Raw genomic sequence first — 55,862 nt, forward strand, 5'->3', positions numbered from 1 at the left:
AGCAGCGCAGCACCTCCAGCAGGAGCAGTTGGCTGTACTGCCGGATCGCGAAGGCCGAGCCGGGCCGGTCGTCGGTGGCCTCGTCGAAGAGCCGCAGCACGGCGGTGAGCAGCCGGTCCCCGTCTCCGGCGGCGGAGGACCGGATGTGGGCCACCGGAGGAAGCGACTCCAGCAGGAGCGTTCGCCCGGCCTCATTCACGCTGACGGCCCCGCCGATCACGACGTCGTCGACAGCCGGGTCCGAGCCCGCGAAGCGGGCGGTGGAGAAGTCCGACTCCGGCTGGACCTCGTGGCGCGGTGCCTCGCCGGCCTCGAAGACCACTCACGAGCGCCCGGTGAGGATTGCCACGTCTGCCGCCACGAGGGCGATCGGTTGAAGGTCTGCGACCGCTTGCTCAACAGGCTCGGCAGTCTCGTCTTTGTTGAGCGCCGTCCGGCTTCTGCCGATCTCGCTGCCTTGATGTGAGCCAGGGTGGTCGGGGTGCTGGTGCTCGGGTCCTCGGTCGTGCGATGAGGCTGCGGTGGAGTCAGCCCAGCACTCCTGCGAGGGCGCGGATGAGTACGGTGGCGAACCGGTCGTGGGAGGTGTGTTCGGGCTGGGTGGCGGCGAGCGTTGCGGCGATGCGGGGGTGGGTGCCGGCGGTGGCCGCGTGACGCAGGTAGGAGGACTGGCGCTGGGCACCGGGGTCTGCGGCAGCCAGTTCATTCTGGACGAACAGCGCGGTCAGCGCGTTCAGTACGGCGAATGCCTCGAGTTTGTGGGCGGGCTCGGCCGGATGGTCGGCGAGTACGTCGAGTAGGTGCTCAAGCAGGTCGATCCCGTGCGGGCCGAGGGTAGGGCGCGTGACGACCAGGATCGGCAGCCAGGGGTGGCGTCGCATGATCCGTCGGGCCTGGTGAGCGATCTCCAGAAGGTCCGCCTGCCAGTCGCCGCTTGGGGCAGGCAGGTGGTATTCGCCGGCGGTGCTGTCGATCATCAGGTCGAGCAGGTCGTCGCGGGTGGTCACATAGCGGTAGAGCGAGGCGGCACCGGTGCCAAGGGTCGCGGCGAGGCGGCGCATGGAGACGGCATCCAGGCCCTCCCGGTCGGCCAGTTCCACTGCGGCGGCGGTGATTTCGGCGCGACTGCGCTCGGCCGGGCGTCCGACCGGTGCCTGTTCCGGCCGCAGCCAGATCACTGGTTCTTGCTGTCGCGCCACTGTCACCTCCCGCGTTGCCGCCACTCTACCGTTATGAGTACGGTGTTCGCGAACGATGTTTGCGATCGACCAGAGGGAGTCGCAATGCCGCGCTTCGCGTACAACGACGAAATCCAGATCGCCTACGAAGACCTCGGCGGATCGGGCGGCGACCCCCTGCTGCTGGTGATGGGACTGGGAACCTCACGATTCTGGTGGCCGGACGGACTGGTGGAGGAACTGGTCCACCGCGGCTTCCACGTCGTGGCCTACGACCACCGCGACGCCGGCCAATCCACGCACCTGCCCGACCGGCGTGAGGGCCCACCGGTCGTAGCCCTACTGCGCCACGCGCCCCCGGCCTACAGCGCCGAGGACCTGACCGACGATGCGGTCGCCGTTCTCAACACACTCGGCTGGGAGCGCGCCCACCTCTTTGGCCACTCCATGGGCGGGCTCGTGGCGCAGCGCATCGCGATCCGCCATCCACAACGCGTGCACACCCTCACCACGTCCTCGGCCGTGCCCAGCGACGTCAAGGGACTGCGTGTCCTGCGCTACCTGCGCTTGGCACCCCTGGCCCGCTTCGCCAGGTTGCACTACCCCGACACCCCGCAGGGCAACCTGGCCCTGGCCCTGGCCGTCGCCCACATCCTGGCCACGCCCGGCCAGCACATCGACGAGTACGACGTGCGGGAGTTCGTGAACAAAGAAGCCGCGCACCAGGTCGCCAGCTTCCGCGACCAGAAAGCACAGAGCCGCCAGATCGGTGCGAAGTGGCACGGCGGCCCGCTCGCCAGGATCACCGCACCGACCCTGGTGCTGCACGGATTGCGAGACCCGCTGCTGCGCGTGTCTGCCGCACGCGACATCGCCGCTGCCGTCCCCGGCGCCCGCCTGCGCACCCTTCCAGGCGTCGGGCACTTCCTCGTGGGCGACATCTGGGCCACTTACGCCGACGAACTGCGTGCGCTCGCCGACCACGTCAACGACCAGCCACCCACCCTCTGTGAAGACTGAAGATCATGCGGTGACTGCGGGTCACAGGGTAGACCCTGCCCGCTGGCAGGAGGTGTTCGATGTACTGATGGGCCGGATAGCGGGCCGGTTCGCGCGGATCGAACCCCGGCGCCGGGTCCGGGACTTGGTGCTGGGCTGCTGTCGGACCTGCCGCGCAAGAACTGCTGGAGCATCTGCACGACGAGGGTGCGGTGCTGGTGGTCGACGAGACCGGGGACGTGAAGAAGGGCACGGACACCGTCGGTGTCCAGCGCCGGTACACCGGCACCGCCGGGAGGATCGAAAACGCCCAGGTCGCCGTCTGCCTCGTCTACGCAGGCCGCCGCGGACACACGGCGGTGGACCGTGAACTGTACGTTCCGCGCTCGTGGACATGCGACCCGGACCGCTGCCGGGCTGCGGGCCTGGGCGAGGACACAGTCTTCGCGACCAAGCCGGAGCTGGCCGCCCGCATGATCGGCCGGTTCCTCGACGCCGGGCACCCTCGTACGGCCTGGACAGCGTCGGCAGGATCGCCGCCGCGCCGCTCGGCACACTGCAACGCATCCTGGGCGTCACCGCCGGCCGCAACCTCCACGAGGCGGCCCGCGGTCTCGACCCGACGCCAGTGGTTCCCTCGGCCCCGCCCCGCTCGCTGAGCGTCGAACACCGCTTCGCCCAGGACGAGTTGGACCGGGACCGGCAGCGTGCTGCCCTGCTGGCACTCACCGACCGTCTCGGCCTGCGACTGTGTGGCGAGTCCCAGGCGGCCTGCGCCCTCACTCTCACCGTCCGCTACGCGGACCGCTCGACGACGACGCGCACCCGCAAGCTGCCCGAACCCACGGCCCACACGCGCTCTCTGACGGCACCCGCCTACGACCTCCACGACCGACTGGCTCTTCAGCGTGCCCGCGTCCGCACCCTCTCCCTGCGGGCGGAGAACCTGATCGCCGCCGATCGCGCCCGAGAGCGGTTCGGTGCGGAGGCGGTGCAACCGGCAGGAGCCGCGGCGATCCATGTCGCGTGATCGGCGACTTACCAGCGACTGACCCTGGCCGTGCGGTTACTGGAAAGTTTTACTGACGCGTAACTTCACGCTTTCACTACTCCTCCGTAACTTGATGGATGAACAGCATCCTCGTGATCCGGATCACAGGGCGTAAGGCCGTCGCACCTCCCTTGAGCCGCAAGGAGATCACACGATGCTGCCCTGGAAGCGAGTGCTCAGACCCCTGACCGCGCTGCTCCTCGCCGCCGCCCTCGCCACCGTCCCCGCCGCCACCGCCCATGCGTCCGGTGCCCCCAGCACCGGCTGGAACGACTACTCGTGCCACCCGTCGGCCGCCCACCCCCGGCCCGTGATCCTGGTCCACGGCACCCTCGGCAACTCCGTCGACAACTGGCTGTCCCTCGCCCCGTACCTGGAGGACCGCGGCTACTGCGTCTTCTCCCTCGACTACGGCCAACTGAACGGCGTCCCCGTCTTCTACGGCCTCGGCCCCATCGCCGCGTCGGCGCAGCAGCTCTCCGCCTTCGTCGACAAGGTGCTCACCGCCACCGGCGCCGCCAAGGCCGACCTCGTCGGCCACTCCCAGGGCGGCATGATGCCCCGCTACTACCTGAGGTTCCTCGGCGGTGCCGCCAGGGTGAACGCCCTCGTCGGCCTCGCCCCCGACAACCACGGCGCCACCCTCAGCGGCCTCACCAACCTGCTGCCGTACTTCCCCGGCGCCTCGGACCTGATCAAGGCCACCACCCCCGGCCTCGCCGACCAGATCCCCGGCTCCGCCTTCCTCACCCAGCTCAACGCGGGCGGCGACACCGTCCCCGGGGTGCACTACACGGTCATCGCCACCAAGTACGACGAGGTGGCCACGCCCTGGCAGAGCCAGTACCTGAGCGGCTCCGACGTCACCAACGTCCTGCTCCAGGACCTGTGCCCGCTGGATCTCTCCGAACACGTGGCGATCGGCCTCTTCGACCGGATCGCCTTCCACGAGGTGGCCAACGCGCTCGACCCGGCCCACGCCACCGCCACCACCTGCGCGTCGGCGCTGAGCTGAGCCACAGCCCGGCCGCACCCCGCCGGGGCCTGTCCGACCTGAGCCGCCGGTCAGGCCCCGGAGTCGTGGGCGATCGGGGAACCACCCCAGGAAACCGTGGAATCGCCTGCCGGCAGCGGGTGACGGAGATCCTTATGGTCGCCTTAAGGAAGCGCTCAGACTCCGCTGAGGTGGTAAACGTTCAGCTCATGCCGAACAACGACATCCGGCCCGCCCGGGCCGCCGACGCACCCGCCGTGAAGGCCGTGACCGATCTGGCGTACCACCCCTATGTCGCGCGGATCGGAGTGGTGCCGCAGCCCATGGAGGCGGACCACGCGGCGGACGTGGCCGCAGGGCGGGTCTTCGTCGTCGGGGAGCCGGTGATCGGGCTCGTCGTCATCGAGACACACGTGGACCACCTGTTCCTCGAGAGCATCGCCGTCCACCCCGACGCGCACGGCAGGGGTGTGGGACGGCGGCTGCTGGAGTTCGTGGACGCACGTGCGCGTGTGCTCGGCCTGCCCGAGGTGAGGCTCTACACGAACGCGATGATGTGGGAGAACCGGGAGATCTACCCGAAGTACGGGTACGAGGTGGTCGGGCGGCGCCTGGACGGACCGTACGACCGCATTCACTACCGCAAGCGGCTGGAGTGAGGGGCGCGCGGAAACGCGCGGTCAGCCGTCCGGCCACCAGGTGCGCGCGATGTCCTTCCGCACCTCCGGGCGTCCGGCGGGGCGCTCGTCGGCCTCCTCGCGGATCCGGCGGCTGTCCGTCCTCTTCAGGGGCTTCTGCACGGTGGTGCGGCGCATAACTGCCTCCTTCAGTGCCTACCGAGTTCCGCGTTGTCACGGAGGTAGACCCTTTTGGCGAGAGTTCCTCATCGGTGCCGGTCTGTCAGTGGTCGCTGTCACACGGATCGAGTGTCAGTGGCGGGTGTCACTCTTGGGGCATGACGAACGAGAGTGACCGAACCCTTGCCGTGCGTATCGACTGGGATGCCGAAGCCGCCCGGTTCGACGACGAGCCTGATCACGGCCTGGGTGCGCCCGAGGTGCGGGCGGCCTGGGCCGAGCGGCTGCGCAGCTGGCTGCCCGGACGTCCCGCCGACGTCCTCGACCTCGGCTGCGGCACCGGCAGCCTCTCCCTGCTCGCCGCGGAGCAGGGACACCGGGTCACCGGCGTGGACAGCTCCCCGGAGATGGTGGCGCGGGCCCGCGCCAAGCTCGCCGGCCGTGACGCGGCGTTCCTGCTGGGTGACGCCGCGGCACCACCGGTGGGCGAGCGGCTCTTCGACACCGTGCTCGTACGCCATGTGCTCTGGGCCCTGCCCGACCCCGCGCGCGTCCTGCGGCACTGGCGCGCGCTGCTGCGCCCCGCGGGGCGCTTCGTGCTGGTGGAGGGCGTGTGGGGGGAGGCGACCCCGGTCGGCATACCCGCCGACCGGCTCACCGGCCTCCTCGCACCGCTGGCCGCGGACGTACGCGTGGAGCGGCTGTCGGAGGCCACGGTCCTGTGGGGCAAGGAGGTGAGCGACGAGCGCTACGCGGTGGTGGCGACGGTGTGACAGGTCACGGCGACAGCAGGGCGGTGAAGTCCGGACCCTGGGCCAGGGCCTCCAGCGCGTCGAGTGCGGCCGCGGCCGCCGACGCGGCCGCCGGGTCCCGCTCCGCCAGCCCGCTCTCGGCGAACTCGTCCTCGTCCAGACGGCGTACGTCCGTGCCGTCGGCCGAGCGCCACAGGTCCAGGTCGAGGTCCTCGACGACCAGCCGGCCGCCACTGAGCGTCGCCGGCCGGGTGACGTCGCAGTACCAGCCCTTCAGCGCGCCGTCGGCGGCGCGGACCTCCTTCACCGCGTACCAGCGGTCCCGCCAGTAGAACTCGGTGAAGACGTCGCCCTGCTCGAAGCGGACGAAGCCGAAGTCGCGGGCCACGTCACCGGCCCAGGGGGCGCGCACGGTGATCCGGGTGCCGTCGTCGTGGAGCAGCTCCGCCGGATAACGGATCTTCGTGCGGCCCGCCTTGACCAGCACGACGTCCACCACCGCCGTCGGCTCAGCCGAGTTCCCTGACATACCTGACCTCCGTCGCGCAGATGTCGTACCCGAACCACTTGTTGATCGCCAGCATCGGCCCGTTGCCGCTGTCGTTGCCCGTGAACGCCTCGGTGCAGCCGGCCGCGCGGGCCCGGTGCAGGGAGGCGTTCTTGGCGAGTTTGGCGAGGCCCCGGCCCCGGAACGCCCGGGCCGTACCCGTCATGACGGTGCCGTACCGGGTGCCGCCGTCGGTGCGGGCCGCACTGAACGCCGCGGGGCGGCCGTCCACCAGGACGACCGAGGTCAGCTCCGGGCTGAACAGCGGGTGCCGCCAGGTCTCGTCCAGCCAGGCCTCGTAGTCGGTGAACTCGGTCCCGATGTCGCTCGGTTCGTCCCGCATCGTCTCCGCGTCGAGGTCGAACAGCGGGCGCGGGTCGTCGGCGAAGTCGGCGCCGGTGCGCAGTTCGACACCCGGGGGCGGGGTCCGCAGCGGGGGGAGCGCGCCGTGCGCGAGGTCGAGACGGAGGAAGTGCGCCGAGCGGCTCCGGGTGTAGCCGCGCCGCTCGGCGAAGGCGCGGTGGGACGGGGTGTCCAGCACCCAGGCGTACGACGTGGTCGCGCCCGCCGCCGACAGATGTTCCTCCGCCGTACGGGCGAGGAGGGTGCCGGCGCCCCGGCCGGTGCGCTCCGGATGCACGTACACGTTGGCGAAGCCCTGGCCGGGTTCCGTGCTCTCGTGGGCGAGCCCGACCTGGGCCGTGCCGATGATCTCGCCGTCCTGCTCGGCGAGCAGCTGCCGGAAGCGGGCGTCCGGGTGCGTGCGCGTCAGGTCGTGGACCACGGACTCGGGGGTGAACAGCATGAAGGGGAGGGCCAGACGCCGGACCCGGACGAAGCCCTCGGCGTCGGAGCGGACGTCGGGGCGCAGGTCGCGCACGATCACTGTCATGAGCCGCACGCTATGCCGGACGGGTGCGGGGCGCCTCTTGTTTTCCCGGCGGGTGCGGGAGAATCGGGCCGTGACCTTGAAGATCCGCATCGATGACAGCGCGCCGCCGTACGAGCAGGTGCGGGCGCAGATTTCCGAGCAGGCGCGGGGCGGGGTGCTGCCGGTGGGGTACCGGCTGCCGACGGTGCGGGGGCTGGCCGAGTCGCTGGGGCTGGCGGTGAACACGGTGGCCAAGGCGTACCGGGCGCTGGAGACGGACGGGGTGATCGAGACCCGGGGGCGCAACGGGACGTTCGTCGCGGCGGCGGGGTCGGCGGCGCAACGCGAGGCGTCGGCCGCCGCACAGGCCTACGCCGACCGGGCCCGGCGACTGGGCCTGCCCGAGGACGAGGCGCTGGCCGTGGTGCGCGACGCCCTGCGGGCGGCTTACGGGGAGTAGGGGACGGCAAGGCCCGGCACCGCCGGATTCCCCCGTCGTGGCTGCACGCCGTCGCGGCGGGGGTGAAAGGACCTGTGGCGTCGGTCAGCTGATCGTGGTCGATTGCGGTGTTCTCGTCACCGTCAGGCCCGCCCGTGCCGCCGCTCTTGCGAACACCGCCGCGTCCCGGACCGCCGCTCCGCCCGGGTCGTTGTTGAAGTACGCGTAGACGTCGGCCTTCTCCGGGCAGGCCGTGGCGATGCGGTCGACCCAGGTCTCCAGGCAGCGGCGGCCGTAGCGCGGCCACGGTGTCGCCCGGCCCTGGTGGAACCGGACGTAGGCCCAGTCGGTGGTGCGCCACAGCGGGCTCATGGGGCGGGCCCGGATGTCGGCCCAGCACAGCGCGGCGCCCCGGGACTCCAGGACCTCGCGGGTCTCCCGGGTCCACCAGGAGTCGTGGCGGGGTTCCACCGCCACCCGCGTGCCGCGCGGGAAGCAGGACAGGCACGCGTCCAGCAGCGGCGGGTCGGCCCTGAGCGTCGGCGGGAGTTGGAGGAGGACCGGACCCAGCCGGTCGCCGAGGCCCGCCGCGTGGGTCATCAGGCGGTCGACCGGCTCCTGGGGGTCCTTCAGGCGTTTGACGTGGGTGAGGTAGCGACTGGCCTTCACCGCGATCACGAAGTCCCCGGGGACCCGGTCCCGCCAGGACTCGAAGTTCTCCCGACTGGGCAGGCGGTAGAACGCGTTGTTCAGCTCGACCGTCGTGAAGTGCCTCGCGTACTCCTCCAGCCACGCACGCACGGGCACGCCGGCCGGGTACAGGACGTCCCGCCAGTCCTTGTACTGCCAGCCCGAGGTCCCGATGAACAGGGGCATACCCCCATCAAAGCACTACAGGTACAGCCCCGCGTCCGCGCCCTCCCGGGCTCCCGGTACCGACGTCGGCGCCGTGCCCCTGCGCAGGGCGTACAGCTCCGCCAGGGTGGCCCCCTCGCGGCCGACGCCCTCCTCCGTGCCGAGCCAGTTCACCGCCTCGGGCCGGGTCAGCGGGCCCACCTCGATCCGGGCGAGACAGCGGCCGGGACGGACCACGGCGGGGTGCAGCCGCTCCAGGTCCTCGTTGGTGGTGACCCCCACCAGGACGTTGCGGCCCTGGCCGAGCAGACCGTCGGTCAGGTTCAGCAGCCGCGACAGCGCCTGACCTGCCGTGTGCTTGGCCTCGCCACGGATCAGTTCGTCGCAGTCCTCCAGCAGGAGCAGCCGCCAGCGCCCCTTGCCGGCGCCGTCCTCCTCGCCGATCGCGATGTCCATCAGATAACCGACGTCGGAGAAGAGCCGCTCGGGGTCGAGGACGCAGTCCACCTGGCACCAGTCCCGCCAGGACCGGGCGAGGGTGCGCAGTGCGGAGGTCTTGCCGGTGCCGGGCGGACCGTGCAGCAGCAGGAGCCGGCCGGCGATGTCCTCCGGGGTCGTCTTCATCAGACGGTCCATCGCGTCCGCCACCGGAGCCGTGTAGTTGGCGCGGACCTCCTCCCACGTGCCGGCGGAGATCTGCCGGGTGGTGCGGTGCGGACCGCGGCGCGGTGAGACGTACCAGAAGCCCATCGTCACGTTCTCCGGCTGCGGCTCCGGCTCGTCCGCCGCGCCGTCCGTGGCCTCGCTCAGCACCTTCGCCGCCAGTTCGGCGGTGGTCGCGGTGACGGTGACGTCCGCGCCCCGGTTCCAGCGGGAGACCAGCAGCGTCCAGCCGTCGCCCTCCGCCAGGGTCGCGCTGCGGTCGTCGTCGCGGGCCACCCGCAGCACCCGCGCCTGATCCGGCAGCAGCGTCGCCCCGGAGCGCACCCGGTCGATGTTCGCCGCGTGCGAGTACGGCTGCTCGCCGGTCGCGAAGCGGCCGAGGAACAGCGCGTCGACGACATCGGACGGGGAGTCGGAGTCGTCGACGTTGAGCCGGATCGGCAGCGTCTCGTGCGGCTTGGCAGACATGCCGCCATGATCCGCCACCGGGGCCCGGCGCGCACCCGTTTTCCGAAGTGGGCGGCGTGTGTCGGAAGTGCCCCGAGCTTCCCGAGTGTCCCGAGTGCCCCCGTGGACCTGCCGCACGGCCGCCGATCGCCGATACCTCCCCCCGGGGCGACTCCCGCCGTTACTGTTGTCCTTGATGGGACGTCATGGGTGGAATTCGGGGGCTGGGCGGTGGCGGCTCACCGCTCTGCTCGGTGTGGGCGCGGTCGCTCTCGCCCTGATCGTGACCCTGTTCCACACGCTTCCCGGCGGCGGGAGCGCCACCACGGGCACCACCCGGGACGGCGACACGGTGCACGGCACCCCCGCGACCCCCCGGGACCCGACCGAGCCGTACGTGGGCTGGGGCTTCACCCACACCCAGTACAGCGCCGACGAGGGCAGTGCGACCGCCACCGACCGGGTGGCCAACCTGCTGGCCAGGGACGCCGGGCTGCCGCAGAACCAGGCCCTCATGGGCTGGGGCGCCGACAACCCCGAGCCGGTGAAAGGGCGTTACGACTTCGGCGCCCTCGACCGCCGGGTCGACTTCATGCGCAGGTCCGGCGCCACCCCGGTGATCACCCTGTGCTGCTCGCCGGACTGGATGAAGGGCGGCAGGGCCGGTGTGGACAACACCGACTGGAGCCAGGCAGCCCTGGAGACCGCGCCGACCCCCGACCACTACCAGGACTACGCGGACCTCGCCGCGACCGTCGCCCGACGCTACCCGGACGTCCGGCACTTCATCGTCTGGAACGAGTTCAAGGGCTTCTGGAACAACGCCAGGGACCGCTGGGACTACGAGGGCTACACCACGCTCTACAACCTCGTCTACAAGGCGTTGAAGGCCGTGGACAAGGACATCATGATCGGCGGCCCCTACCTCGTCATGGACAGCTTCGACCCACGGGAGACCGACAACGCCTCCGCCACCCTCAAGGGTCCCTGGGGCGTCCTGGACCAGCGGGTCGTCGACGCCTTCGCCTACTGGAACACCCACAAGGCGGGCGCCGACTTCGTGGTCGTCGACGGATCCAGCTACACCAACGACGACGACCTGCTGCCCGACGAGTTCGCGGCCACCCGGAAGCTGACGTACGTCAGTGCATGGGTGCGCGCGCAGACGCACGGCCTGCCGCTGTGGTGGGCCGAGTACTACGTGGAACCCGCCGACGGCACCGACGCCCGCGACGGCTGGACCGAGGCGCACCGGGTCGCCGTCCAGGCCACCGGGATGATCGCCCTGGTCGAGGGCGGCGCCGACTCCGGTTTCTACTGGAACCCGGAGGACGAGAAGGGCGGGGACTGCGCCGGCTGTCTGTGGACCACGACCGACAGCGACGACGGCGGCCGGCCCGAGCCCATGTACGGCCTGGTGTCCCGCTTCTCCCGGGCCTTTCCGCCCGGAACCAGGTACGAGACCGTGTCCGTCGCCACGGACGGCGCGTCCGGCGTCCGGGTCCTCGCCAGTGACCGGACCGTCCTGGTCGTCAACACCCTCGACCGCCCGGTCAGCGCCCGGGTGGACGGGAAGCGGCTCGACCTGACGGCGTACGAGGTCGCGTGGCTCACCAGGTGAGCCACGCGCGCCCCCTCACTTGAGCGTCAGGAACCGCTGTACCAACGACGCCAGCAGCACCGCGAGCAACGGCATCGAGAACCAGAAACCGCCCTGGAGCAACCGCAGTTGCCGCACCCCGGGCCGGACCGCGACCCGGACCAGCTCACGTGCCGTCAGCAGCACGATCAGCAGGACGGCCGCGAGGCCGCCGATCACCGACCACGGCGTCCAGGTGATCCGCGGCCCGATCGGCCCCGGATCCGGCCCCGGCACCGCGCCCGCCGGCCGGGTGCGCAACGCGTACATGGTCACGTCGTCGTTGACCAGGACCTTCGTCAGCTCCTGCCGGTCGTCCAGGTTCCGGACCAGCCGGTCCGCCCACGTCGCCGAGTAGCCGGCGTCCATCCGCAGGAACGCGACCTGACCCCTGTTGACCATCAGGTACGAGTTCGGACCGGCGTCCCTGAGCGCCTTGACCAGGCTCGACACCAGCACCGGGTCGGTGGGCGCGAGCGTCGGCACGTAGTCGACCCGTTCCATGTCCCTGGCACCCCACGGGATCGCCGGGGTCACGTCGTTCACCGTGTCGTTGCTCAGCCACAGCAGCCGTACCGTCGGCCGGTCGTGGGCGTAGACGTAGTCCATGGCGGCGACCTCGCCGGGCCGCACCCGCTCGAACGACTCGTTGCCCCACCGGGCCACCAGGAAGCCGCCCATGAGCAGCAGACCCGCCAGCAGCGCGGCCACCGGCGCCAGACTGACACGGTCCTTCTCGCGCTCCTTCGCCGTGGCGCCGGTGCGCGGGAAGAGGGCGAGCGCGGCGAGCAGGGCCGCGCCCGGGACGGCGAACATGAAGACCCGCAGCGCCATCTCGCCGCCGTAGGACTGCATGCCGAAGCCCAGGAACGGCACGAAGGTCAGCACCAGCAGGGACCGCTCGCGGTACCGGTGGAAGCGGCGCCGCCACCAGCCCCAGACGGCGAACGCCAGCATGCTCCCGGCCAGCAGGACCCGGACGTACAGCACCAGCTTGTGGGTCGAACTGCCGCCCTGGATACGGCCGGAGACGGATGTCGACACGTTGCTGCCGATCCCGCCGACCCCGCCGAACAACTCGTCGAAGTGACCGGACCAGTACGGCTCGGCCATGAACCCCAGCCAGACGGCCGCGACCACCCCGAACAGGATCGGCAGACCGCGCAGTTCGGACCGGCCGACCAGCACCAGTACCGCCAGCACGCCCAGCATCACGAACGGGGTGAGCTGGTGCGCCGGGACCGTCGCCGCGTACAGGCCGATCAGCACCATGAGCAGCACGGCCTGCTGCCGGCGGTCGGCGGGCTCGACCTCCGCCTCGCCGGGCCGGAACCTCGTCCACAGGACGTGCGGGGCACGGAACCAGACGAGCAGGATCGCCACGAACATCAGGTACAGCAGATACGTGAAGCCCTGCGGGGAGAAGTAGTCCTGGCCGACCCAGCCGCACAGCACGAAGAACCAGATGCCGGTCCACTTCGCCCGCCAGCTCGCCCGCAGCGACCGTACGAGCAGGAACATCGGTGCCAGGTAGGCGAGTTCGATGAAGGTCGGCCACCAGCGGATGACCTCGGTGAAGTCCGTGACCCCGCAGGCCCTGCCGATGAACGCGGCCGCCGCGAAGAAGCCCGGCCAGCTCCAGCGGGCGTCCAGGTCGGGCACGGCCGAGCCGGTGCGGTCGATGTAGTCGATGAACCCGAGGTGCTGCCAGGCGGTCGGGAAACGCGGCTCCGTCTCGATCACGGCGGGCAGCGCGTGCAGCGACACGACCGTCGCCAGCAACGTGACGAGCAGCAGCGCCTTGTGCTCCCGGCGCCGCCACAGCAGCGCGGCGAACACCGCGACCAGCAGGCCCGCCCCGATGAGCGTCGGCAGCGGCAGCACCGAGACGAGCCCGAGCCCGCCCGTCCGGTCCAGGTCGGCGTCGTCGAGCCGGGCCGCCGGCACCCAGTACAGGAGCAGGGCGGCGACCAGCAGACAGCCGAGGACGACGCCCGGCCGGGTGGGCGTCAGCCGCTCCCGCAGCGACCGGGCGGGTTCCTCCGGCGCCTCGGCCGGCACCTCCGCGTCCCCCGCCGCGGGGTCCGGCACGACCCCGCCCCCGAACGGCGCGTCGACGGCCTCGGCCTCCTTCAGCAGCGAGACCTCGGCCGGCCCGAGCGAGGCCTCCGACCCCGGCTCGTGTCCCTCCACCGGCAGCCCCGGGCTCCGGGGCGGCCGCAGCGCCCATGTCGGACGGTCGTCCGGTCGTACGACGGGCGTACCCGTGGGCGGGGTCCCCGGTCCCGGCCGCACGTCGGGCCGGCGCTCCACATGGTCGAAGTCGACGTGGACGCCGAGGGCGAGGGTGTCGCTGTCCAGCGCCCACGCCGGACGTCGCCTGCGCGGCGCGGCCGACGCGGACGGGGCTTCGCGCGTGCCCAGGTCGGCGAGGTCGCCGTCCGGTGCGGTGCCCTCGGGGATCTCGGCCGGGGCCGCCCGCAGCGTCCGCCACAGCCGGGGCGCCGCGATGGTCACGATCACCGCCAGGCTGGAGATCTCGGCCACGCCCGCGCCGGTCAGCCCCATCCGGGGCAGGAGCAGCAGGGTCAGACCGAGCACCAGGACGCACAACAGGCCCTGCAGCCAGGCCAGTCCCGCGGTCCGGCTCTGGGCGCGGAGCACGGCGAAGTAGGTCTCCATCACGACCCGCAGCAGCGCGCCGACCGCGAACCAGCGCAGCAGCGGCGTCGCCGCGTCCGCGTAACCGGGCCCGAACACACCGAGGATCCAGGGCGCCCCGAAGAACAGCAGCGCGCACAGGGGGATCATGATCCGGGCCATCCGCCTGAGGGCGGCCCGGGCGTTGGCGGCCAGCCGCGCCGGGTCGTGCGAGCCCTCGACGGTGAGCGAGGCGCCCATGTTGATGGCGAGCAGGTTGACGGTGCCGCCGATGGTGGTGGTGATGTAGAAGTAGGCGTTGTCCTCGGAGCTGACCTGCGAGGCGATGATCACCGGGACCAGGTAGACCACGGCGAGGGAGAACAGCGAGCCGGTGTAGTCGCCGGCCAGGAACCTGCCGGTCTCCCTCAGCGTGGGCGGTTTCGCGTGGTCCTCGGTGGCCTTGACGTGCCGGGGCACCAGCCGCCGGAACACCAGCCAGCCCAGCGGCACGAACGAGGTGGCGATCGCGGCGACCCAGGAGACGAAGACACCGGCCGTCGGGATCGCCGCCGCGAAGGCCACCAGCAGCGCCAGTTTGACCGCCGAGAACACGGTGTTGCCGACCGGTACCCAGGGCGCGTTGCGCAGCCCGGTCAGCACCCCGTCCTGGAGGGTGAGCAGGTTCCAGGCGACGACGGCCAGCACGAACCCGGCCCCGGGCAGCGGCCCGTGCAGGAAGCGGTACGAGGGCCCCCACACCCCGAGGGTCGTCAGGAAGACGCCGGCCGCCAGCGCCACGACCAGCGAACTGCCCGCGTACGTGCGGAAGATGAACGCGCCGGTCCGGCGTCCGGCGACCGGGATGAAGCGGGCCAGCGCACCGGTCAGGGTGACCGCGGTCAGGCCCGCGAGGAGCTTCATGGCGGCGATCGCGGCGGAGCCCTGGCCGACCGCCGACTCCGAGTAGTAGCGGGCCGCCGCCAGCCAGAAGCCGAGACCGAGCACGGCGGAGATGCCGGTGTTCAGCATCAGGGCGTAGGCGTTGCGGAACAGGGGGCTGCCGCCGGGCGGACCGCTCCGCCCGGGCAGGCGAAGACGGCGCCCCGACGGCTCGGGCGCCGGCGGCTCGGCGGTCGCGGCCTCGGTTGTGGTGGTCGTGTCAGACACGGGAACGGCTGGCCTTCCGGCGGACCTGTCGGGCTCTGCGGAGAACGGCGTACCCCTTGGTGAGGGCACGGTCCCTGGCGAAGGTGCGGGTGATCGCCCGGCCTTCCAGCAGCCGGGTGAACTCCTCGGCGTCCGTGCTGCGGCGGACGGTGACGCGGTGCAGGGCGTACGGGCCCTGGCGGCGGCGGGCGAGACCGTTCTCGACGGCGAGCGCCTGGGTGAACCCGGCCGCCCGCACGGCCGTGCGCACCCGTCGGCTGGAGTAGCCGTACGGGTAGGCGAACGAGGTCGGTTCGGTGCCCGTCTCGTCGGTGACGATCTCCTTGCAGCGGACCAGCTCCTCGCGGAGCCGGTCGTCGTCGAGCTGGTCGAGCTCCGGGTGGGTGTGGCTGTGCCCGCCGATCTCGCAGCCGGCGTCCGCCAGTTCGCGTACCTGGTGCCAGTCGAGCATGGTGTCCAGGCCACCTCCGGTGTCGTGGGCGCCCCTGATCCAGCCCGTCGAGACGAACAGGGTGGCCGGGTAGCCGTGCTCGGCGAGGACGGGCAGGGCGTGCCGGTGCACGCCCTCGTAGCCGTCGTCGAAGGTGATCAGGACGGGCCGCTCGGGCAGCGGTCCGCCGGAGCGCCAGCCCGCGGCCAGCTCGGCGGTGCTGACGGGGGTCAGGTCCAGTTCGGCGATGAGCGCCAGCTGTTCGGCGAACGCCTCCGGTGCCACCGACAGGGCGCGGGTGGCGTCGTTGGGCGCGGTCGCGACCGAGTGGTACATGAGAATCGGCACCGCCGCCTCGGCGGCGGCCGCTCCTGCCGCTGCCGAGGTCATCGCGGGCCCTCCTCGCGCCGGATCCCGGCGACGGTGAAGGCCGCGCCGCCCCGTCGGGCCCGGGCGCTGCCCACCACGTAGCCGCCGGCGGCCGTCAGCACCCCGGCGACGATCGCGCCCGCGCGGCCCGCGCCGCCCGGCCGGGCCAGCAGCGCGTCCCGCAGGCCACGAGCGATCCCGGCGGGCAGCACGCGCGTGGCGTACCGGCGTTCGGACTCCAGGCCCTTGCCGGCGCCCACGCTCCGGGCGACCAGGGCCTTGGAGAGGCCCTCGGCGTAGGCGCGGGTGCGGAAGTAGCCGAAGTGCTCGCGCACCTCCGGTACCCGGTGGTGGATCACTGCGCGGTCGTCGATGAGCAGCACGGCGTCCGGGCGGGCCCGGGTGAGCCGGATGCACAGCTCGGTCTCCTCACAGCCCAGCGGGCGCTTGTCGCCGTCCCGCCCGATGCCGGTCGCGAAGCCGCCCGCCGCGTCGAAGGCCGTACGCCGGAAAGAAGCGTTTCCCCCGAGGACGTTGCGGACCCGGACCCGTCCGGCGGGCAGCCCCCGGTAGGTGCAGCCGACCACCCAGTCGAACTCCTCCGGGAACCAGTCGGGGCGGCGGCCCGAGGCCCAGACCGGCACGGTCCGGCCGCCGACCGCCATCACGCGCGGGTCGGTGTACGCCTCGGCGAAGCGGCGCAGCCAGTCCCGCTCGGCCACGGCGTCGTCGTCGAGGAAGGCGAGCACCTCGCCCGACGAGGCGGCGATGCCGGTGTTGCGGCCCGCGGACAGTCCGCGGGGGCCCGCGTTGGCGAGCACCCGCACCTCCGCGGCCTCCTTGTACTCCTTCGTGAGCCGTTCCAGGAGCGCCGGGTTGTGGTCGACGACCAGCAGGGTCTCCAGCGCCGGGTACGACTGGGCGCGCACCGAGGCGACCGCCGCGAGGATGTCCTCCCAGCGGTCCTCGGTGTACACGCAGATCACGACGGAGATGTCGGGATCGCTCAAGACGACTCTCCCCGGCCCGTGCTGAGCATCGGTGAGTGCCGCACCTGCCGGCGCAGGTCACGCCGGTTGGAGCGCTCCTTGAGGATCACCTTGAGCACCCGCAGGCCGTCGCGTACGGCGCGCAGGTTGCTGGTGCCGTGGATGCGGAGGTACTCGTAGCTCGGAATCTCCTGCACCTTCAGGCCCGCCTTGACGACCCGGATGTTGATCAGGGTCTCGATCTCGAAACCGGTGCAGTCGAGGTCGATCTTGTCGAGGCAGTGCCGCCAGAACGCGTTGTACCCGTAGCACAGGTCGGTGTAGCGGGCGCCGAACTTGCGGTTGACGACCGTGCACAGCGCCCAGTTGCCGAGCTTGCGGATGAAGGTCATGTCGTCGGTGCCACCGCCGTTGGCGAAGCGCGAGCCCTTGGCGAAGTCGGCGCCCGAGACCAGGGCGGACACGTACGACACGATTTCGTGGCCGTCGGCCGAGCCGTCCGCGTCCACCATGACGATGATGTCGCCGGTGCACGCCTCGAACCCGGTGATCAGGGCATCCCCCTTGCCCTTGCCACGCTGTTCGACGACTTTCACCCCCGGCCACAACTCCCGTGCCACTTCGACGGTGTCGTCGGTCGAATTGCCGTCCACGAGGACCACTTCATGGATCCAGCCGGGAAGTGTCTTGAAGACGTAGGGGAGATTCTCCGCCTCGTTCATGGCGGGGATCACCACGCTCACCGGCGGTGTGATCGCCAGATGAGTGGAGATCGGTCGGTATTCGGCAGCCATCGACGGATCTTGGCCCGACGCCGGCTGGCGCAGAACGGAACTCACGAGTCCTGTCCCTCTCGTCCGGTGGACCGCCCGCCCCTGGGTGGCCCGCTTCTGTGCCCGGTTCGAAAGGGGGGTTCTCAACCGCGGCGCGGAAAAAGGATCTCCGTATCGGCGGATGAGCTGGCAAAGCTGGCCGGTCTGCCGAAAAACGGCAGCCGGTCGCGCGGCACGACTCGGAAACGACAGGTGTCGCAGCTGTTGCGTCTGCGTTCACCGAGCACGGCACCCCCCCGGGTGAGATGTACGACGGTATTGATGATTGGACCGGTATGGCAAGACCTGGAAGTAGGCCTCACGTTTTTGTTGGTTTGGCCGTTACGCAACTTTGGCCGACCGTGTTCATTTACTCGAACGGATTTTCCTCGCCCGTTTGAGAATTCGCTCCACCGGTCGCATTCGTACCAGCAGCAGCAGGAGAAGGCTGATCACGGCGACGGCGACGATCCCGCCGCGCCACGACCAGCGGTGGGTGGCGAGCATGCCCTGGGCGACCAGCATGTCCAGGGCGACGGCACCCGCGAGCGCGGTGAGGACCCGGGCGAACGGGTCGAGACCGCGCAGCCCCAGGGTGATCGCCGCGGCCGGCGCGGCGATCAGGAACAGCAGGGCGAGCGGCGCGCGCAGCGGTGAGCCGGAGTCGGTCAGCGCGAGCAGCGCGCCGCTCGCTCCGACGGCCGTCGCCGCTCCCGCGAGCACGGGTCCCAGGTCCCTCCCCGGTCCTGGCCGTGCCGGTTCGTCCGCTGTTGACGATGGCTTGAGCCGTATGGTCTGCATGGCCGACTTTGCCCCCCAAGGCGCCGGATGCCGGGCTTCAATGTCGCGCAGCCGAACGGGGGGCGTCAAGCGGGTCTTTGGACATGACCGTTCCTTGATGTCACAGGTGATCCGGGATCGCCACGGAAGCGGCTGGTTGCGACATAAAAAGTTTTGGCATGGACACTTCCCGTCAACACGCGCGGTTGGTACGAAAGTTGTGGCAGAGATCCTGCTAAAGGGAGGTTCCATGAGACGTTCCCGAATTACGGCATACGTGACTTCACTCCTCCTCGCCACCGGCCTCACCCTCACCGGGGCGGCCGCGACGCAGGCGCAGGCCGCGACCGGGGGCTACGTGGCGCTCGGCGACTCGTACTCCTCCGGCGTCGGCGCCGGCAACTACATCGGTTCGAGCGGCAGCTGCGACCGCAGCACCAACGCCTACCCCTACCTGTGGAACGCCGCCCACAGCCCGTCCTCGTTCTCGTTCCTCGCCTGCTCCGGCGCCACCACCGACGACGTCCTCTCCGGCCAGCTCGGCACGCTCGGCTCCTCGACCGCCCTGGTCTCCCTCACCATCGGCGGCAACGACGCGGGCTTCGCCGACGTCATGACGACCTGTGTGCTCAACTCGGACAGCACCTGCCTGTCCCGGATCAGCACCGCCGAGGCGTACGTCGACTCCACCCTCCCCGGCAAGCTCGACGCCGTGTACGACGCGATCCGCGCCAAGGCGCCCAACGCCAGGGTCGTCGTCCTCGGCTACCCGCGCTTCTACCAGCTGGGCACCACCTGCCTCGGCCTCTCCGCGACCAAGCGCTCCGCCATCAACAACGCCGCCGACTACATCGACACCGCCATCGCCAAGCGCGCCGCCGACCACGGTTTCACCTTCGGTGACGTGCGCAGCGCGTTCTCCGCCCACGAGATCTGCTCCGGCAGCTCGTGGCTGCACAGCCTCAACCTGTTGGACGTCACCGAGTCGTACCACCCCACCGCGAGCGGCCACTCCGGCGGCTATCTTCCGGTCCTCACCAGCAACGCGTGAGCCCGCGGCACCTCAGCCCCCGGTCACGAGGCCGAAGGTGACGGCGTAGCGGAGGCCCCGGCGCTCGGGGTCTCCGTCGTCGAGGTGCACGTGACCGAGAACGGCACCGCGTCGGACGTGGTCCGCACCGGGCTGCGCACCTCGACCGCGATCGCGTCGTTCAGGGTCCCGCTGTCGGACCAGGTCGTGACGGTCACCTTGGTCTGCCGGGTCTTCCCGCCGCCGTCCGGGAAGGACAGCGTCTTCCACCCCTGGTCGTCGAGCGACCCCTTCTTCAGCACCCACCGGTACTCGACCTGCGCGGGCACCCTGCCGACCGTGAACGTCGCCGTGAACGAGGGCGCCTGCGCCGTCGACGGCGGGCAGCTCCCCGAGTAGTCGGTACCGGACCCCGCCACGCTCACCTGCACGCTCTGCGCGGCCGCACTGCTGCTCGCGGACGCCGACGCCGACGCCGACGGCGACGCGGACTTCGTGACGCTGCTCCGGCTCGGTGCGGGCGAACTGAGACTGCCGGCCGACTGACCCGCCCCGGCGTCGCCGCCGTTCCCGCCCCCGTTGTCGTGGTGGAGCAGGGCGTACACCAGCCCGCCCAGTGCGAGGGCGACCAGGACCAGTCCGACGAGCAGGACGGTACCGGCGTTGCGGTTGCCGCCGCGGTCGTCCTCCTCCGGTGGCAGGGGGCCCGTCGGGGTGGGCAACGGAGGCGTGGGGGAGCTCCGGTAGGGCTGGTGGGCGACCTGGGTCGGGGCTTCGTACGGCGCCGGGACCGGAACGGTCACCGCGGTGCCCGGGGTGCCGCCGGCCGCGATCAGCCGCAGGTCCCGCTCGGCCTGTTCGGCGGGGAGCCGGGCGGCCGGGTCCTTGCGGAGCAGCCCCTCGACGACCGGGCCGAGCGGCCCCGCCCGGTACGGCGGCGGCAACTCCTCGTCCACCACGGCCCGCAGGGTGCTCAGCGGGGTGTCCTGCCGGAACGGCGAGGCGCCCTCGACCGCCGCGTACAGCAGCACCCCGAGCGACCACAGGTCGGACTCGGGGCCGAACGCGCGTCCGAGCGCCCGCTCCGGGGCCAGGTACTCGGGCGAGCCGATGACCTCACCGGTCATGGTCAGCGCCGAGCTGCCCTCGACGGTGGCGATGCCGAAGTCGGTGAGCACCACCCGGCCGTCGTTCGACAGCAGCACGTTGGCCGGCTTCACGTCACGGTGCAGCACCCCGGCGGCGTGCGCGGCCCGCAGCGCGGACAGCACCTCGGCGCCGATGCCCGCGGCCCGCTGCGGGGACATCGGGCCCTCCGCCTCCAGCGCGTCGGCCAGCGACACCCCCCGGACCAACTCCATGACGACCCAGGGTCGTCCGCCCTCCATCGCGACGTCGTACACCGTGACCACGTTGCGGTTGGCGATCCGGGCGGCGGCCCAGGCCTCGCGCTCCAGCCGGGCGTACATGCGCTCGACGTCCGGGCCGGGCAGCCCGGCCGGCGCCCGCACCTCCTTGACGGCGACCTCCCGGCCCAGCACCTCGTCACGGGCCCGCCACACGGTGCCCATACCGCCCTCGCCCAGCGGCGACAGCAGCCGGTAGCGGCCGGCGATCACTCGCTCTCGGCCGGGCTCATCGGTCACGGGTGCCCCCCACGGCAGCTCGCGCGAACTCATCACAAACGTTACTCAGAGCAGGGCGGAGGCGGCGCCCTTGACGACCAGTCCGACACCCAGGGCCACGACCACGAGCGCCGAGGCGAGCGGGGTCGTCCTGCGGATCAGGGTGGCCAGGGGGTGGGTGGTCAGGCGAGGGCGTCTGTCCAGCACCCGAGTCATTCCCGTACCCAGCTTGACGACGGCGAACCCGGCGGCGGTCAGGGTCAGCGCGAGGCCGATGCCGTAGGCGACGACGAGGAGCAGACCGAACCAGGCCTGTCCGAGGGCGGCGGCACCGACGAGGACGACGACGGCGGACGGGCTGGGGACCAGCCCGCCGGCGAAGCCGAGGAGGAGGGTGCCGCGCACCGTGGGGGCCGTCTCGTGGGTGTGGGTGTGGCCGCCGTGGGTGTGCGTGTGGCCGTGGCCGTGTTCGTGGCTGTGGCCGTGTTCGTGGCTGTGGTCGTGCTCGTGCGCGTGGTCGTGCGCGTGGTCGTGCGCGTGTCCGTGGTCGTGCGCGTGCCCGTGCCCGTGTTCGTGCCCGTCGTCCTGGGGGTGGCCGGCGGGGTGGGTGGGGCCGTCGGCACGGGTGTGCGCCGTGGCGGCCAGTGCCAACTCGCGGGCGGGAGCGTGCTCGTGGTGCCGGGCGTGCTCGTGGACCCTGGTGCGCCAGGCCCTTCGGGTCAGGTTCAGGCCTGCCGCCAGGACCATGAGGCCGCTGGCGATGCCCAGCCAGGCGATCACCGACGGGGTGGCCGCAGAACCCGCCGTGACCAGCACGCCCAGGGCGACCACGCCGAGGGTGTGGGTGACCGTGACCGACGCGGCCAGCGGGAGGACGTCGCGGAGCCGGGCGCGGCCGCCGCGGGCCGCCGCCGTCGCCGCCATCAGGGTCTTGCCGTGGCCGGGCGCGAGGGCGTGCATCGCGCCGAGGGCGATCGCGATGAACAGCGCGAGCGTGGCGAAGCCGAAGGTGAGGTGGTTGCGTGCGACCAGGTCGGTCAGGGCCTGGGTCCAGCGGTCGATGCCCCGGGGGAGGATCTCCGAGCCCGGGGCGTCCTGCCGTTCCGCGGCGAGCGCCGGGCCGCCCGGCCGGACCCGGACCGCGGCGGTCGTGATGTCGGCGGGGGAGGAGAGCAGGTCCTTGGGGTAGCTGGTGAGTTCGTGCGAGAGCGAGGCCCTCGGTACGTCCGTCCGCGTCAGCGTCATCCGGTCGCCGCGGGCCGTGATCTCCCGCCAGCCGGGGCCGGAGTCGGTGCCCGCGCTGTGGAAGCCGAGGGCGACGGCGGCGCCCTTCGGGAGCGGCGCGGTGAACCGGCAGGACACCCGCAGGGTGTTCAGTCCCGCCTGGCCGGGCCGGAGCTGGGCGTGACTGGCGGTGACGGTCAGGGGCGTGGACGTGCCGTCGACGGTGAGCCTGCTGCCGTCCGCCGCCGTCGTGCAGCGCTGCTGAGCCCACGCGGCCGCGCCCAGCCGCTTCAGGTCCGGTTTGGCCTGGGTCGCCGGGATCTCGGCGAGGTCCTCGAAGTGGTCGACCCGCAGCTGTCCGGGGGCGGCGACCAGACCGTCGTACTTGTTGACCGTGAAGTTGCCGAGCGGGTGCGCGCTCGCGGCCGTGGCCGGAAGGAGGGTGAGGCCGCAGACGGCGACGAGGAGGGCCGCGGCGCGGCGGCGGAGGTTCACTTCGAGGCCTCCAGCGCCTTGCGGGCGGCGCGGGCGCCGAGCGGGGAGAAACCCGGGTTGAGTGCGAGGGCCTTGGTGAGGGCCGCGCGGCCGGCCGCCCGCTCGCCGTCGGCCAGCTCGATCATGCCCAGGTGGTAGCTGAAGGAGGCGTTGCGGTAGCCGGTGGCGGTGGCCTGGCGGGCGTACGGCAGCGCCTCCTCGTCGTGGCCGTTGACGTGCAGGGCCCAGGCCAGCGCGTCCGCCGTGTGGACGGTGTGGCGGCGGGCCCACTCGGCCCGCGCGGCCTTCAGCGCCTCGGCCTTGTCGCCGTGGTCGGCGGCGGCGAGCGCGGTGTCCAGGTCGGCGTTGACGCCGTTGGCGCGGGCCAGCGCGATCCAGGCCTCGACGAGGGAGTACTGGTTGGCGGCCTTCTCCTTGTCGCCCTTGGCGCCCCGGTCCTCGTACAGCTCTCCGAGTTCCACCAGGGGCTGGGGCAGCGGGTAGCGGGAGACGACCAGCTCCATGCCCTTGATGGCGTCGGCGCGGTCGCCGCTCGCCGCCTGGGCACGGGCCCGGCCCTCCAGCGCGGGGAGGTAGTTCTCGTCGGCGGTCAGGGCGCGGGCGTAGTAGTCGAGCGCGCTCTTGTAGTCGCCCTGGTTCCAGGCGAGCAGGCCGAGCTGTGCGGCCACGTACGCGATGTCGCCCTTCGAGGTGGCCGTGGACAGCGCCTGTTGCAGGACCCGGCGGGCGGTCTTCACGTCACCCCGCAGCTCCCGCACGTACGCGTACCGGGTGAACACCGGTACGCCCGGCTTGCGCTGGTCGGCGAGGTCGGCCGCCTCGGCCGCGTCCGCGTACCGGCCGAGTTCGACCAGGGCGTCGATCCGGGAGGACAGGGCGCCCGCGTTGTAGGGGTTCTCCTTCAGCGCCCGGTCCGCGTAGGTGAGCGCGTCGGCGAACTGGTGCCGGGCGGCGGCGAGCGCGGCCTGCCCGGCCAGCGCCTGGTCGTTGCCCGGAGTGATCCTGAGGGCCCGCTTCAGGGCTTTGTCGGCCTGCGGGTAGCGGGACGGGTCGCCCTTGGTGCGGGCCTGCTCGACGTAGGCGAGGCCGAGGGTGGCCCAGCTGTCGGAGTCCTGCGGCTGGGTGCGCAGATGGGCCTGGAGAGAGGCGATGCTCGCGTCGAGGCTGCCGCTCGCGAGCAGCGCCGGCGACACGGCACTCGACGCGGCGACCGGGGCCGCACCGCTGTTTTGGGACGCTCCGAAGGCGATGGCGCCGCCGGTCAGCGCCACGGCCAGCAGCGCGGCGGAACCCGCGAGCCGGGCCCGCCGCCAGTTACGCCCCGCGGCGGCGAACCGGCGCAGGGCGGTGACACGCTCGTCGGCGTCGCCGTCCGGTGCGTCCTTCGCGTCGGCGGGCTGCTTGTCGTTCGTACCCGGGGCCATGCCCTCTCCTAGTAGCTGTCGCATGGGGCGGCGCGGCCCGCTGCCGTGGGGGGTGGGGGGAGCGGGCCGCGCCAGTCTGTGAGGTGGGGAAGCGCCGCCTAGTACGGGCGCTGCATCCGGCGGCGCCACCAGCCGAACGCGGTGCCGATCAGCAGCACGCCCGCCGCACCCGCGGCCGCCGATCCCGCGATCAGCGTCGTGTTGCTGCCGCCGGAGCCGGGCAGGGCGTCACCGAGCGCGCTCTTCGTGGTGCTGCCGCTGCCGGTGCCCTTGGCGAGCGGGCCGCGCGACCCGGAGGTCGGCTCGGCCACGTACGGGAAGTACTTCTCGAAGTTCTTGTCGTTCTTGTCGACCGCGTCGCCCAGGTCGTTCTTGGAACCGACCAGTTCGCCCTCCATGACCTGGAGCGCCTCGTCGATGACGTCGTCGGTGAGCCGGCGCCCGTTCGGGAAGCCCGCGTTGTCACCGTCCAGCACACCGAGCCGCTTGGGCTTGGCGGTGGGCTTGATGGACGTGTTCAGGCGGAGCATCTCCGACGGCCTGGCGTACGGCTGCAGGGTGTTGAGGCCCTTGACGCCCGTGAGGAACACGCTGACGAGGTCGTTGCGGGGTTCCGACGGTGCCTTGATGTGGTAGATCGCCTCGATGAGCTTGGGCAGTTCCGGGTTGGTGACGTTCTTCAGGAACTGCGCGTCGTCCTTGGGCTGGGACGCGTTGAACTTGTCCTTGTCCTTCTGCGGGTTGACGACCTCGTTGACCAGCGGGTTGCCCAGGCGCGAGACCTGCGTGTAGTAGCCCTGGGCGTTCCGGCGCTGGGTCGTCGCGTAGATGCCGACGGTCGGACGTGACGCCGACTGCCGGATCAGGTCGTTCGGCACCTGGAGGGCGATCGTGTTGACGTTGTAGCCCTTGAGGGTGTCGTTGCCGACCTCGGAGAGGTTGCCGCCGTACAGCAGGTCGAAGACGCGCAGGTCGGCGAAGAACGGGTCGTCGGCCTGGCCGGCGAAGGTCGCGCCGCCGTTCGAGGTCTTGTAGACGGCCTGCGCGCGCAGCTTCGCGTAGTCGGGCATCGAGGCCTTGCCGACGTCCGACGGGGCCGCCGGGATGTCGCTGGCGATCCTCGTCGTGTACTGGTGCTTGCCGTTCTTGAACTTGAGCAGGTCGAGGTTGTACGACTGCGTGACGTTCAGGTCCGGGTCCGTCAGGTTGTCGACCACGCCCGTGTTGTAGAGGAACGTCTTCTTGTTCTTGATCTGGGTCTTGAAGGTGTAACGGAAGATCAGGTCGTCCTTCGCGTCACCGTTGTTGTCGATGTGGATGTCGTACTGGGCGTCGTCCGCGAACTGGTAGAAGTTCGGACCGCCCGCCGGCTCCTCGAAGGGGATGTAGTCCGACACGATCGTGGTGGTGTCGGGCTTGTCCGGGCTGACGAACGCGTACAGGTCCGTGTTGTCGTACTGGGGGGTCCCCGAGATGAGGGGGGCCTCCCGGTGGGAGGAGGCAGCGGCCACCCCCGGTTCCAGCGCGGCGACGCTGGCGGCTGTGATTCCGCCGGTGGCCAGTGCCCCACAGATGAGGGTGACAAGGCCCTTGCGCCCCGCACCGCTCCTGGAGATTTGAGGTGTCATGCCGTCCGTCCCTCGGTCCCAACTTGCTTGACGGACGGGTATACGGAGCTGGAGGGCCGTTTGGATTGGTCAGAAGAAAAAAATCTTTTCTTCCTGCTCGACCCGCGTTTTTGCCCCCCGCTTACGTACCTCTGCCGGAGGTGCGTCCAGGTGCGAATGCGTGATACGGGAGGACGGGCCGGGTGCGGCCACAGGAGGCGGGACGGGGTGGAGGCGGACGAACTGCTGGTGCTCGTCGCCGGTGGCGACCAGAAGGCGTTCGAGGACCTCTACGGTCTGGTCTCCGGTCCGGTGTTCGGACTCGTACGGCGCGTGGTCCGTGATCCCGCCCAGTCGGAGGAGGTGGCCCAGGAGGTGCTCCTCGAACTCTGGCGCTCCGCACCCAAGTTCGATCCCGGTCGGGGCAGCGCCCTCTCCTGGATCCTCACCCTCGCCCACCGCCGCGCCGTCGACCGGGTGCGCAGCGCCCGCGCGGCCGGCGAACGCGAACAGCGCGAGGCTTTGCGCGCCGGCGAAACCGCCTTCGACCAGGTCGCCGAAACGGTGGAGGCCGGTCTGGAACGCGAATGGGTGCGCCGCTGCCTGGACCGGCTCACCGCCCTGCAACGCCAGTCCGTCACCCTCGCCTACTACGACGGCTACACGTACCGTGAGGTCGCCGAGCGGCTCAAGCTGCCGCTGGGCACGGTCAAGACCCGGATGCGCGACGGACTCAGCCGGCTGCGCGACTGCCTGGGAGGTGTGGCGTGAGCGTGGTCGGCCGCCTGCTGCACCGCGAGGATCTGCACTCCCTGGCGGCTCCCTACGCCCTGGACGCCCTGGAGCCCGGCGAGCGGCGCCGCTTCGAGAAGCACCTCAAGGGCTGCGACCGGTGCGCCGAGGAGGTGCAGGCGCTGACCGAGGACGCGGTACGGCTCGCCTGGTCCACGGCCGCCCCGCCGCCCCTCGCGATGCGCGGCCGGGTGCTGGCCGCCGTCCGCGCCACCCCGCAGGAGCCGGCCCCGGGCCGGGAACGCGTCCCCAGTCTGCCGCCGCACGTCTGGGGCGTGCAGCCGCCGCCGAAGCGCCGGCGGCCGCGCCCCGTGTTCGTGCCGTTCGCCACCGCCACGGCCGCCGCCGCACTGGTCGTCGCCTCGCTGTTCGCGGTGCAGGCCGGCCGGACGCAGGACCGGCTCGACGCCGAGCGTGCCCAGTCGCGTGAGATCGCCCACGTTCTGAGCGCACCCGACGCCCGTGCGGTCGGCGCCCAGGACGCGCAGGGCCGAAGTATCGGAGCGGTCGCGTCCGTTTCGGAGGGGCAGGTGATCGTCACGCTCAGCGGATACGGCGCGCTGCCGAACGGGCGCGTGCATCAACTCTGGCTGATGCGCCCCCGTGCGCTACCGCGCTCCCTGGGCCTTTTCCGGGCCGACACGCCCCTGGTCGCCACGGGTCTGGTCAAATCCGCGACGTCACTCGCCGTGACCGTCGAACCTGCCGGTGGGTCACCGCAACCCACCAGCCAGCCAGTTGTCCAACTCGCCCTGAAATCGGTCGGATTCGGAGAGTGATCGAAGAGGGGTCGTCAACACCCTTGCGGGGAAGGTGAATCCTGTGACCGCGATACACGGGTGCCCCGACGGGGCGATAGGGTTACCCTGCCCGGGCCGGGTGGACTCGTACGGGTGGGGAGTGACATGGAGCAGATAACACGCAGCAGGGCGAGGGTCCCTGCGATCACCTGCGGGAGCAGCGCGACCAGTTCGCGCCTCGACCGCCATCTGTCGGTGCTGGCGGGTCCCGCCATACCGCAGCAGCAGGCGGTCGAGGCGACGTCTCTGATGCGTGAGCTGACCGCGCGCACGCCCGCACAGCGCAGTGACCGGGGTGCACGGGTCAGCCGTGTCTCGCTCTTCGCACCGCTGCGCAGGCTGCGCCGTTCGCTGTTCGGCGCCAACAGGCACTGACCGCAAGGCCCGCGCTCAGGCGACCACACCGTCCCGGCGCAACGCTGCTGACTCGGCGTCCGTCATCCCCACGGCACGCAGCAGTGCCTCGGTGTGCTGCCCGAGCGCGGGCACGTCACCCATCCGTGCCCCGTCCCCGCCGGGCAGCGTGATGGGCGGCAGCAGCGCGCGCAGCGGCCCGACGGGTGACCCCACTTCCCGCCACCGTTCCCGGGCCGCCAGTTGCGGATGCTCCGCCAGCTCCGTCAGGTCCCGCAGCCGCGCGCACGCGATGCCCGCCGCCGCCAGCCGCGCCAGCGCCTCCTCGGCGCCGAGGCCCCCGAGGGCCCTGCCCACCAGTTCGTCGGTGCGTGCCCGGTTCGCCACCCGTGCCGCGTTCGTCGCGAATGCCGGATCCGCCCCCAGCTCCGGGCGCCCCAGCACCCGCTCGGCCAGCCGCCGCCACTCCCGGTCGTTCTGCACCGACACCAGCACCCGGGCGCCGTCCGCGGTCGGATAGGCGTCGTACGGCGCGATCACCGCGTGCGCCAGGCCGGTGCGCTGCGGTGGTGTCCCGCCGTGGATCGTGTGGTGCAGCGGATGCCCCAGCCACTCGGCCAGCGCCTCCAGCATGGACACCTCCACCGGCCCGCCCCGCCCGGTCGTACCGCGCCGCACCAGTGCCGCGAGGACGCCCGAGAAGGCGTACATGGCCGCCGCGATGTCCGCCGCCGGGATCCCCGCCTTGACCGGCTGCTCCGGCGTCCCGGTCACCGACACCAGTCCCGCCTCGCACTGCACGAGCATGTCGTACGCGCGTCTGTCCGCGTACGGCCCCGACGCGCCGTACCCCGAGATGTCCACGGCGACCAGGCGGGGATGGGCGGCGCACAGGGTGGCCGCGTCCAGCCCCAGCCGGGCCGCGGCACCGTGCGCCAGGTTCTGCACGAACACGTCGGCGTCCGCGACGAGCCGGCGCACGACGTCCGCGCCGCGCGGGTCCTTCAGGTCCACCGCGATGGACTCCTTGCCCCGGTTGCACCACACGAAGTGCGAGGCGAGCCCGCGCGCGGCGGTGTCGTAGGCGCGCGCGAAGTCGCCGCCGTCGACGCGTTCCACCTTGATGACGCGGGCGCCGAGGTCGGCGAGCTGCCGGGTGGCGAACGGCGCGGCCACGGCCTGCTCGACGGCGACGACGGTGATGCCCTCCAGGGGCAGCGGGAGACGGTCCATGGCCCGGATCATGTCCCGCGACCGGCCGGTCTGTCAGCAGCGCCGGTACCGGTGAGGGAGAGGAAGGCCGGTCAGAGCAGCGTCAGCTGACCCGCCGGACCCTCCTCGGGGTGTTCCAGGACCGACGCCGGCCCCCGGGACGCGTCCGGGGGCGGCAGGACGCCCGCCGTCCTCAGCTCCGTCGCCGTGATCCGTGCGTCGGTCTCGAACTCGCCGCGTTGGGACCGCACGTCCGCCAGCAGGGCCAGGACCGTGATCAGCTCCAGGAGTTCCGACGTCCAGGACTGGGACCAGGCCGCCGGCACGATCGCCTCCAGCGTCCCGGGGGCGCCCGGCTCCGCCGTCCGCGCCGCGAACCAGGCCTCCAGGACACGTGTTTCGCCCGTCCGGAAGTCCCAGGCCTCCGGGGGGACCGGCGAGATGCGGCCCTCGTCGATGTGGAGGGCCTCCTCCTCGGGGTCGTAGCGGATCGTCAGGGGGCGGGACGGCAGCGGGGCCCGGACGTAGGGGCGGCGGCCTCCCGGGAGCTTGGGGCGCTCGCCGTGCCGGCGGAGCAGCCACAGGGCCCGGTGGCCCAGCTCCACGCCCTGGGACCAGAGGCCGGGGTCATCGGTGAGCGGGACGGTGTGGTCGGCGCGGACCGTCGCCAGGGTCCAGGCGAGGAGGTCCGGGGGAGTGGCGGTGCGGCCCAGCCGGCCGGTCAGATGGTCCAGCAGACCGGGGGCCACGTTGGGTTCCGCGCCGCCGGGGCGGCGGTAGAGCGGGCGGATGCGGCCCGCGCGCAGGGTCGGCAGCAGGGAGGTGGCCAGCAGGGGCAGTCCGTCCGCCGGTTCCGCCGACTCCACCGCGAAGACCTGGTGGTCGTCGGCCACCCGCCACAGCTCCGGACGGGCCGTGTCGAGCAGGCGGTGGTCCGGGATCAGCCACTGTTCGTCGAAGGGGGCGGACAGGACGCGGACCGGGTCCGGGAACGGGTCCGAGGCCTGTGCCAGCCGCTCCGTGCCGGTCGGCTGCCCGGGGAGCTGGGGCACCGCCGAGTGGACGGTCCGGGCGCGGGTCGGCCCGAACAGGGTCTCGCGGTCGGAGCGCCCGGCCTTGAGGAGGGCCTCCCAGCGGCTCTTCAGGGTCGCCGGGTCCGGGGCCGTCGGCCACCCCCGGCCGAGCCGTAGTGGTGCGACGGACCACGGCATGAGGTCCGCGAGCAGCGGAGCGTCGTCGCGCGTCACGCCCGGCATCGTACGACGACTTCAGGGGGCGTCGAGCGTGACCGTGAAGGAGAAACGGTCCCCCCGGTACTGGATGACCGCCAGATCCAGGACCCGGTCGGCGGTGTCGTAGATGACCCCCGTGTAGTGCAGGATCGGGCTGAGGAGCGGTACCCGGAGCAGCCGGGCCGTCTCCGGGTCGGCCAGCCGCGCCTCGACCGTGTCCGTGATGCGGCTGATCTCCGCGCCGACGACGTCCCGGAGCACCTTGGTCATCGGCCAACGGACCAGGTCCTCCGGGGCGATGCGCTCGGCGAGTTCGGGACGGACGTGGTTGCGGGCGTGGTTGGTGGGCTCGCCCGTCTGTTCGTCGCTGCGCAGCCGGTGGTACGTCGTCACCTCCGCGAGATCCGGGAAGAACTCGGCGAGTCCGCCGGTCACCGGCACCGTGCCGTGGTCCAGCAGCTCCGCCGTCATGCCCGACTGCTGGGCCACGATCGCGTCCACCGAGCCGAGGAGGCGGACCGGGGAGCCCCGCCGGGCGTCCGGTTCGATGAACGTGCCCCGGCGGCGGTGCCGGCTGATCAGGCCCTCGTCCTCCAGCTCCTTCAAGGCCTGCCGCATCGTCAGGACGCTCACGCCGTAGTGCTCCGCCAGCCTCTCCTCGGTGGGCAGCCGGAGCGGGTCCCGGGGCGAGCGGCCGAGTATCGAGGCGCGCAGCGACTGCGACACCTGGTACCAGAGCGGCAGCTTACGGTTCAGGACGATCGAGTCCGGGGCGAAGGAGGTCACGGGCCATCCGTACCGTCGGCGGATCTTCAGTGCAAGGGGCGGAAGTGGCGTTCCAGGCCCTGCCAGACGTCGTCGTAGCGCCGCTGGAGGTGCTCGGCGGTCGCCGCCTGCGGGGTGAGGGTCAGCGGCCAGCGGGTCTCGAACATGAACGCCAGGCCGTCCGCCACCTTCTGGGGCCGCAGCTCGGCCGTGCTCGCCCGGTCGAAGGTCTCCCGGTCCGGGCCGTGCGCCGACATCATGTTGTGCAGCGAGCCACCGCCCGGCACGAAGCCCTCCGCCTTCGCGTCGTAGGCGCCCTCGACCAGGCCCATGTACTCGCTCATCACGTTCCGGTGGAAGTACGGCGGCCGGAAGGTGTTCTCGCCCACCAGCCAGCGCGGGGCGAAGACCACGAAGTCGACGCCCGCCAGGCCGGGGGTGTCGGACGGGGAGGTCAGCACGGTGAAGATCGACGGGTCGGGGTGGTCGTACGAGATGCTGCCGAGCACGTTGAAACGGCGGAGGTCGTAGACGTAGGGCACATGGGTGCCGTGCCAGGCGACCACGTCCAGGGGGGAGTGGTCGTAGGTGGCGGTCCACAGGTTCCCGCAGAACTTGTTGACCACCTCCACCGGGCCCGGCACGTCCTCGTAGGCGGCGACGGGGGCCAGGAAGTCCCGGGCGTTGGCGAGGCCGTTGGCGCCGATCGGGCCGAGGTCGGGGAGACGGAAGGGCGCGCCGTAGTTCTCGCACACGTAGCCGCGGGCCGAAGCGTCCAGCAGCTCCACACGGAAGCGGACACCCCGGGGGATCAGCGCCACGTGTGCCGGTTCCACCCGCAGGAGACCGAACTCCGTGTGCAGCAGCAGGCCGCCGTGCTCCGGGACGATGAGCAGTTCGCCGTCCGCGTCGGAGAAGACCCGCTCCATCGAGGCGTCGGCGTGGTAGAGGTGCACGGCCATGCCGGTGCGCTGGGTCGCGTCGCCGTTGCCGCCCAGGGTCCACAGGCCGGCGAGGAAGTCCGTGCCCGCCGGGGGCGGGGGCAGGGGGTTCCAGCGCAGCCGGTTCGGGTCGGCCGCCAGGTCCGTGAAGGGGGCGGTGCGCACCGCCCCGTTGTCGGCGGCCCGGGTGAACACCGGGTGGGCGGCCGAGGGGCGGATCCGGTAGAGCCAGGAGCGGCGGTTGTGGGCCCGCGGCTCGGTGAAGGCCGTACCGCTGAGCTGTTCCGCGTACAGGCCGAGCGGGGCGCGCTGCGGGGAGTTGCGGCCCTCGGGCAGGGCGCCCGGCACGGCCTCCGAGGAGTGCTCGTTGCCGAACCCGGAGAGGTACGCCAGTTGCTCGGCGGTCTTCCGGGCCTCCGCACGCCCGGACCCGTCCGCGCCGGAGATGACCCCGTCGCCCATGCTCGCTCCCTCAACCTGCCGGCCGTCGATTCCTATGCATCACCGTAGGATTGCGCGGAGCTCCGTGCAAGGGGTCCGGGATCATCCCCGAGGAGGGCGGGGAACCCGACTTCAGGGGGATCCGGCCTGCGGCCCGCTGTTCTACGCTCCCCGGCATGGGGTGGAAGCGTGGACTGCCGGGCGGACTCGCGGTCCCCGCGTTGCTGCTGGTCGCGGCGGCGGGGTGCGGGACCGGGGAGGCGCACCAGCGGCCGGGGACGGGGTCGCCCGCACCGGTGGGCAAGATCCTCGGCGACACGGACGAGAGCGGGCGCCACTACCGGGAGATCGGCAGGAAGCAGGCGCCCGAGGTGGACACCGAGGTCACCCCGGACCCGGCCGGCGGCTGGGACGTCCGGCTCGACCTGCACCGCTTCCGGCTCTCGCCGGCCGGCGCCGGGGCGACCGCGGTGGCCGGGCGCGGCCTCGCCTACCTCTTCGTGGACGGCGGCCTGGTGACCCGGCTGCGCACCTCGGCGTACCACCTCCCGGCCGGACTCGTCCCGCACGGCACCCACCACGTCACCGCCCGGCTCTACGCGGACGACGGCACCGTGTGGGCGGTGCAGGGCAAGCCGGTGGAGAGCACGGCGGACGTCACGGCGTCCGGCGCCGAGACGACGACCCCGTCGGCGGGGACCCCCACCGCGCACGGCGCCCCCACCGGATGAGCGCCCCCGCGGTCCGCCGTCGTTCCGGGGGGGTGAGCTTCACCTGATTCTTACGGAAGGGCATCATGAAGCCGTGCCCCCAGCGACCCCGCTCCGTAAAGCGCCCGTCCAGCGCCGCAGCGCCGAACGGCTGACCAGGATCCTCGACGCCTGCGCCGACCTCCTCGACGAGGTGGGCTACGACGAGCTGAGCACCCGGGCCGTCGCGGTGCGGGCGGGGGTTCCCATCGGCTCGGTGTACCGCTTCTTCGGCAACAAGCGGCAGATGGCCGACGCCCTCGCGCAGCGCAACCTGGAGCGCTACACCGAGCGGGTCACCGAGCGGCTGAAGGACGCGCCGAGGGGCGACTGGCGCGCCGCGATGGACGCGGTGCTGGACGAGTACCTGGCGATGAAGCGCACCGCCCCGGGCTTCTCGCTCGTCGACTTCGGCAACCAGATCCCGGTCGGCGACCGCCACGCGGAACCGAACCACAGGGTCGCGGACCGCCTGACCGACCTGCTCGCCGCGTACCTGGGCCGCCTCCCGGACGACGTGCTGCGCCGCACGTTCCTGGTCGCGGTGGAGACGGCCGACACCCTGGTCCACCTGTCCTTCCGGATGGCTCCGGAGGGCGACGAGGCGATCATCGCGGAAACCCGCGAACTGCTGCGGGCCTACCTCGCCCGAGTGCTGGACTGACGGCCCCCCACGAACGCCCCGCGCCCGAAGCGCAACACCCCTCCCTCATCGGCATACCGCCCGGTATGCTCGCCCCGAGTACGGCCGCCCCCCCGTCGCCGCAGCCTCCCGGAGGCCCCGCATGCCCCGCACCGCCCTGCGTATCTGTCCCCTCTGCGAGGCGACCTGCGGCCTCACCCTCACCATCGAGGGCACCCGCGTCACCGGCGCCCGAGGCGACCGCGACGACGTCTTCAGCAAGGGCTTCATCTGCCCGAAGGGCGCCTCCTTCGGCGCCGTGGACGCCGACCCCGACCGCCTGCGCACCCCCCTCGTCCGCAGGGACGGCGAACTGCGCGAGGCCACCTGGGCGGAGGCCTTCGACGCGGTCGCCGCCGGAATCAGGCCCGTCGTCGAGCGGTACGGCGCCCACTCCGTCGGCGTCGTCCTCGGCAACCCCAACGTGCACACCGTGGCCGGCGCCCTCTACCCGCAGGTGCTGCTCGCCACCCTCGGCACCCGCAGCGTCTTCACCGCGTCCACGGTCGACCAGATGCCCAAGCACGTCTCCAGCGGCCTGCTCTTCGGCGACGCCAACGCGATACCGGTGCCCGACCTGGACCGCACCGACCACCTCCTCCTCATCGGCGCCAACCCCCTGGAGTCCAACGGGAGTCTGTGCACCGCTCCCGACTTCCCCGGCAGGCTGAAGGCGCTCCGAGCCCGCGGCGGCACCCTCACCGTCGTCGACCCGCGCCGCACCCGCACCGCCCGGCTCGCCGACCGGCACGTCGCCATCAGGCCCGGCGCGGACGCCCTGTTGCTCGCCGCGCTGGCCCAGGTCCTCTTCACGGAGGGCCTGGTGGACCTCGGCGACCTCGCCCCCCACACCGAGGGCCTCGACGAACTCCGCGCGGCGCTGGGCGACTTCACCCCCGAAGCGGTCGCCCCGGCCTGTGACGTGGACGCCGGCACGATCCGGGTCCTCGCCCGCGAACTCGCCGCCGCCCCCACCGCCGCCGTGTACGGCCGCATCGGCAGCTGCACCGTCCCGCACGGCACCCTCGCCAGCTGGCTGGTCGACGTCCTCAACATCCTCACCGGCAACCTCGACCGGCCCGGCGGGGCGCTCTTCCCGCAGGCCGCCACCGACCGCACCCCGCGCCCGGCGGGGCCCGGCCGCGGCTTCGCGCTCGGACGCTGGCGCTCCCGGGTGAGCGGGCACCCGGAAGCCAAGGGCGAGTTGCCGCTCTCCGCGCTCGCGGAGGAGATCGACACCGAGACCGCCGAAGGGCAGCCGATCCGGGCACTGATCGCCGTCGCGACCAACCCGGTGCTCTCCGCGCCCGACGGCATCCGCCTCGACAAGGCCCTGGACTCCCTCGACTTCATGGTCAGCGTCGACCCCTACCTCAACGAGACCGCGCGCCACGCCGACGTCGTGCTGCCCCCGCCGCCGCCCTCGCAGAGCCCGCACCACGACTTCGCCTTCAACACCCTCGCCGTCCGCAACCAGGTCCGCTACAGCCGCCCCGCCGTGCCGCTGGAACCCGGCCGGATGGCGGAGACCGAGATCCTGGCCCGGCTGATCCTGGCGGCCGGCGGCATGCACGGCGCCGAACCGTCCGCCGTCGACGACCTGGTCATCGGCCAGACCCTGGGGAAGGCGGTCACCGAGGCCCACTCACCCGCACACGGCCGCGACCCGCGGGAACTCGCCGCCCTGCTCACCGGGGACACCGGCCCCGAGCGCCGGCTGGACATGATGCTGCGCCTCGGCCCCTACGGCGACGGCTTCGGCGCCCGGCCCGACGGGCTCACCCTCCAGCGGCTGCTGGCCCACCCGCACGGCATCGACCTCGGTCCCCTCGCGCCCCGCCTGCCGCAGCCGCTGAAGACGAGGAGCGGCAGGATCGAACTGCTGCCGCGGCCCATCGCCGAGGACCTGCCCCGGCTGCGCGCGGCCCTCGGCGACCGCCCCGCCGGACTCGTCCTCGTCGGCCGCCGGCACCTGCGCTCCAACAACAGCTGGATGCACAACGTGCCCGCCCTCACCGGCGGCTCCAACCGCTGCACCCTCCAGATCCACCCCGAGGACGCCGAACGGCTCGGCGTGCGCGACGGGACCGAGGTGCGCGTCAAGGGCTCCGGGGGAGAGGTGGTCGCCCCCGCCGAGGTCACCGACGGCGTCCGCAGGGGCGTCGTCAGCCTCCCGCACGGCTGGGGCCACGACCGCCCCGGCACCCGGCTCAGCCACGCCGCGACCGTCCCCGGCGTCAACGTCAACCAGCTCCTCGACGGCAGCCTGCTCGACCCGCTCTCCGGCAACGCCGTGCTCAACGGCATCCCCGTCGAGGTGACCGCAACGCCGTGACCTGGAATTCTGCGCTTATTGCTCGCATGTCAACGTCTTGTTAACGACGTTTGACGCGACCTAACGTCGTCCGCACCGCCGGCCCTGGTGGGAGTTCAAGGGCGAACGTTAGGTGTTCCACTCATGCTGACCATCCTCGGCTTCGCCATGATCGCGACCTTCCTGGTCCTGATCATGCTGAAGAAGATGTCGCCGATCGCGGCGCTCGTGCTGATCCCCGCGCTGTTCTGCGTGTTCGTCGGCAAGGGGGCCAAGCTCGGCGACTACGTCATCGACGGCGTCACGAGCCTCGCCCCGACCGCGGCGATGCTCATGTTCGCGATCGTCTACTTCGGCGTGATGATCGACGTCGGCCTCTTCGACCCGGTCGTCAGGGGAATCCTGAGGTTCTGCAAGGCCGACCCGCTGCGGATCGTCGTCGGCACGGCCCTGCTCGCCGCGACCGTCTCCCTCGACGGCGACGGCTCCACCACCTTCATGATCACCGTCTCGGCGATGTACCCGCTGTACAAGCGGCTGAAGATGAGCCTGGTCGTGATGACCGGTGTCGCCGCCATGGCCAACGGCGTGATGAACACCCTGCCCTGGGGCGGCCCCACCGCCCGCGCCGCGACCGCGCTGAAGCTGGACGCGAGCGACATCTTCGTCCCGATGATCCCGGCGCTCGCCGTCGGCCTGCTCTTCGTCGTCGCCCTCGCCTACGTCCTCGGCCGCCGCGAGCGCAACCGGCTCGGCGTGCTGACCCTGGACGAGGCGCTGGTGGCGGAGCGGGAGACGGAGACCGTGCTGGTCGGCGCCGGGGCCGGCACCGGGAAGTCCCCGGCGCGCGGCGGCGGTTCGGGTTCCGGCACCGACGCGGAGCCGCCCGGGGAGGACGAGGCCTTCCAGGGCCTGGATCCGCACCGCGACACGCTGCGCCCCCGGCTGTACTGGTTCAACGCGGCGCTCACCGTCGTCCTGCTCACCGCCATGATCATGGAGTGGCTGCCGATCCCGGTGCTGTTCCTGCTCGGCGCCGCGCTGGCGCTGACCGTCAACTTCCCGCAGATGCCGGACCAGAAGGCCCGGATCGCCGCCCATGCCGAGAACGTCCTCAACGTCTCCGGCATGGTCTTCGCCGCCGCCGTCTTCACCGGCGTCCTCCAGGGCACCGGCATGGTCGACCACATGGCCGAGTGGCTGGTCGGCAACATCCCCGACGGCATGGGCCCGCACATGGCCCTCGTCACGGGCGTGCTGAGCATCCCGCTGACCTACTTCATGTCCAACGACGGCTTCTACTTCGGCATCCTCCCGGTCCTCGCCGAGGCCGGGCAGGCCCACGGGGTCCCCGCCGTGGAGATCGCCCGCGCCTCGATCGTCGGCCAGCCGCTGCACATGTCCAGCCCGCTCGTCCCCGCCGTCTACGTCCTGGTCGGCATGGCCAAGGTCGAGTTCGGGGACCACACCCGATTCGTCGTGAAGTGGGCCGCCCTGACATCCCTGGTGGTGCTGGGGGCAGGGATCCTGTTCGGAATCATCTGAGCCACGCGGGCAACCGAGCCCGGTGCGGAGGACTTCACCATGGTGCCCGGCAGGAACCGCGGCTGGCTGCTCCGTCTCGTCATCGCCTTCGGCTTCGCGCAGGGGGCGGTGTCGATGGCCCGGCCCGCCGTCTCCTACCGGGCCCTCGCGCTCGGCGCCGACGAGCGGGCGGTCGGCGTCGTCGCGGGCGTCTACGCCCTGCTCCCGCTGTTCGCCGCCGTGCCGCTCGGCCGCCGTACCGACCACGGCCGCTGCGCGCCCCTGCTGCCGGCCGGCGTGGTGCTGATATCCGGCGGCTGTGCGCTCAGCGGCCTCGCCGGCTCCCTGGGCGCGATGGCCCTGTGGAGCGGGGTGATGGGCCTCGGCCACCTCTGTTTCGTGATCGGCGCCCAGTCGCTGGTGGCCCGCCAGTCGGCCGCGCACGAACAGGACCGCAACTTCGGCCACTTCACCATCGGGGCGTCGCTCGGCCAGCTGGTCGGCCCGATCGCGGCCGGTGCGCTGATCGGCGCCCCCGACATGGCGGGCAGCAGCGCGCTCGCGCTCGTGGTGGCGGGCGCGGGGTCGGCCGTCGCGCTGACGTCGCTGTGGCGCATCGAGGACCGTACGGCGGTCACCTCCCGTACCGAGCGCGGCGAGCGCGTCGCGGTCGGCCGCATCCTGCGCGCCCGGGGGGTCCCGGCGGGCATGCTGATCAGCCTCTCGGTGCTGTCCGCGACCGACATCCTCACGGCGTACCTCCCGGTGGTCGGCGAGCACCGGGGGATCGCCCCGGCGGTGATCGGCGCCCTGCTGAGCGTGCGGGCCGGGGCCACGATCGCCTGCCGTCTGGTTCTCACGCCGCTGCTGAGGTGGCTGGGCCGACCGGTACTGCTGACCGTGACGTGTCTCCTGGCGGCGGTGCTGTGTGCGGGGATCGCGCTGCCGGTGCCGTTGTGGGGGCTGGGGCTGATGCTCGGCGTGCTCGGGTTCTGCCTGGGGGTCGGACAGCCGTTGTCGATGACGACGGTCGTGCAGGCGGCGCCGGACGGTGCCCGGTCCACGGCGCTGGCCCTGCGGCTGACCGGGAACCGGCTGGGACAGGTGGCGGCGCCGGCCGCGGCGGGTCTGGTGGCGGGGATCACGGGGGCGGCCGCGCCGTTCCTGATGCTGGGGGCGTTGCTGCTGTTGTCGGCGGGGGCGGCGGTGCGCTCTCCGGGAGCCGTGGGGCCGTCCGGGGGCGCGGGTGCGGTGCCGCGGACGCCGCGCAGGCGTTCGGCGTTGCGCCGCCCGGGCGATATCTGACGGCGCGTCGGGCCTCGATGGCGTGGGCCGCGGGGTGGGTGAGTGATAGTCCAGGCGAAAGGTCGATTTGTATGAAAATCGTCTAACTTGGAGGAGCTTGCATGCCCACCCTCACACTTCCACGCTCCGCCGGTTCCCGTGCGGGCGCCACCGTCGTCCTCACCGCCCTCGCCGCGGCGGGCGCGTCCTGGGTGGCGGCGCCGAACGCGGTGGCCCAGGGGGAGAACGGCGACATCAGGATCCACCGGGTGGGCGTGCCCTTCGGCGTCTCCAAGGACGACCCGGTGGTCTGCCGGTTCTACCTCGACGCCGTCAACTTCGACGTCCTGCCCGCCATCGCCTACACCATCACCCCGCAGCCGCCGCTGCCCACCGCCGCCACCGTCGCGGGCACCATCCAGCTCGCCGGGGGCGCCGGTCACACCGATCCGCTGGGGCTGGCGGACGGCCAGTACCGGCTCACCTGGGTGGTGGCGGGCGCGTTGAAGGAGAAGGTCTTCCGGCTCAACTGCCACGACGGCAAGGAGGACGGGGCACCGGGCCAGAACGGCCCCAACGGGCAGAACGGTCAGAACGATCAGAACGGCCACAACGGCCAGATCGAGGACAACCAGCACAACGACGCGAGCTGGGGCAAGGGCGACGACCACAACGGCCCGCAGGGCGGGGTGCACGCCGGCGGCGGCGGTCTCGTCGACACGGCGGCCGCGTTCTCGCCCCTGGCCGCGGCCGCGGCCGTGGGTCTGGTCGCGGCCAGTGGCGTGGCGTACGTCCGGCTGATCCGCCGCCGGCCCCATGGCGCCGCGTAGGCGCAGACGCAGGCCCTGGTACCGGACCCGCGCCTACCGCCTCGCCAGGACGGCCCTGCTGGTGATGGCCCTGGTGACGCTGGTCCGGTGCGGGGGGCACGACGACGGACCGGGTGGCCGGGACGCCGTGGCGGGCGCGGGGCCCGACGGGGCCCGCACGGCGGCCAGGCCGCTGCCGCCGCCCCGCCCGCTGCCCAGGTCCCGGCCGACGTCGATGCGCATCCCGTCCCTGGGCGTCGACGCACCGGTCACCGGCGTCGGGCTGGACCGGGGGCGGCAGCTGGAGACCCCGCCGGTCGACAAGCCGAAGCTGATCGGCTGGTACCAGGGCGGCGCCACGCCGGGCGAGTCCGGCCTCGCGGTCGCCGTCGGCCACCGCGACACGAGAACGGGACCCGCGGTCTTCGCGGCGCTCGCCCAGGTGCAGCCCGGCAAACGGATCGAGGCCAGGCGCGCGGACGGGCGGACCGCCGTCTACACGGTGGACCGGGTGAAGGTCTACGACAAGGCCGGGTTCCCCGACAAGGAGGTGTACGGACCGACCCGCCGCCCGGAACTCCGCGTGATCACCTGCGGTGGCCTCTTCAGCCGCCGGACCGGCTACACCAGCAACGTGGTGGTCTTCGCCCACCTGACCGCGACGGAATGACCACGCGGTACGGGCGCCCCCACGAGTCGGCCCTCGCCCTGGCCGGGCTGCTGCTCGCCGGCGCCCCCACCGCCTACACGGCACTGGCCGACGGCCGCCCCGCCGCCGCGCCCGCGCCCGCGCGCGGCGAGCCGTACCTGGAGACCCGGCTGTTCTTCGGCACCGCCCGTCCCGACGGCGGACCGGCCGTCACCGACCGGCAGTTCACCGCCTTCGTCGACAAGGAGGTCACCCCGGACTTCCCCGACGGCCTCACCGTGCAGAACGGACGCGGACAGTGGCGGGACGCGCACGGGACCATCGAGAAGGAGCGATCGTACGAACTGATCCTGCTGTATCCCGAGTCGGCGGCGAAGGACGGCGACCGGAAGATCGAGGAGATCCGGCGGGCCTACGAGAAGACCTTCGCGCAGGAGAGCGTGGGCAGGGTGGACACCCAAGCCCGCGTCGACTTCTGACACGGCCCGCACCGGTCCGGTGCGGGCCGTGTCGGGTGCGGGCCGTGTCTGGCGCGGATCATCTCTGGCGCGCTAAAACTATCGCCGCTAGTTTGTGAGGCGGAGATCCGGCGCCCGCCAGGAGGAAGCAGCATGAAGGCACACGACGGCCTGTACATCGACGGCGCCTGGCGCGCCCCCGAGAGCCAGGACGTGATCGAGGTCGTCAATCCGGCCGACGAGCAGGTCATCGGCCGGGTCCCGGCGGGTGGCGCACTCGACGTCGACACCGCGGTGCGCGCCGCCCGCGCCGCCCTGCCGGCCTGGGCCGCCACCCCGCCCGCCGACCGGGCCGCCCGGCTCGCAGCGCTGCGCGACGTCCTGGCGGCCCGCAAGGACGAGATCGCCGAGACGGTCGGCGCGGAGCTGGGCGCGCCGCCGAAGTTCGCCCGGGCCGTGCACGCGGCCGTGCCGATCGCGGTCGCCGGCTCCTACGCCGAACTGGCCGCCACCCACCCCTTCGAGGAGAAGGTCGGCAACTCGACCGTCTACCAGGAGCCGGTCGGGGTGGTCGGCGCGATCACCCCCTGGAACTACCCGCTGCACCAGATCGTCGCGAAGGCGGCCCCGGCGCTCGCCGCCGGCTGCACGGTCGTCCTCAAGCCCGCCGAGAACACCCCGCTCACCGCCCAGCTGTTCGCGGAGGCGGTGCACGAAGCGGGCTTCCCCGCCGGTGTGTTCAACCTGGTCACCGGCCTCGGCCCGGTCGCCGGTCAGGCGCTCGCCGAGCACCCCGGCGTCGACCTGGTCTCCTTCACCGGCTCCACGGCCGTCGGCAGGCGGATCGGCGCGGCCGCCGGGGCCGCGGTCAAGAAGGTGGCCCTGGAACTGGGCGGGAAGTCCGCGAACGTCATCCTTCCGAGCGCCGACCTGGCCAGGGCCGTCAACGTCGGGGTGGCCAACGTGATGTCCAACTCCGGCCAGACGTGCAGCGCCTGGACCCGGATGCTGGTGCACTCCGGACAGTACGACGAGGCGGTGGAGATGGCCGCGGCCGCGGCCGCCACCTACGGGGAGCGGATCGGTCCCGTGGTCAGCGCCGAGCAGCGGGCGCGGGTGCGCGGTTACATCGAGAAGGGCATCGCGGAGGGCGCCCGGCTGGTGGCGGGCGGCCCCGAATCCCCCCGCGAGCAGGGTTACTTCGTCCAACCGACGGTCTTCGCCGACGTCACGCCCGAGATGACGATCGCCCAGGAGGAGATCTTCGGCCCGGTCCTGTCGATCCTGCGCTACGAGGACGAAGAGGACGCCCTGCGCATCGCCAACGGCACGGTCTACGGCCTCGCGGGCGCGGTCTGGGCCGGGGACGAGGAGGAGGCGGTGGCCTTCGCCCGGCGGATGGAGACCGGGCAGGTCGACATCAACGGCGGGCGGTTCAACCCCCTCGCCCCGTTCGGCGGTTACAAGCAGTCGGGTGTCGGCCGCGAACTCGGCGCGCACGGTCTCGCCGAGTACCTCCAGACCAAGTCCCTGCAGTTCTGAGGAGATCGCCCCGATGGCTTCCCAGGTCCGCGCCGCCGTACTGCCCGCCGTGGGCGCCCCGCTGACGGTCACCGGGATCGAGCTCCCGGACCCCGGCCCCGGACAGGTCCGCGTCCGGCTCGCCGCCGCCGGTGTCTGCCACTCCGACCTCTCCCTCTCCGACGGCACCATGCGGGTGCCGGTCCCGGCGGTCCTCGGCCACGAGGGCGCGGGCACCGTGGCCGCCGTGGGGGAGGGCGTCACCCGGCTGGCACCCGGCGACCCCGTCGTCCTCAACTGGGCGCCCTCCTGCGGGCGCTGCCACGCCTGCGCGCTCGGCGAGATCTGGCTGTGCGCCGACGCGCTGGCCGGCTCCGCCGACGTGTACGCCCGTACGGCGGACGGCACCGACCTGCACCCCGGCCTGAACGTGGCGGCCTTCGCCGAGGAGACCGTGGTCGCCGAGTCCTGCGTCCTCCCGCTGCCGGCCGGCGTCCCGCTCACCGACGCGGCCCTCCTCGGCTGCGCGGTCCTCACGGGCTACGGCGCCGTCCACAACGCGGCGCGCGTCCGCGCGGGCGAGACCGTCGCCGTCTTCGGCGTCGGCGGGGTCGGCCTGGCCACCGTCCAGGCGGCCCGGATCGCGGGCGCGTCCAGGATCGTCGCCGTGGACGTGTCCGCGGCGAAGGAGGAGCTGGCGCGTGCGGCGGGCGCCACGGACTACGTGGTCGCCTCCGACACCACGCCCCGCGCGATCCGCGCCCTCACCGGGAAGCAGGGCGTCGACGTCGCCGTGGAGTGCGCGGGCCGCGCGGTCAGCATCCGCGCGGCCTGGGAGTCCACCCGCCGGGGCGGCCGTACGACCGTGGTCGGCATCGGCGGCAGGACGGAAGAGGTCACCTTCAACGCCCTGGAGCTCTTCCACTGGGGCCGCACCCTCTCCGGCTGCGTCTACGGCAACTCCGACCCCGCCCGCGACCTGCCGGTGCTCGCCGAGCACGTCCGGGCGGGCCGCCTGGACCTGGGCGCGCTGGTCACGGAACGGATCACCCTGGAGGACATCCCGGACGCCTTCGGGAACATGCTCGCGGGCAAGGGCGGCCGGGCGCTGGTGGTGTTCTGAGCGGCCGGTGCGGCGCCGGCCCGCAACCGGCGACGACCGGGCCGGACCGCCCCTATCCCGCCGTGCCCTTCCCCCGCGCGAACTGCTCGCCCAACCCGTCCAGCAGCGCCCGCAACCCCGTCTCGAACGCCCGCTCGTCGATCTTCTCCTGCTGATCCGCCAGCAGATGGGCCTGGCCCAGATGCGGATAGTCGGCCGGATCGTACGCGCTCGCGTCGTCCACGAACCCCCCGGCGAACGACCCCAGCGCCGAGCCCATGACGAAGTACCGCATCAGCGCCCCGATCGAGGTCGCCTGCGCCGCCGGCCACCCCGCGTCCACCATCGCGCCGTACACCGCGTCGGCGACCCGCAGTCCGGCCGGGCGCCGGCCCGGCCCGCGGGCCAGCACCGGGACGATGTTCGGGTGCTCGCGCAGCGCGGCCCGGTACGACACCGCCCAGTCGTGCAGGGCCGTGCGCCAGTCCCGGCCGTCGCCGGGCTCGAACATCGACAGGTCGACCTGCGCGCTGACCGAGTCCGCGACCGCCTCCAGGATCTCGTCCTTGGTGCGGAAGTGGTTGTAGAGCGAGGGCCCGCTCACTCCCAGTTCGGCGGCCAGCCGCCGGGTGGACACGGCCGCCAGCCCCTCCGCGTCCACGAGTTCCCGGGCCGCCCGGACGATCCGGTCGGTGCTGAGGAGGGGCTTGCGTGGTCGGGCCATGGCGCACATAGTAGGGCCGGGGGAATAAACTAGCAGTGCTAATTAAAGGCTGACTCAAAGGGTGGTCGCATGGTGAACCTGGGGCTCGGCGAGGAGCAGACCGCCGTACGGCGGCTCGCCCGGGACTTCGTCGAGCGCGAGATCGCCCCGCACGTGGTCGCCTGGGACCGGGCCGAGGAGGTCGACCGGGGCATCGTGAAGAAGCTCGGCGAGGTGGGCTTCCTCGGGCTGACGATCGACGAGGAGTACGGCGGCTCGGGCGGCGACCACCTGTCGTACTGCCTGGTGACGGAGGAGCTGGGCCGTGGCGACTCCTCGGTCCGCGGGATCGTCTCCGTCTCCCTCGGGCTCGTCGCCAAGTCGATCGCCGCCTGGGGCGACGAGGAGCAGAAGCGGCGCTGGCTGCCGGGGCTGACCTCCGGCGCGCACCTCGGCTGCTTCGGCCTCACCGAACCCGGTACCGGCTCCGACGCGGGCAACCTCACCACCCGCGCCGTTCGCGAAGGCGACCACTACGTGGTCAACGGCACCAAGATGTTCATCACCAACGGCACCTGGGCCGACGTCGTCCTGCTCTTCGCCCGCTCCACCGACGCCCCCGGACACCGGGGCGTCTCCGCCTTCCTGGTGCCGGCCGACACCCCCGGCCTCACCCGCCGCGCCGTCCACGGCAAGCTCGGCCTGCGCGGCCAGGCCACCGCCGAACTGGTCCTTGAAAACGTCCGGGTGCCCGCCGCCGCGATGCTCGGCCCGGAGGGCAAGGGTTTCTCGGTCGCCATGTCCGCGCTCGCCAAGGGGCGGATGTCGGTGGCCGCGGGCTGCGTCGGCATCGCGCAGGCCGCGCTCGAGGCCGCCGTGCGCTACGCGGGGGAGCGGGAGCAGTTCGGCACGCCGATCGCCGGGCACCAGCTGGTCCAGGAACTCATCAGCGACATCGCCGTCGACGTGGACGCGGCCCGGCTGCTGACCTGGCGCGTCGCCGACCTGGTCGACCGCGGGCTGCCGTTCGCCACCGAGTCCTCCAAGGCCAAGCTGTTCGCCTCGGAGGCCGCCGTGCGCGCCGCCAACAACGCCCTCCAGGTCTTCGGCGGCTACGGCTACATCGACGAGTACCCGGTCGGCAAACTCCTGCGCGACGCCCGGGTGATGACCCTCTACGAGGGCACCAGCCAGATCCAGAAGCTGCTCATCGGGCGGGCGCTGACGGGCGTCTCGGCGTTCTGAGTACGTCCTGAGTATCCCGGCGGATGTGGCGCGGTCCGCGTTCGCCGATGCTCGTCCCATGAGTGACACACCGGTCAGAAACCAGAACACGGCCGCCTTCTACGGCCAGGCCGTCGCCTCCTTCGGCATCGCCATGGCGGCGACCGTCATCGGCATCGTCAGGCTGCACGCCGACGCCTGGGTGCGCGGCTTCCTCGGCATCGCGGTCCTCTACCTCGTCACCTCCGCCTTCACGCTCGCGAAGGTCGTCCGGGACCGCCAGGAGGCCGGCCAGATCGTCAGCCGGGTCGACCAGGCACGGCTGGAGAAGCTGCTCGCCGAACACGACCCCTTCGAGAAGCTCTGACCTCCCCGAGGCGGCGCGCAGCTCTGAGCGGGCACACTAAGCGCCCGCTCAGCTTCGGCGGTATGGTGGAGCTCCGGTACCGAGAGGGGCGAGCGAGCGATGAGTACGGCGGAGGACACGACCGGCGGCGAGATCGAGCCGTGGGAAGAGGTCACCCCTGACGCGGCCCGGCGCCTGCTGGTCGCCGCCGTGGAGGCCTTCGCCGAGCGCGGCTACCACGCCACCACCACCCGTGACATCGCGGGCCGCGCCGGTATGAGCCCGGCCGCGCTCTACATCCACTACAAGACCAAGGAAGAGCTGCTCCACCGGATCAGCCGCATCGGTCACGACAAGGCCCTGGACATCCTGCGGACGGCCGCCCGGCGCGAGGGCACCGCCGCCGAGCGGCTCGCCGACGCCGTCAGCTCCTTCGTCCGCTGGCACGCCGGCCGGCGCACCACCGCCCGGGTCGTGCAGTACGAGCTGGACGCCCTCGGCCCCGACGCCCGCGCCGAGATCCTCGCGCTGCGCCGCCAGGTGGACGCGGAGGTGCGCGGGATCATCAAGGAGGGCGTCGCGGCCGGCGAGTTCGACGTGCTCGACGTCCACGGCACCACCCTCGCGGTGCTGTCGCTGTGCATCGACGTGGCCCGCTGGTTCAACGTGAACGGCCCCCGGACCCCCGAGGAGGTCGGCGCCCTCTACGCCGACCTCGTGCTGCGGATGGTCGGGGCGCGGTAGCCGCGGGGCCGCTCAGACGTAGTACCGGGACACCGACTCCGCGACGCAGACCGGCTTGTCGCCGCCCTCGCGCTCCACGGTGAACGCGACGGTCACCTGGACACCGCCGGTGACCTCCTCGGCGCCGGTGATTTTCGCGGTGGCGCGCAGGCGCGAGCCGACCGGCACGGGGGCGGGGAAACGGACCTTGTTGGTGCCGTAGTTGACGCCCATCGTGACGCCCTCGACCTTGATCAGCTGGGGACCGAAGAGCGGGAGCAGCGACAGGGTCAGGTAGCCGTGCGCGATGGTCGTGCCGAACGGGCCCGCGGCCGCCTTCTCCGGGTCGACGTGGATCCACTGGTGGTCGCCCGTCGCGTCCGCGAACAGGTCGATCCGCTTCTGGTCGACCTCCAGCCAGTCGGTGAAGCCCAGTTGCTCGCCCACGGCCGCCTTCAGCTCGTCGGGGGAAGCGAAGATCCTCGGTTCTGCCATGTTGTCGGCCCTCTCGCGCGCACGGGTCACACCCACTGTGTCTAAGCAACTGCTTAGCATGGTCGGCCGCGGGGCCGCTGTCAACGGACCGCGGCCGCGTCCGATGGGTAGTCTCTGCCGGATGCCGCAGATTCCCGAGGAGATCCACGAGCTGAGCGTCGGCCAGTTGTCCGCGCGCAGCGGCGCCGCCGTCTCGGCGCTGCACTTCTACGAGGCCAAGGGGCTCATCCGCAGCCGGCGGACCGTCGGAAACCAGCGCCGCTACACCCGCGACACGCTCCGCCGCGTGGCCTTCGTCAGGGCGGCGCAACGCGTCGGCATCCCGCTGGCCACCATCCGTGAGGCGCTCGCGGAACTCCCCGAGGAGCGCACCCCGACCAGGGAGGACTGGGCCCGTCTCTCGCAGGCGTGGCGCGCGGAACTCGACGAACGCATCCGGCAGCTCAACCGGCTGCGCGACCACCTGACCGACTGCATCGGCTGCGGCTGCCTGTCGCTGGCCACGTGCGTCCTGTCCAACCCGCACGACGCCTTCGGGGCACGGCGGGCGGGCTCCCGTCTGCTGCCGGAGGAGAGCGCGTAGTGCGGGAGGAGGCGCGGTAGGGGGGTGCGGCATCCCCGGCGCACCCCCGGTGGTCAGGCCGACATGAGCAGCCGCCCGCGCCTGGCGTAGGCCAGGGCCTCGGCGGTGAGCACCGGACGCGGCACCAGGATCCCGCAGTCCGCGCAGACCGGCCCGGCGGAGGGCTCGTGGTCCAGGTCGTACTTCCAGACCAGGCGCTCCCCTTCGCACACCGGGCAGACCGTGCCCGGTTCGCGCTCCAGGGCGGCGATCAGCCGTCGCAGCACCTCGGCGAGCGGTTCGTCGGGATGGACCCGCGGGTCGTCGCACCAGGCCACCCCGAATCCGCCCCAGGTGAGCCGGTGCCAGTCGTCCACGCTGCCCGGGCGGCGCAGTCCGTCGTGCTTCTCCTTCTTGCGGCGGGAGGCGAAGTCGACCTCGTAGGCGAGCCAGACCGCCCGCGCCTCCTCCAACTCGTCCAGCGCGCCCACGAGACGCACCGGATCGGGGGACCGGTCCTCAGGACCGAACCCGGCCCGCGCACACAGATGGTCCCAGGTCGCGCGGTGCCCGTACGGAGCGAACCGCTCCAGGCACTTGCGCAGTGAATAACGCCGCAGCGCCAGATCGCACCGTGGGTCTCGCACCTGTCTCGCCAGACTCCGGAAACCGGCCATCGCCCTGCACCTCCGTCACACCTGTACCTGCACTTCGGTCACTTCGGCGTCGCCGCACGGGCTTCGCGCGACGTTGCCGTATAGACGTATCGACACTCGAATCGGCTCCATCCGATTTCCGATGCCGCCCATAAGGCCGCCCGCCTTGACCGGCGGCCGGTGGCACCGCCGACGCGTGCGACCTCTTGAAAACTTGACGCATGTTCATCTTCAATCCCGGGGATACCGGCGGTAACGTCCGGCCCACCCCCGTCGTTGAGGAGCCGCCATGCCACGGCGCACCAGACATCACGCGTTGTTCGACAAACTGAGAACTCCCCACAGGCTCCCCGGGTTCCTGAAAGCCGCATCCGTATGCGCGCTGATCGCCGGGCTGCTCTCCCCGCTCGCCCAGACCCCCGCCGCCGCGGCGGCCTCCAACGACTACTGCGGCGGGCAGTGTTCCGACATCCTGCCGCCCGGCGAGAACGGCAACGCCACTCTTGCCCAGATCCTGCTCAACCAGGCCTTCGGCACCCAGCCGAGCCACGCCGAGGACCAGCTCGGCCCCTACGCCAACCTGGCCACCGGCTACTCCACCCTCACCGACGCGAAGATCAACACGTTCTTCAACGACGCGTCGTTCGGGGTCGCGTCGGGTCAAGTCGCCTCCACCGAGAGCCCGGCCGGCCGCAGCGACGTCACCATCGTCCGCGACAAGGCGACCGGGGTGCCCCACATCACCGGTACCACCAGATACGGCACCGAGTTCGGTGCCGGTTACGCCGCCGCTGAGGACCGGCTGTGGCTCATGGACGTGTTCCGGCACGTCGGGCGCGGTCAGCTCACCTCCTTCGCCGGCGGTGTCGCCTCCAACCAGGGCCTGGAGCAGGAGTTCTACCGCAACGCGCCCTACACCGAGGCCGACCTCCAGGCGCAGATAGACAACGCCGTCGCGACCAACGGCGCCCGCGGCCAGCAGGCCCTCGCGGACGCCAACGCCTACCTCGACGGCATCAACTCCTACATCGACGCGTCCGACAAGGGCCGTTACTTCCCCGGCGAGTACGTGCTGACCGGCCACAAGGACTCGATCACCAACGCCGGCACGATCGACCACTTCAAGATCACCGACCTGGTGGCGCTGGCCTCCGTGATCGGCACGCTGTTCGGCTCCGGCGGCGGTGGCGAGGTCAACAACGCCATCTCCCTGCTGGCCGCCCAGGAGCAGTACGGGGTGACCGAGGGCACCAAGGTCTGGGAGTCGTTCCGCGAGCGCAACGACCCCGAGGCCGTGCTCACCGTCCACGACGGCAAGAGCTTCCCGTACGGCACCAAGCCCGCGAGCCCGCAGGGCGAGGCGCTGCCGGACACCGGATCGGTGACCACCGAACCGCTGGTCTACAACGCCACCGGCACCGGCGCCGACCAGAGCGCCAGCGCCGCCTCCGCCGCGGCGACCGCGACCGCGCTCAGCTCGGCCAAGCGCGGGATGTCCAACGCGCTGGTGGTCAGCGGCAAGTACACCGCGAGCGGCCACCCGATCGCCGTCTTCGGACCGCAGACCGGCTACTTCGCACCGCAGCTGCTCATGCTCCAGGAGATCCAGGGGCCGGGCATCAGCGCCCGCGGCGCCTCGTTCGCCGGCCTGAGCATGTACGTCGAACTCGGCCGGGGCCAGGACTACTCGTGGTCCGCCACGACCTCCGGCCAGGACATCATCGACAGCTTCGCCGTCGAACTCTGCCAGGACGACTACCACTACCTGTACCACGGCACCTGCACGGCCATGGACAAGGTCGAGCAGACGAACTCCTGGAAGCCGACCACGGCCGACGGCACGGCGGCCGGCTCGTACACCATGCGGGTCTGGAAGACGAAGTACGGGCCCGTCGAGTACCGGGCCACCGTCGGCGGGAAGAAGGTCGCCTACACCACCCTGCGCTCCTCCTACATGCACGAGGCCGACTCGATCATCGGCTTCCAGATGCTCAACGACCCCGGCTACGTGAACAGCCCCGGGACCTTCCAGAGCGCGGTGCAGCACATCAACTACACCTTCAACTGGTTCTACGCCGACTCCTCGCACACCGCGTACTACAACAGCGGCAACAACCCGGTGCGCGCGAGCGGTGTCGACCCGGAGTTCCCGGTCTGGGGCCAGGCCGCCTACGAGTGGCAGAACTGGGACCCGACCACCAACACGGCTGACTACACCCCGGCCTCGCAGCACCCCCAGTCCATCGACCAGGACTACTACATCTCCTGGAACAACAAGCAGGCGCTCGACTACACGACCGCCAGCTGGGGCGACGGCTCGGTCCACCGGGGCAACCTCCTCGACGACCGGGTGAAGAAACTCGTGGCCGCCGGCGGCGTCACCCGCTCCTCGCTTGTCAAGGCCATGGCAGACGCGTCGCTCACGGACCTGCGGGCCGAGGACGTGGTGCCGGATCTGCTGAAGGTGATCAACAGCAGTACGGTCACCGACTCCACGGCCGCCGCGGCCGTCGGCAAGATCCAGACCTGGCTCGCCGCGGGCGGCAAGCGCACCGAGACGTCGGCGGGCTCCAAGACCTACGCCAACTCCGACGCCATCCGGATCCTGGACGCCTGGTGGCCGCTGCTGGTGAAGGCCGAGTTCCAGCCCGGCCTCGGTTCCGGCCTGTACACCGCGTTCACCGCCAACCTGCCCGTCGACGAAGCCCCGTGGGCCGCACACGGACCCACCGGCTCACACGCCGGCAGCTCCTACCAGTACGGCTGGTGGAGCTATGTCGACAAGGACATCCGCTCGGTGCTCGGGCAGAGCGTGTCCGGGCCGCTGGCCGAGCAGTACTGCGGCGGCGGCAGCCTCAGCTCCTGCCGGGACATCCTGATCAGCACCCTGAAGACGGCGGCCGGCACCAGCGCGTCCACCGTCTATCCCGGGGACTCGCTGTGCTCGGCGGGCGACCAGTGGTGTGCCGACTCGATCGTCCAGCGCACCCTGGGCGGCATCAAGCACTACAACATCAGCTGGCAGAACCGGCCCACCTTCCAGCAGGTGGTGGAGTACACCTCGCACCGGTGACACCCGCACGGCGGCGGGGTCACCCGATGCGCCCCGCCGCCAGCACCAACCGCGCCAGCTCGGGGTGCACGATGTCACTGTGCGCCCCGGCCGGCGGACCACCCCGGTTCACCACCGCCGCCGCGTCGACGTTCACGCAACCCGACGCGGCGAGCGGTCCGCGCAGCGCCGCCGCCAGGTCCAGCGAACCGGTGCCCGGCACCGCCTGGACGCCGTCGTGGCCCATCGCGCCCCAGCGCTCGCCCAGCAGCCGCGCCACGTCCGCGCCCAGGGCCGACTCGCAGTCGTCCGCCATCCGGGAGGCCAGCGGGTACAGCGTGCCGAGCGCCTCGTCGAAGTGGGAGTAGCAGCACACCAGCGGGCCGTCGATCCGGTCCTGCCGGCCGTGCAGCACCCCGCTCGCCCGCGGGTCCTGGGGCAGCCGGGCGGCGAACGCGTAGTGCGAGAAGGCGCCTTGCAGCAGGGTCACGGACTTCACCGTGCGCACCCCGTCCGGCAGCCCGCGCAGCGCGAAGGACACCAGCCGGCCGCCGAAGCTGTGCCCGACCAGATGCACCCGCACACCGGGCGCCGCCTGCGCCAACTGCCCGACCACCGGTCCGAGTCCACGCTCCCCGACGGTGCCCGCCCGCCGCTTCATCGCATAGTACGTGGCCTGCCGCAGCAACTCCTTCGCCCCGTCCCACGGGTTCGGCAGCGCGAAGCCGGCCGCGCTCCCGCCCTGCCGCAGGGACGCGACGGCCCCCGCGAACTCGTCGCACAGCCGCGTCGCCGCCCCGCTGAACAGCACCGGCTCGCCCTGCGGGGCACCCTCCGCGATCGTGTCCGCCGCGTGCCGCGGCTGCGGGCCGCCGGGCAGGACCTCGACCAGCAGCCGCACCAGGCGCCCGAACTCCTCCAGCTCGCCGGCCGGCCGCTGGTCCAGCATCCGGGCGAGCTGGTCGACCACCGTGGCCCGCCCCGGGAACGTCTCCAGGAGCGCGCGCCGGGTGTCCTTGTCGAGGACCGGGGCCGGGGACTCCTCGGCCTCCGTGGCCACCACCGACTTCGGGAAGTCGGGGATCGGCTCGTCGCAGAACCGCATCGACGGCCAGATGACCCCGACGTATCCGATGCGCGCCCTGGGGGCGAGCCTCGGCACCAGGGCGAAGAAGTGCCGGTACAGGGCGGTCGCGCCGGACCGGTCGTTGTTCCAGCCGTGCGCGAAGACGATCAGGTCACGGACGCCGTGGCCGGTGACCTCGGCCAGCAGCCGGTCGCGTTCGGCGCCGTCCGGATCCCCGTCCGCGTCGAAGGTCAGCTCCCAGTAGGGAGCCACACTCGTCCCAGGGTCAGCCATGGCAGGCTCCTCGCCGCCCGAACCGGTGCGATGTGCGCGCATCGTCCCGCTCCCGGGCACCGTTGGCCATACGCCGCGCCTCACCTGTAGAGGAGAAAATCCTTTCGCACCCGGCGGAAGGCGGCCAGTTCGTCCTGCCAGGCCCCGACGATCTCGTCGGGACCCGCACCCGCGTCGACCATCGTGCGGACCGTCGTCGATCCGGTGAGCGTGTCGATCCAGTGGTCGGCGCGCCAGGCGAAGCCGCTCCACACCTTCCTGGCGGTGACCAGCAGCGCGACACCGGTGCGTACGGGGTCGTAGGCGGCCCGGTCGTGCACGTGGATCTGCACCCCGCCGACGGTCCTGCCCTGGAACTTCGAGAACGTCGGCGCGAAGTACGCCTCCCTGAACCGCACGCCCGGCAGCCCGAGTTCGCCCGCCGCGGCGGCCCAGCGGGCGTCGAGGCCCTCGGCGCCGAGGAGTTCGAAGGGGCGGGTGGTGCCCCGTCCCTCGGAGAGGTTCGTGCCCTCGAAGAGACAGGTCCCGGAGTACACCAGCGCCGTGTCGGGGGTCGGCATGTTGGGGCTGGGCGGCACCCAGGGCAGGCCGCAGGCGTCGTAGAAGCGGTCGCGGTGCCAGCCGGTCATCGGTACCACGTCCAGGGCGACCGGCTGGTCCAGGAACCGCGCGTTGAACAGCCGCGCGAGCTCGCCGACCGTCATGCCGTGCGCCTGCGCGATCGGCTTCCTGCCGACGAAACTGGCGAACTCCTCGTGCAGCACCGGGCCCTGTGCGGTGCGGCCGGTCACCGGGTTCGGCCGGTCGAGCACGACGAAGCGCTTGCCCGCCAGCCGGGCCGCCGCCATGCAGTCGTACAGCGTCCAGACGTACGTGTAGAAGCGGGCGCCGACGTCCTGGATGTCGAAGACGACCGTGTCCACGCCGGAGGCGGTGAAGACGTCGGCGAGGGGCTGTCCGCTCTTGAGGTACGTGTCGTAGACGGGCAGGCCGGTCGCCGGGTCGTCGTGGCGGCCCTCGGAGCCGCCGGCCTGGGCGGTGCCCCGGAAGCCGTGCTCGGGGCCGAAGACCGCGGTCAGGGCGACGCGGGGGTCGGCGTGCAGGACGTCGACGATGTGGCGGACGTCCCGGGTGACTCCGGTCGGGTTGGTGACGACGCCGACCTTCTGGCCGTCGAGGAGGGCGTAGCCGTCGGCGGAGAGGCGATCGAAGCCGGTACTGAGGTGACCGTGGGCGTCGGCTGTCGTTGCCGTGGGCAGTGCTGTCACGGCCGCTGCGGACACCGTGGCCGCGGTGAGCAGGCCTCTTCTGGACAGGCGCATCGGGTCGCCTCCGTGGTCGTCAGGGTGCGGGTCGTGGGGGCCGGTCGCGCAGTTCCCCGCGCCCCTAGGTTGGACCGGTCACCCTTCCCTTTACACATACCGACTGGTTAGTCTGGCCGATGCTGAGCCGTGTCGTGTCGCGTCGTGTCGAAGGAGACCGATGGTGGGAGCCGTGCAAGATGCCCGAGTCGTCGTCACCGGGGCGGGAGGTGGCATCGGGGCCGCCCTCGCCCGGCGGTTCGCCGCCGAGGGCGCCCGGGTCGTCGTGAACGACCTGGACGGGGACAAGGCGGCCGCGGTCGCCGAGGAGATCGGCGGGATCGCTCTTCCGGGGGACGCGTCCGGCATCGTCGGCCCGGCCCGGGACGCGCTCGGCGGGACCGTGGACGTCTACTGCGCCAACGCCGGGCTCGCGTCCGGCGGGTCCGAGGCGGCCGACCCGGCGGTGTGGGCCGCGGCCTGGGACGTCAACGTCATGGCGCATGTGCGGGCCGCCCAGGAGCTGGTGCCGCACTGGCTGGAGCTGGGCGCAGGGCGGTTCGTGTCCACCGTGTCGGCCGCCGGACTGCTCACCATGATCGGTGCGGCTCCCTACAGCGTGACCAAGCACGGCGCGTACGCCTTCGCCGAGTGGCTGTCGCTGACGTACCGGCACCGCGGCCTGAAGGTGCACGCCATCTGCCCGCAGGGCGTCCGTACCGACATGCTCGCCGCCACCGGCAGCGCGGGCGACATCGTGCTCCAGCCGACCGCCATCGAGCCGGAGGCCGTCGCGGACGCGCTGTTCAAGGGGATGGCGGAGGACCGCTTCCTGATCCTGCCGCACCCCGAGGTCGCCGGGTACTACCAGGCCCGGGCCGCCGACCCGGACCGCTGGCTGACCAGCATGAACCACATCCAGCAGAAGTGGGAGGCCACCCGGTGACCCGGCCGCACGCAGAGTCCCGCTACTCCGCCCGTCCCTGGGTGGCCCTGCTCGACGAGGCCCAGCGGGGCCCGGTCGACCCGCCGGCCTCGCTGGTGCACGCCCTGCGGGCCGCCGTCGCCGAGGCACCGGACCGCACCTGCCTCGCCTACTTCGACGCCCGCCTCAGCTTCCGCGAGGTCGACGAGCTGAGCGACTCCGTCGCCGCCCACCTCGCCGAGCGCGGCGTGGCCCGCGGCGACCGGGTCGCCGTGATCCTGCAGAACTCCCCGCACTTCGTGCTCGCGCTGCTCGGCGCCTGGAAGGCGGGTGCGACCGTGGTGCCGGTCAACCCCATGTACAAGTCGGGGGAGGTCTCCCACGTCCTGCGGGACGCCGAGGTGGCCGCGCTGGTCTGCTCGCAGCGGGCCTGGGAGTCGTACCTGCGCGAGACGGCAGCCGGCTCACCGGTGCGGATCGTGCTCACCACCAGCGAGCTGGACTTCCAGACCCGCGACGACGCCCGCGTGCTGCCCTTCGCACGGCTGCCGCAGGCCGCCGACGCCGAGGACCTGGTGGAGGTCGCCCGCAAGGGCGGCGAGGCCCCGGAAGGGCGGGACCCGGCGTCCGCCGACATCGCCCTGATCAGCTACACCTCGGGGACGAGCGGTGCCCCCAAGGGCGCCACCAACCTGCACGGCAACATCATGTACAACGCGGAGCGGCAGCGCACCGGACTCGCGCTGCCCGACGCGCCGGTCTACTACGCCCTCGCGCCCCTCTTCCACATCACCGGCATGGTCTGCCAGCTCGCCGCCTGCGTCACCAGCGCCGGCACGCTCGTGCTGACCTACCGCTTCGAGCCGGGCGTGGTCCTGGAGGCGTTCGCCGAGCACCGCCCGCAGTACACGGTGGGCCCCTCCACCGCCTTCATGGCCCTGGCCGCCCACCCCGACGTCACCCCGGAGCACTTCGCCTCCTTCGTCAACATCTCCTCCGGCGGCGCGCCGCTGCCGCCGGCCCTGGTGGAGAAGTTCCGCGCCGGGTTCGGGCCGTACA

At 72.2% G+C, this 55,862-nt stretch carries 51 protein-coding genes and 3 pseudogenes (1 of these 54 only partly in view); 29 read left to right on the top strand and 25 right to left on the bottom strand.

Translation table 11 applies throughout. The features are described from left to right. Positions 1-52: 52 nt before the first annotated feature. Together AB0G52_RS00255 and AB0G52_RS00260 are read right to left on the bottom strand one after the other, a co-directional pair. Positions 53-322 (bottom strand): annotated as a pseudogene (locus AB0G52_RS00255) (cupin domain-containing protein); the annotation flags it as partial. A gap of 205 nt (positions 323-527) precedes the next feature. Continuing rightward, entirely contained in the window at positions 528-1,178 is a 651-nt protein-coding gene (locus tag AB0G52_RS00260) for a TetR/AcrR family transcriptional regulator (protein WP_361332407.1), read from the bottom strand. A 105-nt stretch (positions 1,179-1,283) separates the two neighbouring features. Between AB0G52_RS00260 and AB0G52_RS00265 the strand changes: the two genes are divergently transcribed. From AB0G52_RS00265 to AB0G52_RS00285, 5 genes and pseudogenes are all read left to right on the top strand, one after another. Beyond that, positions 1,284-2,198: an alpha/beta fold hydrolase gene (locus AB0G52_RS00265; protein WP_361332410.1), complete on the top strand. Its 915-nt coding sequence runs from the start codon at positions 1,284-1,286 to the stop codon at positions 2,196-2,198. A 67-nt stretch (positions 2,199-2,265) separates the two neighbouring features. After that, positions 2,266-2,701, top strand: a pseudogene (locus tag AB0G52_RS00270) (transposase); the annotation flags it as partial. Then, a pseudogene (locus AB0G52_RS00275) lies at positions 2,683-3,207 on the top strand (hypothetical protein); the annotation flags it as partial. The pseudogenes AB0G52_RS00270 and AB0G52_RS00275, both read left to right, overlap by 19 nt. 175 nt (positions 3,208-3,382) lie before the next feature. Further along, positions 3,383-4,243 carry an alpha/beta fold hydrolase gene (locus tag AB0G52_RS00280; RefSeq protein ID WP_361332413.1) on the top strand — a complete coding sequence of 287 codons (861 nt, stop codon included), beginning with the start codon at positions 3,383-3,385 and terminating at the stop codon, positions 4,241-4,243. A gap of 188 nt (positions 4,244-4,431) precedes the next feature. After that, on the top strand, positions 4,432-4,881 hold the full coding sequence (locus AB0G52_RS00285; protein WP_132889042.1) for a GNAT family N-acetyltransferase: 450 nt from the start codon (positions 4,432-4,434) through the stop codon (positions 4,879-4,881). Positions 4,882-4,902: 21 nt separating this feature from the next. On the opposite strand, the gene AB0G52_RS00290 is transcribed toward AB0G52_RS00285, so the two are convergent. Next, a complete protein-coding gene (locus AB0G52_RS00290) occupies positions 4,903-5,037 on the bottom strand; it encodes a hypothetical protein (protein WP_089102986.1) in 135 nt (44 codons plus the stop codon). A gap of 140 nt (positions 5,038-5,177) precedes the next feature. On the opposite strand from AB0G52_RS00290, the gene AB0G52_RS00295 reads away from it, so the two are divergent. Then, entirely contained in the window at positions 5,178-5,792 is a 615-nt protein-coding gene (locus tag AB0G52_RS00295) for a class I SAM-dependent methyltransferase (RefSeq protein WP_132889043.1), read from the top strand. Positions 5,793-5,796: 4 nt separating this feature from the next. On the opposite strand, the gene AB0G52_RS00300 is transcribed toward AB0G52_RS00295, so the two are convergent. Both AB0G52_RS00300 and AB0G52_RS00305 read right to left on the bottom strand, forming a co-directional pair. Next, positions 5,797-6,300: a DUF402 domain-containing protein gene (locus AB0G52_RS00300; RefSeq protein WP_132889044.1), complete on the bottom strand. Its 504-nt coding sequence runs from the start codon at positions 6,298-6,300 to the stop codon at positions 5,797-5,799. Next, entirely contained in the window at positions 6,281-7,210 is a 930-nt protein-coding gene (locus AB0G52_RS00305; RefSeq protein WP_132889045.1) for a GNAT family N-acetyltransferase, read from the bottom strand. Before AB0G52_RS00305 ends, AB0G52_RS00300 begins: the two co-directional genes overlap by 20 nt. A 70-nt stretch (positions 7,211-7,280) precedes the next feature. On the opposite strand from AB0G52_RS00305, the gene AB0G52_RS00310 reads away from it, so the two are divergent. After that, on the top strand, positions 7,281-7,649 hold the full coding sequence (locus AB0G52_RS00310; protein WP_165939368.1) for a GntR family transcriptional regulator: 369 nt from the start codon (positions 7,281-7,283) through the stop codon (positions 7,647-7,649). 84 nt (positions 7,650-7,733) lie between these two features. On the opposite strand, the gene AB0G52_RS00315 is transcribed toward AB0G52_RS00310, so the two are convergent. Beyond that, positions 7,734-8,504, bottom strand: coding sequence for a DUF72 domain-containing protein (locus tag AB0G52_RS00315; RefSeq protein ID WP_361332419.1), 771 nt, complete (start codon positions 8,502-8,504; stop codon positions 7,734-7,736). Between the two features lie 15 nt (positions 8,505-8,519). After that, positions 8,520-9,614 carry a DUF5925 domain-containing protein gene (locus tag AB0G52_RS00320; protein ID WP_132889048.1) on the bottom strand — a complete coding sequence of 365 codons (1,095 nt, stop codon included), beginning with the start codon at positions 9,612-9,614 and terminating at the stop codon, positions 8,520-8,522. Positions 9,615-9,789: 175 nt separating this feature from the next. Between AB0G52_RS00320 and AB0G52_RS00325 the strand changes: the two genes are divergently transcribed. Beyond that, entirely contained in the window at positions 9,790-11,214 is a 1,425-nt protein-coding gene (locus AB0G52_RS00325; RefSeq protein WP_361332422.1) for a xylan 1,4-beta-xylosidase, read from the top strand. 15 nt (positions 11,215-11,229) lie between these two features. Here AB0G52_RS00325 and AB0G52_RS00330 read toward each other — a convergent pair whose 3' ends face one another. From AB0G52_RS00330 to AB0G52_RS00350, 5 genes are all read right to left on the bottom strand, one after another. After that, the gene (locus AB0G52_RS00330; RefSeq protein ID WP_361332425.1) at positions 11,230-15,042 is read right to left on the bottom strand and encodes a lipopolysaccharide biosynthesis protein; all 3,813 of its coding nucleotides are present in this window, start codon (positions 15,040-15,042) and stop codon (positions 11,230-11,232) included. Beyond that, positions 15,035-15,862 (bottom strand): polysaccharide deacetylase family protein, encoded by an 828-nt coding sequence (locus AB0G52_RS00335; RefSeq protein ID WP_207921731.1) that lies wholly within the window; start codon positions 15,860-15,862, stop codon positions 15,035-15,037. The genes AB0G52_RS00330 and AB0G52_RS00335 overlap by 8 nt, the downstream gene beginning before the upstream one ends. Beyond that, a complete protein-coding gene (locus AB0G52_RS00340; RefSeq protein WP_361332428.1) occupies positions 15,859-16,851 on the bottom strand; it encodes a glycosyltransferase family 2 protein in 993 nt (330 codons plus the stop codon). Before AB0G52_RS00340 ends, AB0G52_RS00335 begins: the two co-directional genes overlap by 4 nt. Beyond that, the gene (locus tag AB0G52_RS00345) at positions 16,848-17,669 is read right to left on the bottom strand and encodes a glycosyltransferase family 2 protein (RefSeq protein WP_132889052.1); all 822 of its coding nucleotides are present in this window, start codon (positions 17,667-17,669) and stop codon (positions 16,848-16,850) included. Before AB0G52_RS00345 ends, AB0G52_RS00340 begins: the two co-directional genes overlap by 4 nt. A 339-nt stretch (positions 17,670-18,008) precedes the next feature. Continuing rightward, positions 18,009-18,365, bottom strand: a complete 357-nt coding sequence (locus tag AB0G52_RS00350) for a hypothetical protein (RefSeq protein WP_132889053.1) — start codon at positions 18,363-18,365, stop codon at positions 18,009-18,011. A 307-nt stretch (positions 18,366-18,672) separates the two neighbouring features. Here AB0G52_RS00350 and AB0G52_RS00355 point away from each other — a divergent pair, with 307 nt between their 5' ends. Further along, entirely contained in the window at positions 18,673-19,473 is an 801-nt protein-coding gene (locus AB0G52_RS00355; protein WP_132889054.1) for an SGNH/GDSL hydrolase family protein, read from the top strand. Between the two features lie 23 nt (positions 19,474-19,496). On the opposite strand, the gene AB0G52_RS00360 is transcribed toward AB0G52_RS00355, so the two are convergent. The 4 genes from AB0G52_RS00360 to AB0G52_RS00375 form a co-directional block, all read right to left on the bottom strand. Continuing rightward, entirely contained in the window at positions 19,497-21,098 is a 1,602-nt protein-coding gene (locus tag AB0G52_RS00360) for a serine/threonine-protein kinase (RefSeq protein WP_361332433.1), read from the bottom strand. A gap of 45 nt (positions 21,099-21,143) precedes the next feature. Next, positions 21,144-22,796, bottom strand: coding sequence for a sulfite exporter TauE/SafE family protein (locus AB0G52_RS00365; protein ID WP_361332436.1), 1,653 nt, complete (start codon positions 22,794-22,796; stop codon positions 21,144-21,146). Further along, positions 22,793-24,220: a tetratricopeptide repeat protein gene (locus AB0G52_RS00370; protein WP_132889057.1), complete on the bottom strand. Its 1,428-nt coding sequence runs from the start codon at positions 24,218-24,220 to the stop codon at positions 22,793-22,795. The genes AB0G52_RS00365 and AB0G52_RS00370 overlap by 4 nt, the downstream gene beginning before the upstream one ends. Before the next feature lie 98 nt (positions 24,221-24,318). After that, positions 24,319-25,848: a DUF4331 domain-containing protein gene (locus tag AB0G52_RS00375; RefSeq protein WP_132889058.1), complete on the bottom strand. Its 1,530-nt coding sequence runs from the start codon at positions 25,846-25,848 to the stop codon at positions 24,319-24,321. Positions 25,849-26,055: 207 nt separating this feature from the next. Here AB0G52_RS00375 and AB0G52_RS00380 point away from each other — a divergent pair, with 207 nt between their 5' ends. From AB0G52_RS00380 to AB0G52_RS00390, 3 genes are all read left to right on the top strand, one after another. Next, on the top strand, positions 26,056-26,598 hold the full coding sequence (locus tag AB0G52_RS00380) for a sigma-70 family RNA polymerase sigma factor (RefSeq protein ID WP_132889059.1): 543 nt from the start codon (positions 26,056-26,058) through the stop codon (positions 26,596-26,598). Next, the gene (locus AB0G52_RS00385; RefSeq protein WP_361332440.1) at positions 26,595-27,398 is read left to right on the top strand and encodes an anti-sigma factor; all 804 of its coding nucleotides are present in this window, start codon (positions 26,595-26,597) and stop codon (positions 27,396-27,398) included. The genes AB0G52_RS00380 and AB0G52_RS00385 overlap by 4 nt, the downstream gene beginning before the upstream one ends. Positions 27,399-27,524: 126 nt before the next feature. Continuing rightward, positions 27,525-27,794: a hypothetical protein gene (locus tag AB0G52_RS00390; protein ID WP_132889061.1), complete on the top strand. Its 270-nt coding sequence runs from the start codon at positions 27,525-27,527 to the stop codon at positions 27,792-27,794. A gap of 15 nt (positions 27,795-27,809) precedes the next feature. Here AB0G52_RS00390 and AB0G52_RS00395 read toward each other — a convergent pair whose 3' ends face one another. The 4 genes from AB0G52_RS00395 to hmgA all read right to left on the bottom strand — a co-directional run bounded on the left by AB0G52_RS00395 (position 27,810) and on the right by hmgA (position 32,385). After that, on the bottom strand, positions 27,810-29,006 hold the full coding sequence (locus AB0G52_RS00395) for a CaiB/BaiF CoA-transferase family protein (protein ID WP_361332443.1): 1,197 nt from the start codon (positions 29,004-29,006) through the stop codon (positions 27,810-27,812). A gap of 71 nt (positions 29,007-29,077) precedes the next feature. Continuing rightward, positions 29,078-30,241, bottom strand: a complete 1,164-nt coding sequence (locus tag AB0G52_RS00400) for a type ISP restriction/modification enzyme (RefSeq protein ID WP_132889063.1) — start codon at positions 30,239-30,241, stop codon at positions 29,078-29,080. Between the two features lie 12 nt (positions 30,242-30,253). Further along, the gene (locus AB0G52_RS00405) at positions 30,254-31,003 is read right to left on the bottom strand and encodes a GntR family transcriptional regulator (RefSeq protein WP_132889064.1); all 750 of its coding nucleotides are present in this window, start codon (positions 31,001-31,003) and stop codon (positions 30,254-30,256) included. Between the two features lie 26 nt (positions 31,004-31,029). Beyond that, entirely contained in the window at positions 31,030-32,385 is a 1,356-nt protein-coding gene (gene hmgA / locus AB0G52_RS00410) for a homogentisate 1,2-dioxygenase (RefSeq protein ID WP_361332447.1), read from the bottom strand. A 155-nt stretch (positions 32,386-32,540) separates the two neighbouring features. On the opposite strand from hmgA, the gene AB0G52_RS00415 reads away from it, so the two are divergent. The 10 genes from AB0G52_RS00415 (at position 32,541) to AB0G52_RS00460 (ending at position 43,477) form a co-directional block, all read left to right on the top strand. After that, the gene (locus AB0G52_RS00415) at positions 32,541-33,095 is read left to right on the top strand and encodes a hypothetical protein (RefSeq protein WP_361332450.1); all 555 of its coding nucleotides are present in this window, start codon (positions 32,541-32,543) and stop codon (positions 33,093-33,095) included. Positions 33,096-33,168: 73 nt separating this feature from the next. Continuing rightward, positions 33,169-33,777: a TetR family transcriptional regulator gene (locus AB0G52_RS00420; protein WP_132889067.1), complete on the top strand. Its 609-nt coding sequence runs from the start codon at positions 33,169-33,171 to the stop codon at positions 33,775-33,777. Positions 33,778-33,898: 121 nt separating this feature from the next. After that, a complete protein-coding gene (locus tag AB0G52_RS00425) occupies positions 33,899-36,130 on the top strand; it encodes a molybdopterin oxidoreductase family protein (protein WP_361332453.1) in 2,232 nt (743 codons plus the stop codon). Between the two features lie 123 nt (positions 36,131-36,253). Beyond that, complete coding sequence (locus tag AB0G52_RS00430; protein WP_361332456.1) at positions 36,254-37,654, top strand: citrate:proton symporter; 1,401 nt, start codon at positions 36,254-36,256, stop codon at positions 37,652-37,654. A 39-nt stretch (positions 37,655-37,693) separates the two neighbouring features. Next, entirely contained in the window at positions 37,694-38,938 is a 1,245-nt protein-coding gene (locus tag AB0G52_RS00435) for an MFS transporter (protein WP_361332459.1), read from the top strand. A gap of 101 nt (positions 38,939-39,039) precedes the next feature. Beyond that, positions 39,040-39,747 (top strand): hypothetical protein, encoded by a 708-nt coding sequence (locus tag AB0G52_RS00440; RefSeq protein ID WP_361332462.1) that lies wholly within the window; start codon positions 39,040-39,042, stop codon positions 39,745-39,747. Next, the gene (locus AB0G52_RS00445; RefSeq protein ID WP_361332465.1) at positions 39,734-40,396 is read left to right on the top strand and encodes a class F sortase; all 663 of its coding nucleotides are present in this window, start codon (positions 39,734-39,736) and stop codon (positions 40,394-40,396) included. The genes AB0G52_RS00440 and AB0G52_RS00445 overlap by 14 nt, the downstream gene beginning before the upstream one ends. Beyond that, positions 40,393-40,854, top strand: coding sequence for a DUF3574 domain-containing protein (locus tag AB0G52_RS00450; RefSeq protein ID WP_361332468.1), 462 nt, complete (start codon positions 40,393-40,395; stop codon positions 40,852-40,854). The genes AB0G52_RS00445 and AB0G52_RS00450 overlap by 4 nt, the downstream gene beginning before the upstream one ends. A gap of 132 nt (positions 40,855-40,986) precedes the next feature. Further along, complete coding sequence (locus AB0G52_RS00455; protein WP_132889074.1) at positions 40,987-42,375, top strand: aldehyde dehydrogenase family protein; 1,389 nt, start codon at positions 40,987-40,989, stop codon at positions 42,373-42,375. A 13-nt stretch (positions 42,376-42,388) separates the two neighbouring features. Next, the gene (locus tag AB0G52_RS00460) at positions 42,389-43,477 is read left to right on the top strand and encodes a Zn-dependent alcohol dehydrogenase (protein ID WP_361332471.1); all 1,089 of its coding nucleotides are present in this window, start codon (positions 42,389-42,391) and stop codon (positions 43,475-43,477) included. A gap of 52 nt (positions 43,478-43,529) precedes the next feature. Here AB0G52_RS00460 and AB0G52_RS00465 read toward each other — a convergent pair whose 3' ends face one another. Then, positions 43,530-44,180 (bottom strand): TetR/AcrR family transcriptional regulator C-terminal domain-containing protein, encoded by a 651-nt coding sequence (locus AB0G52_RS00465; protein WP_132889076.1) that lies wholly within the window; start codon positions 44,178-44,180, stop codon positions 43,530-43,532. Positions 44,181-44,252: 72 nt separating this feature from the next. On the opposite strand from AB0G52_RS00465, the gene AB0G52_RS00470 reads away from it, so the two are divergent. From AB0G52_RS00470 to AB0G52_RS00480, 3 genes are all read left to right on the top strand, one after another. Beyond that, a complete protein-coding gene (locus tag AB0G52_RS00470) occupies positions 44,253-45,404 on the top strand; it encodes an acyl-CoA dehydrogenase family protein (RefSeq protein WP_361332932.1) in 1,152 nt (383 codons plus the stop codon). A 58-nt stretch (positions 45,405-45,462) separates the two neighbouring features. Then, positions 45,463-45,750, top strand: a complete 288-nt coding sequence (locus AB0G52_RS00475; protein WP_132889077.1) for a YiaA/YiaB family inner membrane protein — start codon at positions 45,463-45,465, stop codon at positions 45,748-45,750. Positions 45,751-45,849: 99 nt separating this feature from the next. Beyond that, positions 45,850-46,473 (top strand): TetR family transcriptional regulator, encoded by a 624-nt coding sequence (locus tag AB0G52_RS00480; RefSeq protein WP_132889078.1) that lies wholly within the window; start codon positions 45,850-45,852, stop codon positions 46,471-46,473. Positions 46,474-46,485: 12 nt separating this feature from the next. Here AB0G52_RS00480 and AB0G52_RS00485 read toward each other — a convergent pair whose 3' ends face one another. Further along, positions 46,486-46,947, bottom strand: coding sequence for a MaoC family dehydratase (locus AB0G52_RS00485; protein WP_132889079.1), 462 nt, complete (start codon positions 46,945-46,947; stop codon positions 46,486-46,488). Between the two features lie 121 nt (positions 46,948-47,068). On the opposite strand from AB0G52_RS00485, the gene soxR reads away from it, so the two are divergent. Then, complete coding sequence (gene soxR, locus AB0G52_RS00490) at positions 47,069-47,530, top strand: redox-sensitive transcriptional activator SoxR (protein WP_132889080.1); 462 nt, start codon at positions 47,069-47,071, stop codon at positions 47,528-47,530. 53 nt (positions 47,531-47,583) lie between these two features. Here soxR and AB0G52_RS00495 read toward each other — a convergent pair whose 3' ends face one another. After that, complete coding sequence (locus AB0G52_RS00495) at positions 47,584-48,186, bottom strand: hypothetical protein (RefSeq protein WP_132889081.1); 603 nt, start codon at positions 48,184-48,186, stop codon at positions 47,584-47,586. A 268-nt stretch (positions 48,187-48,454) separates the two neighbouring features. Between AB0G52_RS00495 and AB0G52_RS00500 the strand changes: the two genes are divergently transcribed. Then, on the top strand, positions 48,455-51,238 hold the full coding sequence (locus AB0G52_RS00500) for a penicillin acylase family protein (RefSeq protein ID WP_361332477.1): 2,784 nt from the start codon (positions 48,455-48,457) through the stop codon (positions 51,236-51,238). A 19-nt stretch (positions 51,239-51,257) separates the two neighbouring features. Here AB0G52_RS00500 and AB0G52_RS00505 read toward each other — a convergent pair whose 3' ends face one another. Together AB0G52_RS00505 and AB0G52_RS00510 are read right to left on the bottom strand one after the other, a co-directional pair. Beyond that, complete coding sequence (locus tag AB0G52_RS00505; RefSeq protein ID WP_132889083.1) at positions 51,258-52,577, bottom strand: serine-threonine protein kinase; 1,320 nt, start codon at positions 52,575-52,577, stop codon at positions 51,258-51,260. An 80-nt stretch (positions 52,578-52,657) separates the two neighbouring features. Then, positions 52,658-53,899: a DUF1343 domain-containing protein gene (locus tag AB0G52_RS00510; protein WP_361332480.1), complete on the bottom strand. Its 1,242-nt coding sequence runs from the start codon at positions 53,897-53,899 to the stop codon at positions 52,658-52,660. Between the two features lie 160 nt (positions 53,900-54,059). Here AB0G52_RS00510 and AB0G52_RS00515 point away from each other — a divergent pair, with 160 nt between their 5' ends. Both AB0G52_RS00515 and AB0G52_RS00520 read left to right on the top strand, forming a co-directional pair. Then, positions 54,060-54,824 carry an SDR family oxidoreductase gene (locus AB0G52_RS00515; RefSeq protein ID WP_361332483.1) on the top strand — a complete coding sequence of 255 codons (765 nt, stop codon included), beginning with the start codon at positions 54,060-54,062 and terminating at the stop codon, positions 54,822-54,824. Next, positions 54,821-55,862, top strand: partial view of an AMP-binding protein gene (locus tag AB0G52_RS00520; protein WP_361332486.1) — the 5' portion only. Its footprint extends 635 nt past the window's final position; the window shows 1,042 of its 1,677 coding nt (coding positions 1-1,042); its start codon is at positions 54,821-54,823; its stop codon lies off the right edge, out of view. The genes AB0G52_RS00515 and AB0G52_RS00520 overlap by 4 nt, the downstream gene beginning before the upstream one ends.

The organism is Streptomyces sp. NPDC021562, assembly GCF_040640875.1.
Taxonomy (GTDB): domain Bacteria; phylum Actinomycetota; class Actinomycetes; order Streptomycetales; family Streptomycetaceae; genus Streptomyces.

Excerpts from the sequence above, each read along its gene's own strand:
- AB0G52_RS00515 (WP_361332483.1), top strand. The coding sequence starts at position 54,060 with ATGGTGGGAGCCGTGCAAGATGCCCGAGTCGTCGTCACCGGGGCGGGA.
- AB0G52_RS00295 (WP_132889043.1), top strand. The coding sequence starts at position 5,178 with ATGACGAACGAGAGTGACCGAACCCTTGCCGTGCGTATCGACTGGGAT.
- AB0G52_RS00300 (WP_132889044.1), bottom strand. The coding sequence starts at position 6,300 with ATGTCAGGGAACTCGGCTGAGCCGACGGCGGTGGTGGACGTCGTGCTG.
- AB0G52_RS00485 (WP_132889079.1), bottom strand. The coding sequence starts at position 46,947 with ATGGCAGAACCGAGGATCTTCGCTTCCCCCGACGAGCTGAAGGCGGCC.
- AB0G52_RS00315 (WP_361332419.1), bottom strand. The coding sequence starts at position 8,504 with ATGCCCCTGTTCATCGGGACCTCGGGCTGGCAGTACAAGGACTGGCGG.
- soxR (WP_132889080.1), top strand. The coding sequence starts at position 47,069 with ATGCCGCAGATTCCCGAGGAGATCCACGAGCTGAGCGTCGGCCAGTTG.
- AB0G52_RS00440 (WP_361332462.1), top strand. The coding sequence starts at position 39,040 with ATGCCCACCCTCACACTTCCACGCTCCGCCGGTTCCCGTGCGGGCGCC.
- AB0G52_RS00390 (WP_132889061.1), top strand. The coding sequence starts at position 27,525 with ATGGAGCAGATAACACGCAGCAGGGCGAGGGTCCCTGCGATCACCTGC.
- AB0G52_RS00475 (WP_132889077.1), top strand. The coding sequence starts at position 45,463 with ATGAGTGACACACCGGTCAGAAACCAGAACACGGCCGCCTTCTACGGC.
- AB0G52_RS00305 (WP_132889045.1), bottom strand. The coding sequence starts at position 7,210 with ATGACAGTGATCGTGCGCGACCTGCGCCCCGACGTCCGCTCCGACGCC.
- AB0G52_RS00510 (WP_361332480.1), bottom strand. The coding sequence starts at position 53,899 with ATGCGCCTGTCCAGAAGAGGCCTGCTCACCGCGGCCACGGTGTCCGCA.
- AB0G52_RS00375 (WP_132889058.1), bottom strand. The coding sequence starts at position 25,848 with ATGACACCTCAAATCTCCAGGAGCGGTGCGGGGCGCAAGGGCCTTGTC.
- AB0G52_RS00370 (WP_132889057.1), bottom strand. The coding sequence starts at position 24,220 with ATGGCCCCGGGTACGAACGACAAGCAGCCCGCCGACGCGAAGGACGCA.
- AB0G52_RS00445 (WP_361332465.1), top strand. The coding sequence starts at position 39,734 with ATGGCGCCGCGTAGGCGCAGACGCAGGCCCTGGTACCGGACCCGCGCC.
- AB0G52_RS00460 (WP_361332471.1), top strand. The coding sequence starts at position 42,389 with ATGGCTTCCCAGGTCCGCGCCGCCGTACTGCCCGCCGTGGGCGCCCCG.
- AB0G52_RS00290 (WP_089102986.1), bottom strand. The coding sequence starts at position 5,037 with ATGCGCCGCACCACCGTGCAGAAGCCCCTGAAGAGGACGGACAGCCGC.
- AB0G52_RS00265 (WP_361332410.1), top strand. The coding sequence starts at position 1,284 with ATGCCGCGCTTCGCGTACAACGACGAAATCCAGATCGCCTACGAAGAC.
- AB0G52_RS00400 (WP_132889063.1), bottom strand. The coding sequence starts at position 30,241 with ATGCCGGGCGTGACGCGCGACGACGCTCCGCTGCTCGCGGACCTCATG.
- hmgA (WP_361332447.1), bottom strand. The coding sequence starts at position 32,385 with ATGGGCGACGGGGTCATCTCCGGCGCGGACGGGTCCGGGCGTGCGGAG.
- AB0G52_RS00495 (WP_132889081.1), bottom strand. The coding sequence starts at position 48,186 with ATGGCCGGTTTCCGGAGTCTGGCGAGACAGGTGCGAGACCCACGGTGC.
- AB0G52_RS00415 (WP_361332450.1), top strand. The coding sequence starts at position 32,541 with ATGGGGTGGAAGCGTGGACTGCCGGGCGGACTCGCGGTCCCCGCGTTG.
- AB0G52_RS00500 (WP_361332477.1), top strand. The coding sequence starts at position 48,455 with ATGCCACGGCGCACCAGACATCACGCGTTGTTCGACAAACTGAGAACT.
- AB0G52_RS00285 (WP_132889042.1), top strand. The coding sequence starts at position 4,432 with ATGCCGAACAACGACATCCGGCCCGCCCGGGCCGCCGACGCACCCGCC.
- AB0G52_RS00335 (WP_207921731.1), bottom strand. The coding sequence starts at position 15,862 with ATGACCTCGGCAGCGGCAGGAGCGGCCGCCGCCGAGGCGGCGGTGCCG.
- AB0G52_RS00450 (WP_361332468.1), top strand. The coding sequence starts at position 40,393 with ATGACCACGCGGTACGGGCGCCCCCACGAGTCGGCCCTCGCCCTGGCC.
- AB0G52_RS00455 (WP_132889074.1), top strand. The coding sequence starts at position 40,987 with ATGAAGGCACACGACGGCCTGTACATCGACGGCGCCTGGCGCGCCCCC.
- AB0G52_RS00435 (WP_361332459.1), top strand. The coding sequence starts at position 37,694 with ATGGTGCCCGGCAGGAACCGCGGCTGGCTGCTCCGTCTCGTCATCGCC.
- AB0G52_RS00430 (WP_361332456.1), top strand. The coding sequence starts at position 36,254 with ATGCTGACCATCCTCGGCTTCGCCATGATCGCGACCTTCCTGGTCCTG.
- AB0G52_RS00425 (WP_361332453.1), top strand. The coding sequence starts at position 33,899 with ATGCCCCGCACCGCCCTGCGTATCTGTCCCCTCTGCGAGGCGACCTGC.
- AB0G52_RS00355 (WP_132889054.1), top strand. The coding sequence starts at position 18,673 with ATGAGACGTTCCCGAATTACGGCATACGTGACTTCACTCCTCCTCGCC.
- AB0G52_RS00395 (WP_361332443.1), bottom strand. The coding sequence starts at position 29,006 with ATGGACCGTCTCCCGCTGCCCCTGGAGGGCATCACCGTCGTCGCCGTC.
- AB0G52_RS00325 (WP_361332422.1), top strand. The coding sequence starts at position 9,790 with ATGGGACGTCATGGGTGGAATTCGGGGGCTGGGCGGTGGCGGCTCACC.
- AB0G52_RS00320 (WP_132889048.1), bottom strand. The coding sequence starts at position 9,614 with ATGTCTGCCAAGCCGCACGAGACGCTGCCGATCCGGCTCAACGTCGAC.
- AB0G52_RS00480 (WP_132889078.1), top strand. The coding sequence starts at position 45,850 with ATGAGTACGGCGGAGGACACGACCGGCGGCGAGATCGAGCCGTGGGAA.
- AB0G52_RS00465 (WP_132889076.1), bottom strand. The coding sequence starts at position 44,180 with ATGGCCCGACCACGCAAGCCCCTCCTCAGCACCGACCGGATCGTCCGG.
- AB0G52_RS00505 (WP_132889083.1), bottom strand. The coding sequence starts at position 52,577 with ATGGCTGACCCTGGGACGAGTGTGGCTCCCTACTGGGAGCTGACCTTC.
- AB0G52_RS00280 (WP_361332413.1), top strand. The coding sequence starts at position 3,383 with ATGCTGCCCTGGAAGCGAGTGCTCAGACCCCTGACCGCGCTGCTCCTC.